We start from the raw sequence: 57,671 nt of genomic DNA on the forward strand, positions 1-57,671 counted from the left end.
GAGGCTGGACGGCTGTTTTGCCGGGCACGTACAGTTCCGGCCCAAGGGCACAACCGCAAAACCAAGGGGAAAAACATGGGCGACACCGCGCTCTCAACGCTGGCGAAAGGCAGCGCCATCCCTGCCCGGTTGCAGGCACTGACGCGCATCATCGACAGCCGTACGCCGGCCTCCGGTGATTTTCCTACCGTCATCAACGGCCTCGGCCTGTTTCGCCGCGAAGCGCCCTCGCCGCCGGTGACCTGCATCCTGGCCCCGAGCATCGTGCTGGTGGTCCAGGGCGCCAAGGAAATGGTCATCGGCAGCGACGTCTATCCCTACGACACGACGCGCTTTCTGATCACCTCGCTGGACGTGCCGGCCAACTCCGCCGTAACCCTCGCCAGCGCGGACGTGCCGTGCCTCGGACTGGTCTTCAAGCTGGACCTGCGCACCTTGACCGAGCTCATCGCCCAAGGGGAGGTGCCAACACCGAGGGAGCGCGCCGTGCGCAGAAGCGCGGGCATTGCCGGCCTGACCTCAGCGCTGCTCGATCCCCTCGCCCGACTGGTCAATCTGTTGCAGGAGCCCGACGCCATTCCGGTGCTCTGGCCCCTGTTGCAGCGCGAGATTCACTTCCGGCTGCTCCAGGGCGATCAGGCGCCGCTGCTGCGGCACATTGCTTCGGTCGACAGTCAGGGTTACCGGATTGCCAAAGCCATCGACTGGCTGAAGCTCAATTACGCGAGTGCCTTGCGCGTCGAAGACCTGGCCGCGCGGGTGCAGATGAGCGCGCCGAACTTCCACCTGCACTTTCGCAACCTCACCTCCATGAGCCCGCTGCAGTACCAGAAATGGCTGCGCCTGAACGAGGCCCGGCGGCTGATGCTCAACGAACAGCAGGACGCCGCCAGCGCTGCGTTCAAGGTCGGTTACGAAAGCCCCTCGCAGTTCAGTCGCGAGTACGGTCGGCTGTTTGGCGCACCGCCGAAAAAGGACATTGCGCGGATGCGCAGCCAGGCCGTGGCGGCGTCATGATTGGCGCATCGCCAGCCCCTCAGTCTTTTTTCACAGGCCCGGCCAGGTAGGTCTGCTCGGTCACCGGCTCCAGCCAGTCGACCGGCTTGCCATCCAGCGCTTCATTGACCGCGACGTGTTGCATGGCGGTGGTGTCGGTCGCGCCGTGCCAGTGACGACGGCCGCAGTTGCACCAGATCAGATCGCCCGGACGGATTTCGGTTTTCGGCCCGCCTTCGCATTGGGTCCAGCCAACGCCATCGGTGACCAGCAGGATCTGCCCCAGTGGATGGGTATGCCAGTTGGTGCGCGCGCCGGGCTGGAAATTCACGATGGCCAGGCCGACCCGCGCCGGTGCCGGGGCGTTGAATATCCGGTCAATGCGCACGTCACCCGTAAACCAGTCTGCCGGACCTTTGATGGCCTTGGCCGAGCCGGCGCGGTGGATTTGCATGTCTTCAGCAGTGGTATCGGTTGCGCTCACAGTGGCATTCATAATGACCTCCAGGAAATGTCCAGACAGCGTAACAAGGGCGCATTGCCGACAGTATCCGTAGAATGCTTCGATCAGAATGAAGGAGCGCTTGGCAATGGCGGATTACAAACTGGATGATCTGGCGGTGTTTATAGCGGTGGGCCGCGAAGGGAATTTCACCCGCGCCGCCGCCGCGCTGGGCATTTCACCCTCCGCGGTCGGCCAGACCATGCGCCTGCTTGAGGAGCGTCTCGGCGTTCGCCTGCTCACCCGCACAACCCGCAGCGTGACCCGCACCGAGGCCGGCGAGCAGCTATTCAAGGGCCTGGCGCCACTGCTCGACAGCATCGAGGAACAGGTCAACGCCGCCATCGAACACAGCGCGCGACCTTCCGGCACGGTGCGCATCACCGCTGACGAGTACGCCGCGCGTTACGTGCTTTGGCCACGACTCAAACCGTTGCTCGATCAATACCCTGACATGACCCTCGAACTGGTTACCGACTACGGCCTGACCGACATTGTCGCCCAGCGCATCGACGCCGGCGTGCGCCTGGGTGACACCCTCGCAGCGGACATGATCGCCGCGCCGATTGCCCCGCCGTTACGGCTGGTGACCGTGGCCTCGCCTGACTACCTGGCGCGACATTCCACGCCGCAGGTACCGCAAGACCTGCCCGGCCATCGCTGCATCAACTTGCGCCTGCCGACCCATGGCGCGCTGTATCAGTGGGAATACGCCAGGGACGGCCGCGAGACCCGCGTGCGCGTCGACGGCCCGCTGATCATGAACAGCGTGTTTCAGATTCTTCAGGGGTGCCTGGACGGCGTCGGTCTGGCGCAGCTCCCCGAGGGGCTGGTGGCCGGGCATATCGAACAGGGCGAACTAGTGGAAGTGCTCGCCGATTGGTGCGAACCGTTCGAGGGCTATCACCTGTACTACCCCAGCCGGCGCCAGCACACGGCGGCGTTTCGGGTGGTGCTGGAGGCGCTGCGGATCAATCCGCTGGCGTAAGAATGTGCGTCAGAAATCGAAGCTGAACTGGTCCTGGGCACTCAGATCGATGGTTCGCGAGATCACGAACGGCAGGATTGCATCGGCAATCGGCTGCAGCTGTTTGCTGATGTAGTGGTCGTAGTCGATGGCCGCGGTCCGCACTTCCAGCGGCTCGGGTCCGGCGACCGTGATCACATAGCTGATCCAGCCGCCATTCTGGTACTGCAACGGCCGACCCTGCTGGCGGTTGTACTCATCGGCCAGCCGCGCGGCGCGCACATGGGGCGGCACGTTGCGCTCGTAATCGTCGAGGGCCCGGCGCAGGCGCTTGCGATAGATCAGTTGGTCGTCGAGCTCGCCGGCGAGGGTTCGGCCCACGTACTCCCGGATGTATTCCTGAAACGGCTGACGCTGGAAAATCCGCAGGTACAGCTCCTGCTGAAAGGTCCTGGCCAGCGGCGACCAGTCAGTGCGCACCACCTCCAGCCCCTTGTAGACCATTTCGTCTTTGCCATTGGCGCGGGTCACCAGTCCTGCATAACGCTTCTTGCTGCCCTCCTCCGCGCCGCGAATGGTCGGCATCAGGAAGCGCTTGAAGTGGGTTTCGAATTGCAGTTCGAGGGCGCTGTCCAGGTCGTATTTCTCTTTCACATGACCACGCCACCAGTCATTGACCTGCTTGACCAGCGCGGTGCCGATCTGCGTGGCATCGTCCTGCTCGTGGGCTTTCTTCAGCCAGACAAACGTCGAGTCGGTGTCGCCGTAAATCACTTCATACCCCTGGGCTTCGATCAGCAGCCGGGTCTGGTGCATGATCTCGTGTCCGCGCAGGGTGATCGACGATGCCAGCCGCGTATCGAAGAACCGGCAACCGCTGGAACCCAGCACGCCATAAAAGGCGTTCATGATGATTTTCAGTGCCTGGGACAACGGCGCATTGCGCTCGCGTTTGGCCACTTCGCGCCCTTCGGCGACTCGCGAGACGATGGCTGGCAAACAGTGGCGGGTTCGGGAAAAACGCGCGCCGCGAAAGCCTTCCACCGACTCGCTGTCGTCGGGGTGCTTGAGGCCTTCGATCAAGCCCACCGGATCAATCAGAAACGTGCGGATGATCGACGGATAGAGGCTCTTGTAATCGAGCACCAACACCGATTCGTACAGCCCGGGCCGGGAATCCATGACGAAACCGCCGGGGCTGGCTTCGGGCATGCGTTCGCCCAGGTTCGGCGCGACGAAACCCTGGCGGTGCATCAGCGGGATATACAAATGCTCGAACGCGGCCACCGAACCGCCGCTTCGATCCACCGGCAGGCCGGTCACCGTGGCGCGTTCGAGGAGGAACGTCAGCAGCTCGGTCTTGGCAAAAATCTGCGTGACCAGCTCGCAGTCCTTGAGGTTGTAACGCGCCAGCGCCGGTTTGTCCTCGGCGAACATGCGGTTGATCTCGTCCATGCGCTGATAGGGATTGTCGATGGCCTTGCCTTCCCCCAGCAGCGTTTGCGACACGTTTTCCAGACTGAACGAAGGAAAGCTCCAGGTCGCCGACCGCAGCGCTTCGATGCCATCGATGATCAACCGCCCGGCCGCCGCCGCGAAGAAGTGATTGTTGCGCGCACCGTGTTCACGCCAGGTCATCACCTCGCCGCCGCGACCCAGACGCAGCGGCACGTTCAAGCGCCGCGAATGCTCGTGCAGCACGCGCAAGTCAAACTGTACGACGTTCCAGCCGATGATCCCGTCCGGGTCATGGCGGGCCATCCATTCGTTGAGTTTTTCCAGCAGCGCGACGCGGGTGTCGCAATATTCGAGCTTGAAATTCACCTGGGCGTCATCGCCGTTGGCCGGGCCGAGCATGTACACCTGGCGCTCGCCGCAGCCGTGCAGGCCGATGCAATACAGCTCGCCGCGCTCGGTGGTTTCGATGTCCAGCGACACCAGTCTCAGGGTCGGTCGATAACCCGGATCAGGCCTGAGTTGCGCGTCCAGCAACAGGCCATTGGCGTCCGGCCGTCCGCCGAACTGCACCGGCGCGGTGATGAAACGCTCCATCAGGTACCGCTCGGGCGGACGGATATCGGCTTCGTAAACATCGACGCTGGCTTTGCGCAGATCGCTTTCCAGGTTCATCAACTGGCGATGCTGACGCGTGTACAGTCCCATCACCGGGCGGTGGCGGAAATCACACAGCTCCAGCGGCTTGAGCTCGACATGGCGCTCGTTGCGCAACACGGCCTCAGCGCGATCGCGGTGCTGCTCCGGGAGAAACGCGACCGAAGTCTGATACGGCAGGCGCACCTGGCGCGGGCCCTCATCGGTGGCCAGCCAGAATTCAACCTCGGTACCGGCGTCCGTGTCGCGCCAATGCCGGGTCAGGACGAAGCCCTGCTGTAAATCCACCGCTGCAACCTCGTCGCTTTTTATCCGGGTCCGGATTCTACTTATTTCAGACGTGGATTCTACGGTGAATGCCACGGGAAAGCGCGGCGCGGCGCGCTGACACTGCAAAGCGTTATTAGTGCCTCTAATGCGTAAATATCTTGACGTCAATAAACGGTTTTGTGGCATCATGCCAGCACGACATGCCGGTCATGTCTGGACACACATCAGTCATCATCAAAGGGATTTGACCCATGCTTTTACGCACTACCCGCCATTGTCTCGCCCTCGTTTTGCTGTTCGCCACACTCTCCGGCTGCTCCAGCTTCGTTCAGAAGCCCATCGACATCGACGCCCAATTCTGGAATGACAAGAATCCGGTCATTGGCGTTGCCCTGAGCCCGCTGCCGCCGCCGCAACTGGCACTGATCGGCAACCAGGGTCTGCTGGAGCTGGCGATCAATAAAGGGATCAACAGCAAATTGAGCGATCAGGTCAGCGCGTGGGAGTTGCACGACCTGGAGACCCTGCCTGACGAGGTGGTCGCCAGCCTCAAAGCCAAGGGCCTTAACGCCAAGCGCATTCCTGACCTGATCGACCTGACGAAATTCAAGGAAACGGAAAAGCGCGAAGGCTACCTGGCGCGCAACATCAGCGAACTGCAGAGCCGTTACGGCGTTGATCGCGTGCTGCTGATCTCCTACACCACAACCGGTGCATTCCGCAGCTACTACAGCGTGGTTCCTACCAGCGTCCCGACGCCACAAGTGGGCGGCATCGGCATGCTGGTGGACCCGAAAGACAGCCGCCTGGTCTGGTACAAGCCGTTCGCGGTCGTCCAGCCTGCCCAGGGTGAATGGGATCAGCCGGGTTACAGCAATCTTTCCAACGCTTTCTATCAGGCCGTCGACGGCAGCCGTCAGCAAGTGCTGTCAGCGTTCAACAAATGAGCCCGAAGTACCTTCTGGCCACGCTCGGCTTGAGCCTGGCGCTGGCCGGCTGCGCTCAGCCTTCAGCACCTTCGCGCAGCTTTAATGACCCGCTGGCACTGCGCTATATCAACGATCACGGCGTCTTGGTTGACGTGCAAGTGCCGGCCAAAGATCTGGTCACGGCGTCAATGATCATCGACGCCAAGACTGCCCTGACGGCTCAGCAGACCAGCCAGAACGTTGTCAACGCGGCTCGCGGCACCGGCATCGCCGGACTGCTGGTCGTCAGCGCGCTGAGTACGCAGATGGGCAGCGCCACGCTGGAGCGCAATGCCCGCGATGAGGCCCGCAAAGACGCTCAGCCCATGGCCGCGCTGATCGGCGGTCAACCGCTGGACACCCGCTTGCAGGCACGCTACCGCCAAGCCAGCATCGGTGCCGGACTGCGGCCCGCGACCAATGTGGTTGCAGGCCGGTTGCTCATCCGCCCGAACATCATCCTCGAAGCGGACCGGGGCAGCTTTCGCCTGTTCAACGAAGTCGAGCTGCAAGACATCGCCGGTTCTGCGCTGTATCACGCCCGCATCGAAGTCATCAGTCAGACCTTCCGGCGCTGCGGGGAGCAATGTGTGGACAACGGAGAACTTGACCTCAACAAGGTCATGGAGGTCCTGGATGCGTGCATTGACGAATCAATGACGGTGCTGGCCCAGGACCTCCAGACTCAGGGCGTAACGGCAAAGGAGCAGACGATCCGCTACGTGGTCAACGGCCAGCGTCATGTCGAGCGTGGACAACTGCTCTCCTCCACTGACACCTACACCCGCTATCGAAGCCTGGACGGCGCAGTGCGTTCAGTGCCCGTTCAACTGGAAGGAGCCCACACCGCCCTGCAACAGATCGCTGGCGCGCCCGCCACTCAGCCCTGACCTGCCCATCCGATTGACAATGGTTCCACGCTCCGGAGTCCAGGGTGCATGCCATCGGAAGGCGCAGCGGCCGCAGAACTGCGCTGCGCCAGGGCTGATCTTTTGGCGATCCGGGCGGTGCGAAAGGATCGAGGCGCTGATAGCGCCCGACAAACCTATGCTGCGGGAACGATGTGGTCCCATGGACATCACAACAACTCGACCACCATCTGAGGGATCCAGCATGCACGTTCGACGCACCGCCCTGGCCGCTTCCATCCTCGCCGCGCTTTTCAGCGGCGGCTTTCTTGCCGGCGCCGCCTATGCCGCCGACGTGTCTCCCGAGCAACTGTTGAAGAGGGCCCAGGCCGAGCAGAAACCCTATCTGGCCACCGTCAAGCAACTGGTGGACATCGACACCGGGACCGGCCAGGCGGCCGGTCTGAAAATGGTCAGCGCGGTGCTGGTCGAACGGCTCAAGGCTCTGGGCGCAACGGTGGAAACCACGCCAGCGACGCCCTCGGCGGGCGATAACATCGTCGGCACCCTCAAGGGCACGGGCAGCAAATCCTTTCTGCTGATGATCCATTACGACACCGTGTTCGGCCCGGGCACGGCCGCCAAGCGACCGTTCCGCGTCGACGGCGAGCATGCCTACGGCCCAGGTGTCGCCGATGCCAAAGGGGGCGTGGCCATGGTGCTGCACACGCTGAAGCTGCTGGAAGACGAGAAATTCAAGGACTTCGGCACAATCACCGTGCTGTTCAACCCCGACGAAGAAACGGGCTCCTCCGGCTCGAAAACCCTGATCGCCGAACTCGCCCGCAAGCACGACTACGTGTTCTCGTTCGAGCCACCGGACAAGGATGCGGTAACGGTCGCCACCAATGGCATCAACGGCGTGTTCGTCGACGTCAAAGGCAAGTCCTCCCACGCCGGCTCAGCCCCGGAAGCCGGGCGCAATGCCGCCATGGAACTGGCTCACCAACTGGTGCAGCTCAAGGACCTGGGCGATCCGGCCAAGGGCACAACGGTCAACTGGACGCTGATCAAAGGCGGCGAGAAGCGCAACATCATCCCCTCCAGCGCCGCAGCCGAAGGCGACATGCGCTACTCCGACCTGAGCGAATCCGACCGCGTGCTCGCCGACGGTCAGCGCATCGTGCAGGGCAAAATGATCGACGGCACCGAGGTCACCTTCCGCCTCGACAAAGGCCGCCCCCCGCTGGCAAAAAACCCCGCGACCGACGACCTCGCCAAAACCGCACAGGCGATCTACGCCAACACCGGCCGCACCCTCGAACCCATCGCCATGCGCTTCGGCACCGACGCCGGCTACGCCTACATCCCCGACAGCCAAAAACCCGCCGTCCTGGAAACCATGGGCGTCGTCGGCGCCGGCCTCCACGCCGACGACGAATACATGGACCTCACCAGCATCGCGCCGAGGCTTTACCTGACCGCGGCGATGATTATGGAATTGTCCGGAAAATAACGCGGGGCTGATGCTCCGTCGGACTATTTCACAGGCGGTTGGGGCGGGACGCGGAGCGTCAGAGGCGGCATTACCACGCGGAGCGTGGGAACGATCAGGTGTTAGAGCTCAGGAAATACGGGGGCCTGGACTGGCCTCTTCCCGGCTAAAGCCGGTCCCACTAACAGCAGCGCGTGCAGCCAGTGGGACCGGCTTTAGCCGAGAATGGACGCGGAGCGTCCTAGGATGCATACCCACGCAGAGCGTGGGGACGATCAGCAAATGGATGCACGCGGTGTGTCTGTAGGACCGGCTTCAGCCGGGAAGCTTTTGATCTGCTTTTGATCTTCATACGCAAAAAGTCCAGACACCGCCAAACGCGACTTGGGTGCAGGCCGAACGCAGACGACGCGCAGTGGGCCGAGCCGCATGGATGCGGCGAGAGCGCCGTCAGGACAGGGATGTCCGTTCGGCGCGGGCCCACGGAGCGTCGTCGGAGTGAGGGAACCCGACGAAGTCGGGCCAAACCAGGAGCAAGCACCCTTGGTTACTTGGGGTGCTTTTCCAAGTAACTCGCCGAAGGCGAAACAGTCTGCCCCCAGGCAGACGCTTTTGACCTTAAAAAACGTCAACCGCGAAGCGCGCCTACAACGCCTGCCACAATCCGGTCCACCTCATCACCATCAATCACCAACGGCGGCAGCAGCCGAATCGTCTGCCCACGCGTCACATTGATCAACACCCCATACTCCTGCGCCGCCACCAGACACAGATCCCGAATCGGCCGCGTCAACTCAATCCCGATCATCAACCCCATCCCCCGCACATGCGCCACATCAGGATGCCCCGCCAGCGCGACGCGTAACCCCGCCAACAGCCGCTCACCCTGCACCGCCGCATTGTGCAAAAGCCCCTCCCCCTCAACGATATCCAGCACCGTACACCCCACCCGGCACGCCAACGGATTACCGCCAAACGTACTGCCATGACTGCCCGGCGTGAACAACCGCGCCACCGCCGCTGTCGCCAGACACGCACCAATGGGAATGCCATTGCCCAACGCCTTCGCCAGCGTTATCACATCCGGCACGATCCCCTCATGCTCGAACGCAAACCAGCGCCCCGTCCTACCCATGCCGGTCTGGATCTCGTCGAGCATCATCAGCCAACCGTTCTGCGTGCAATGATCGCGCAGTGCTTTCAGGTACCCCGGCGGCGGCAACGCCACACCGCCCTCGCCCTGAATCGGCTCGACCAGCACGGCGACGATGCGCTCGCCATACGTCGACGTCGCTTGTTTAACTGCAACGATGTCACCGAACGCCACCTTCACGAACTCCCCCGACATCGGCTGATAACCCAGCCGCGCGGCGCCGTTATCGCTGGCCGACAACGTGCCGAGGGTGCGGCCGTGAAAGGCGTTGTCCATCACCAGTACCAGCGGATGCTCGATGCCCTTGGCCCAGCCATACAAACGCGCCAGCTTGAGCGCGGTTTCGTTGGCCTCGGCCCCGGAATTGTTGAAAAACACCTGCTCAAGGCCCGACAGCCGGGTCAGACGCTGCGCCAGCTTCTGCTGCCAGTCGATGCGGTAATGGTTGGAGGTGTGCAAGAGCAGCCCGGCCTGTTCGCTGATCGCTGCGACAATCTTGGGATGGCTGTGGCCGACGTTGGTCACGGCGACGCCCGCGACGGCATCCAGGTACTGACGGCCGCTGTCATCCCACAGCCTCGCACCTTCGCCACGAATGAAGCTCAAGGGCATCGGTTTGTACGTGTTCATCAGGCAGGCGGCGGTCATATCAGCGGCTCCATCACGGGTAAGTGATGCCAGTATCGTTAGCCCGTTCTGATGTATAAAGACCGCCTTCCTTAAGTGACTTTAAAGCAGGGCTTGATAATGGACGTGTTTCTGGCGATGACGGTCTTCGTCAAAGTGGTGGAAGGCGGCAGCATGACCGCGGCCGCACGCCAGTGCGAAATGTCGACGACCATGGTCGGCAATCACCTGAAAGCCCTGGAACACCGCCTGGGCGTGAGCCTGTTGCAGCGCACCACGCGGCGGCAGAACCTGACCGAGTTTGGCCTGGAATACTACCGGCGTTGCGTCGAAGTGCTGGGGTTGGTCAACGATTCCGAGCGCATGGCCGAGCAGGCCCAGACCGAGCCCAGCGGCACGTTGCGCGTTACTGCCCCGCCAGCCTTCGGCGCTGAACGCCTGGCGCCGCTGCTCAGCGATTTCATCCAGCGCTACCCGGAGATCAAAGTCGAAGTGGTGCTCAGCAATCAGACGATGGACCTGATCGAGCACGGCTTCGACGCCGCCATCCGCCTCGGCACACCGGAATCATCAGCGTTGATCGCCCGGCCGCTGCAGGACTACACCCTGACCATCTGCGCAGCACCCACGTACCTGACACGCCGAGGCACGCCAAAGACCGCCGATGACCTCCGTGACCACAACTGCCTGGCATTCGCCTACCCGGCAGGCGACGACTGGCGCGCCGCCGACAAGTTATGGCGCCTGACCGGGCCCGACGGCGTGATGGAAGTGCCGGTGTCAGGCTCGATGATCGTCAACAGTACGCCGGCACTGCGCCAGGCCGTCATCGCCGGCATGGGCGTGTCGATGCTGCCCGACGTGCTGATCAGCGAGGACATCGCCAGCGGAAAGCTCGTACCGCTGCTGCAGGATTACCAGCCGCCCAGCCGCACACTGTGGCTGATGTACCCCCAGGACCGCTATCGCCTGCCCAAGGTGCGGCAGTTCGTCGAACACGCTCTGCGCGCCTGGGGCAAATAAGCGCCCACATCAGCGAAGTCGTCAACGCGAATTGATAGCGGGCATGACGGGTATCGACCGAGAGAAATAGTGCCCCGCAGGCCCTGTCGATACAGTCGTTGCAACACTCAACGACAGGCATCGAGGTTGACAATGTCACGCGCCATCAAATTTCATCGCTTCGGCAAAGCCGATGTGCTCAGTTGCGAGGAGCAGCCTGACCGGTCCCCCGGTGCACAGGAAGTGCTGGTTCGTGCCGAGGCCATCGGCATCAGCTGGGACGACGTGTTGTGGCGGCAGAACCTGTCACTGGCGCCCGTGCAGTTGCCGGCGGGACTGGGCAGCGAAATGGCCGGCGTCGTCGAAGCCGTGGGCGCTGGCGTGACTGACTTGAAGGTGGGCGACAAAGTGGCAAGCTTCAAAGCCATGAGCGTCAACCAGTACCCGGTGTGTGGCGACCACGTGATGGTGCCGTGCAATGCCCTGACCCGTTACCCGGACGCACTGACGCCGGTGGAAGCCAGCGTTCACTACACGCCGATGCTGCTGGCCTGGTTTGCCTTCGTCGAGTTGGCCAAGGTGCAACCCGGCCAGACTGTGCTCGTCACCGACGCGACGTACAGCCCCGGGATTGCGTTCGTGCAACTGGGCAAAGCGTTGGGCCTGCGGGTCATTGCCGCGACGCCCCACGGGCAAGACCGTGAGTACCTGCTGGTGAACGGCGCCGATCGGGTGATCGTCACCGACGAGGACGACATTGGCCTGCGCATCGAGTCCCTGACCCACGGCCATGGCGTCGAAGCGGTGTTCGACGGACTGGGCGGCATGCAGATGTCAATGCTCGGCGATGTGCTGGCGCCGCGCGGCAGTCTGGTGCTGTACGGCCTGCGCGGCGGCAACAAGACACCCTTCCCGGCGCAGCAGGCGTTTCGCAAGAACATGCGCTTCCACGTGCATTGCCTGGAAAACTTCACCGGCAAGCCGGAGCTGGGCATCGAGCAAAATGGCGCTGCGCTGCATCGCGCACTGGACGCGATCAACGATCTGACCGCCACGGGCCTGCTCAAGCCGGACATTCACCGCACCTGGCCGTTCGAGCAGTTCGGCAAGGCGCACAATCACCTCGACGAGCACCCGGTGCGCGGTCGCGTGGTGCTCAAAGTCAAATAAGGGGTATGCAGCTAAGCCCGCGCTGGCCAGGGCGGTCCGGCGCGCGATCGCAGGGTCAGTAAACGCCTCAGCCCGACCCTCGCCCTCACATCGTGCAACAGTCGGGACGCGCTCGCGGGGTTGACGCCCTTGAGACGACAGCCAGACTCCAGCGAAAGGACTTTTCGAGCGAATGACCGCTCCCGCCGCTCCGCCCTAGGAGCTTCATGACCCGTCAAGGAATGACTGTATGCCCCTCAACTCATCCGCTACATCCCGCCCGCCCCATCTCGACTGGATGGCGCAGATCCCCGAACTCGCCACGTTGCGCATCGACCAACTCATCCTCCCCGGCGCCCACAACGCCGGCAGCGACAAGCTCTCCCCCAACGCCGGTATTCCGCAGGAAAAAGCCCAGGACGTCGCGCCCCTGGAGCAGTTGCGCCAAGGGGTGCGCGCGCTGGATCTGCGCGTGGCGTTTTATTCAAAGTATGAAGAGGGTGACCCGCGGCGATTCCAGTTGTTCCACCTGACCTCATCGGGCCGCACCGTCGCCGGGGACATCCTGGCGTGCGTCGACGCGTTCTATCAGGCGCTTGAGCACAACGGCTCGCCCGCCCGGGAAATGGTCATCCTGGATTTTCACCAATTCAAGGATTTCACCGAAGCCACGCATCGGGAGTTTCAGAGCCTGCTGACGAAAAGCCTCGCCCCGAGAGCCGTGCCTCGGCCTATGAGCAAGCTGACCCTGGAAGACATCTGGCGGGATCATCCGGGCAAAAATGTCGTCCTCGCCTACAACCACAGCTCCGGTGACCCGCTGATGTGGCAGGGGGTCAAGCAGCGCTGGCCGGGAGAAAACCTGTTCAACACCAACACCCTGAAGGCGTTCGTCAACGAAGTCGCGGTGGAAAACAAACCCGAGTTCAGCCTGACCGCCATCCAGTGCGCCAAGTATTCGTTGCCGTTGCACGCACCCAGTGACTTGAGCCTGAAGATCGATCAATGGTTTGCGTCAACGGATGAGAACAGCTTCATCCAGAACTTTTACATCATCAACACCGACTGGACCCTGCGCAGTGCGCTGGTCGCTCAGTGCCGTCACGCGAACGCTGTACGCGGGCGTTTCCACCTGCGCCATCCCGATCTGCCGCTGCAGCCCAAGCGGCGAACCGCCGGCAACGGCTGATCAGCAACGGGTGATCAGACCCTGTCGGGCGACGCGGATCAGTTGGTGAATCACCGCCTCCGCGCCCTCGGCCGTGGGCGCCTGAATCACCGCCAGATCAAACTGGTCGTTGCTGAAGCGCTCGAGGGCGTCGTTGGTTTCGATGAACTGAATGAGGAAGGCGTGCGGGCCGCCCTGGCGACGCGGCCAGCCGTCGAGGTAACGCAGAAGCGTCGGCTGGTGGGCACCGCCCAGAAGGATTTGTGGATTACGACGATTGAACTGGCTGGCGATGGGAGCCAGACGAACGAGGGGACGCGGGTGGGAATGACTGCTCATAGTGTCGTTTTCTCTGCCTCATTGATCCGCTGGGCAGCGGTGAGAGGCAACACCGAACCAGCGCTTTAGCGGAATTTCGATGACGAATGACCGTCACCCGGCGCCCCGCAAGTAGCTGTTTAAATCGGCGCATGAACGGCATCCTAGAGAAGCGGCGTGGGCATTGTCAATCGGCGGCTCCTGTCGTTTGTTCGTTGAGCCGAACGCAAAAAAATCCCGGCGTCCAGAGAGGCCGGGATTTCTGTTTGCTGCGAATGTGGCTGCGACGGCTGTGGCTGAGACAATCAGCGGCTTGCGATCAACCGGTCCAGGGACAGGCGACCGGCGCCTTCGAACAGTACCGCCACCGCACCGGCGATCAGCGCCAGGCCGAACTCATAACCGTTGTTGGCCATGAACAAGCCATTGTGGATGTGCACCGAAAGGATCGCCACCACCAGCATCACGATCACCACCAGAGCTGCAGGTCGTGCCAGCAGGCCAAGGAACAGCGCCAGGCCGCCGAAGAATTCCGCGCTGCCGGACATCAACGCCATCAGATAGCCAGGGTTCAAACCCAGGCTCGCCATGTACTGGCCGGTGCCTTCCAGGCCATAGCCGCCGAACATACCGAAGAGCTTCTGGCTGCCGTGGGCGATGAGGATGATGCCGATGAGAATCCGCAGGCCGGTGATGCCGAATCCGGCGTGGGTGTTGAAGATCGATTTGAGTTGAGCATTCATGGCGGGCAATTCCGTTTCAATTGAGAATGGCGCCATCTTAATCGGTTCTATAAATATGAAAATCGCAAAATACGCGTTATAGATATCGGATTTTTAGATACGTCAATATCTCGATTCAGCGGATCTCCGGACGCTCCAGTGAGCTGCGGGCCTGATCAAAGGCCAGGTAGTACTTGTTGACGCTGTTGACGTAGCTCACGACATTCTTGCCGCCCTGCTCCATGGCCACGCGCTCGACCTGAAAAAACCACTGGTTCGGGTTGAGCCCCTGGCGCTTGGCTTCCGCGCGCATGGCCTGAACGCGCTCCGGTCCGAGGTTATAAGCCGCCAGGGTAAACGCCATGCGCTCGCGCTCATTGATTTTCGGGCTGGCGAAAAACTTGCGCCGTAGCAGCGCCATGTATTTGCTCGCCGCCTGCACGTTACCGTCGAGGTCGTGGATGTTGTCGACGCCGACGCGCTGGGCGGCCGATGGGGTGATCTGCAGCAGACCGGTGGCGCCGCTGCCACCCTTGGCGACCGGGTTGAGCGCCGATTCCTTGAAGGCGACGGCGGCGAGATCCAGCCAGTCCATCTTCTGCCTGTCGGCATGCAGTTGCAGCGTGGGGCGAAGTTTTTCCAGGCGTTGACGGTCTTCGCGGGCCAGCGGATTGTGAATCTGGTAGCGGTCTTTGTAGGCGGTCTGGAAGGCGGCGTCCTGGTTGCGCGGCGGTTCGTAGGTTTGCAGGAAACGGTCGACGGCGCCGCGCAACACCACGGCGTCCTTGCGCACGAACCAGTTCATGTCCCCCGGATCGCTCAGGGCAGCAGCGCGGTCGATGCGCAGTTTCGGCATCACTTTGGCCCAGCGCTCGGCGATGGGTTGCTCGACCACGGTCAGGTGATAAACCCCGGCCTGCACCATTTCCAGCACGTCCTCCACCGCCAGGCTCGGATCAACCCATTCGATCTTCACCGGCGGCAGCTTGCGCAGGGCCAGCTTCTGATTCAGCTGCAGGATGGCTTCATCGGCGGCGCTGCCGCTGGTGAGCATCAGCGTGCGACCGGAGAGCTGTTCGGGACGGCGGAGGCCGCGCTCACCCTTGACGCCCACTACCACCAGCGGCACCTGGGCGACCACCGGTTCAGAGGCGTCAACGTAGCGGGCGGCGCTGGCATCGAGCAGTTCGCCCGGCGCAACCATGTCGCCTTCGCCCCGCTGCAGCGCGGCCAACAGTTGATCCTTGGCTTTGGGAATCAGTTTGAGGGAGATTTTCTGGCCGTCGCGGGCGTGGCTGTTCAGATAGGTTTCGAACGCCTGCAAGCGACGGCACTCGACCCCAACGGGCTCACCCTGAACTTCGGCGGAGCTGTTGCGGCTCTGATTGACCAGCACCCGCAGGACTTTGCCGCTGCGAATCGCCGGCAGGTCACGCACCTGACTTTTTTTGATCACCACGGGCGGGCCGGCGGGGCGCGGCGACGCGTGGCTGGGCACGGCCATGACGCACATCAGGGAAAACAGGGACGCTCGGATCATTGACGCTCCGATGAAAGGCCGAAAAAAACGGGCTTGAAGTCTGTGTCGCGCAGCTGACCGGCTCGCCTCGTGCATCGCGGCGTGCGTCAACAAAAGCGGGTTCACAGGATTGGGTATGCCAAGCAGTTGAGCCTGCTTGTTTTTTATCGCTTCAATCGCTCTGGTATTCTTCTCGGCCTCTGGCCTGAGGTAGCACCATGCAACTAATAGACATTGGCGTCAACTTGACCAACCCCAGCTTTGCCGCCCGGGAGCGCGAGGTGGTGGAGCGCGCATACGCTGCCGGCATCGGCCAGTTGATCCTCACTGGCACCGACGTCGAGGGCAGCGAACAGGCCCTTGTGTTGTCGCGCCAGCTCGATGAAAGCGCCGAGCGTCTGTTCAGCACCGCCGGCATTCATCCCCACTCGGCAAGCGCCTGGACGGGCGAAACCGAAGGCCAGCTCAGGGCGCTGCTGCGTGAGAAGACGGTCTGCGCCGTGGGTGAATGCGGGCTGGATTTCAATCGCGACTTCTCCCCTCGCCCGCAGCAGGAAAAGGTTTTGGAAGCGCATCTGGCCCTGGCCGTCGAGCTGCAACTGCCGGTGTTCCTGCATGAGCGCGATGCCGATGAGCGCCTGCTCGCCATCTTGCGAGACTTTCGCGATCAACTTCCGGCGGCGGTGGTGCATTGCTTCACCGGGGAAAAGCGCGCGCTGTTCAACTATCTGGATCTGGACCTGCACATCGGCATCACCGGCTGGATCTGCGACGAACGCCGGGGCACGCACCTGCACCCGCTGGTCCGCGACATTCCACGGGGCCGGTTGATGCTGGAAAGCGACGCGCCGTACCTGTTGCCACGCACCTTGCGGCCCAAACCGAAGAATGGCCGCAACGAACCGGCCTATTTGCCCGAGGTGTTACGTGAAGTGGCGCTGCATCGAGGCGAGAGCCCGGCGGATGTGGCAGCCCACACCACCGATTGCGCGCGGGCGTTCTTTTCATTGCCGGTGGTTGCGGGGTTCGCTCAACAGTCGTAAAACCGCCGTCTGGCAAAGATTTCCCGGCCGCACAGATTCCAATTGTAGGAGCGCGCTTGCCCGCGAACGCAGTGGGTCAGCTGACATCATCGTGACTGACCCACCGCGTTCGCGGGCAAGCGCGCTCCTACAGGAGCCGATGGTGATCAGTACATCTGCCTTCTATCAGGCTGATAGCTATCCTCGATTCGCCGAACTGAAGATCCGGGCCTATTCTCACCTTTATCGAAAACACTTCTTATTCAAGCGTCACCGAGGTAAGCATCATGCCCAAGTTCATTACGGATCTTCATATAGGCGAATTCTTCAACCCATCGCGCAAGGAAGGCCTGCCTTCGAACGCCGTGCTGTCGTCCCTGGCGTTCCCGCTGGCCATCGTCTCCGGCCTGCTTCTGCTGGACGGCGCGTTCAACGGTAGCCTGACGTCCGCCGCCATTGGCGTGCTGGGTCTGGTCGCTGCCCAAGCCATCAAAGCCCGAGGGTTATAAGGCCTCAGGCTTTTGGCTTATCCCATCATGCGTCACCTGAGCACGCCTTCAGCAAACCCGGCGCACTCACGTCTGGTCAGCCAAACACAGTCACCGTCTGGCGACTGATCGCCACCAACTCCCCTTTCGGCGTCCACAACGCCGCTGCGGTATGACCGTAGCCATCTCGGGCATGCTCGATCACCGCGCGGTACTGCGTCCAGTCATGGGTGGTCATCGCGGGCAACGGCTGCACAAATTCGATCGTCCAGGTCAATGAGCTTCCCGGCGCCGGCTTGTTCAGATGCGGCAGCACGGCCGGTGGCCAAGTGTCGACCAGCGCCAGCAGATGCGCTTCGGTCAAGGGTTCCTCTTCGACGTCCCGCAAGCGTGCGTAGCCGCCAATCGCCGCCGACGGCGTATTGGAAAATGGCAGGCCGCCCAACGCCCAGCGCAGGTCGATGAAGCGCAGGTATTCCGGCATCACGCCGGAGACAAACGGAAATGGCTGAATCTCGTCCACCGGCTTGAACACCGGCGCAGGCTCGGCCTGCACCGCAATCATCGACTCACGGGGGGCGCCGAAACTGCCCTGAATCAGGGTCATGACCTCGCCATTCTGCCTGGCCCGTCCCAACACCTGGCTGACCGCCTTGCCCTCGCGCAGGATCTCCACTTCAAACGAGATCGGCGTGTCGATGGCCGGCGGGGCCACGAAGCAGATCGCCAACGACCGAACCGGCCGCTCAGCCGAGACCTTCGCGCGCATCGCTTCATACATCAGCGCGGCCATCAGCCCGCCGAAGCAGGCACGTCCCTGAGCCCATGAGCCAGGAATGCTGACGGATTCGGGATGAGTACGGACGGCATCGAGCAGCTCGGAGAATTTCATGGGCGTTCCAGGTTGGCAGGCAGGATGGGCAAATGGTAGCGAGGCAGACGCCGCAGGACAGGGTTTATAACCGCCAATCCTGCGGACCAGACTGTTTAAAAGCGAGGGGGCGCGACGCCCCTTGAGGACCGAAAGGCCTCAGCGCGGAGAATGTTTGCCGAAGCACGCCTTGTACAGTCGCTCCAGGACCTGGTCAGACTTTTGCTCCGCACGATGAATGCCCAATTCCCACCCGGCCACGCAAGGCGAAAGATCCGCCTGATGCCGCGCCTGTTCCAGCCACTGCAGGTGATCGTGCCAATCGCCCAGGGCGCCTTGAGCGGCTTTCAACCGGCGCTCCATGTTTTTCGGCTGATGACTGAGTTCAGGGTAAGCCTCACCGGCGTAGCGCACGCGCTTGATCAAGAGGCGCAGGCGATGGCGGTCGTGGGCAGGGTCGCCCATGGCTTCGCGCAGTTGCTTCCACTGTTTGTCCAGACGCTTTTCAATGCGCTGGCACAATGTGTCGAGCAGGCCGTGACGCTCCTGGGTGCGCAGCAAGGCCGGCAATTGATCCAGCACGCCGAACAGCCGATTGAGTTCTGGAGAACCGGCCACTTTCGGGCACGCGGTTTTCAGGTATTGATCGCGCTTGGCGGCCGCCTGGGGCAGACCCTGTTCATCGAGGAACGCCGCCAGCACCTGCATGTCGCGCAAAGGCGTGGTCAGCGCACCGACCTCCTTCGCCGCACTTTCCACCTGATCCAGCCCCGGCAGGCCACGCAGCGGACGCAACACGCTGCGCAGGCGGCGGACGTTGGTGCGCAGGTCGTGCAGCGCTTCACTGTCGGTGGAGACTTCCAGCCGCGCGTGGCAGGCAAGCAGTTTGACGTTGAGGCCGATAATCTCGGCGACCAGGTGATCGACCATCGCTGACATGAAGCACTCCCAGGTTGAAGATTAATGTCTGATGATTTACGACTGCTTGCCCCTCACAGCGGACAAACGCCACGGCAGGCTGCGGCGCAGGCACTTCAGGCGTTGACGCAGGGCACCGACGGAGCCGTCTCCCCCGGCATAGCGCTGGGCTTCGAACTCGCCGACGAAATCCCGGATCGCCCCGGCGTGGGCCGGCAGTTGCCCGGCAGCACGTTGCGCGAACGCCTGGGCGCCTTCACCCGGCTGACGCTTAAGACCCTGCCGGGCGAGCAGACGTTCGAATTGGTTGAACAGGCGCAGTTGCGAATCGCTCTCGCGGCGCCACGGCTTGAACAGCCACAGCGCCAGCAGGCCCAGGATAACCGCGGCGCCGCCGGCAAATACCGGCGCCTGAAACCCGGAAAACCAGCGGCCGAGGACCTGCAGCTGCTGCTGACCCTGATAGCCGAGGACCCACCGCTGCCAGCCGTAATTGAGGTTGTCCCAGCTCATGCGGATCGAATTGACCCAGGCCAGGTGCCGATAGCGCAGGGCTGACATCGGCGAATCGGCGAGAAAGTCTTCGTCCGCCGCCAGCGCCTGTTCAAGCCCCTGCTCAACCCGCGCCGGTGCCACCGCTGCGGTGGGATCGACGCTGCGCCAGCCCACGTTCGGTTGCCAGTACTCGACCCAAGCGTGGGCATCGAACTGGCGCACCGTAAGATAATTGCCGTCCGGGTTTAGCTCGCCCCCCTGGTAACCGGCGACCACCCGCGCCGGCACGCCCGCCGCCCGCAGCGCAAAGGTCATGGCCCCGGCGTAGTGGGCGCAGAAGCCGGCGCGGCTGCCGAACAGGAAGTCATCGATGCTGTTGGCGCCCAGCGCCGGGGGCTTGAGGGTGTAGCGGAACGGCTGCGAGGTGAAGTACGACAGCAGCGCGTCCACCACGGCGTCAGTTTGGGGGTGGCGACGGTGCAGTTCCGCCGCCCACTCGCGCACCTGGGGATTGCCCTTGGCCGGCAGTTGCAGGGCCTGCAACCGGGCGCCGTCACTGAGCACGGTCTCACGCACGGCGTCGGGCCAGGATTCGACGCTGTAGAGCATCGATTGCTCGATCGGTCGCCGCCGCTGCCATCGAAAATCGCTCATCTGGCGCACGCCGGCCAGATCGGTCTGGCCCACGTCGAGGGTCATCAGCCACGGTTTGCCGGTCGGCTCCAGCACCACGCTGTAGCTGACCCGCTCGCCTTCCCGGCGCCACAGCGGCGCATCCGGCACTTGCGCCCGCGAGGATTGCGACCAGCGTCTGCCGTCGAATTGCTCCAAGGTCAGCGCGCGCCAGTACAGCTGATTGCGCGGCGGCAGCGGGCCGTCAAAACTCGCGCGAAAGACCAGCTCGGCGGACTTGCTCAGCTCGGCGATGTCCCCCGGCGCCATGCTGTCGGACAGACCGGTCAGCGCCTTGTTGCTCGGTTGCGGCAACGACCACAGCGGCTCAAGGCGCGGGAAAAACAGGAACAACAGAAGCATCAGCGGCACGGCCTGCAACAGCAGCTTGGCCGACAACCTCAGCGTGGCGGCCGGTTTGCTGGAAATGCCGGACTGTTGCAGGCCGATCAACGCCGCCAGCAGTGTGGTGATCGGCAGCAGGGTAAACAGGCCCCAGAGCAGCGAGTCTTCGAACAGGTAACCGACCGCGATGCCGAAGAAGCCGAGAAAGATCAGCACCAGCGCATCGCGGCGATTGTGCATTTCCAGCATCTTCAGAATGAACGCGGCGATCAGCAGCGCCGCCCCCGCGTCCAGGCCGATCAAACTGCCCCGCGCCAGATAAATGCCCCCGGCGGTGCCGACCAGCAGACCCGACTTGATCCAGGTGCCGGGCATGCGCACGCGCATGCGGAAGATCTGGATGCGCCAGAACGAACAGGCCAGCCACAGCACGATCAACGCCACCGGTACGTGCAAGGCGAATGGCACGATCACCAGCGCCTGAGCGATCAGCAGCCAGTTGAGGCTGACCCGCGGAATCGGTCTGGCCAGGCTTGAGGAGGTCATCGCGCCGCGCCTTTCATGCCCGCACCCCGTACAGCGCTAACTGGCGCAAGCAGGCTTCGCGGTGGGCGTCGCCGCTGTCCACCGCCGAGATAAAACCGGGCAGCCGCAGCGCGAAGGGTTGATGACGCTGGGACAATTCCAGCACCCAGTAACACAGGCGCGACAGCCGCTCTTCGATATCCCCGCCCAGGGCCATGAAGTCCAGACACAGGTCGTGGCCGCTGAGGTCGCTGAACTCCTTGACCATCAACTCCTGCCCTCGCGACCAGGCTTTCCAGTGCATCCGCCCCATCGAGTCACCCGGCTGCCACAGCCGCAGGCCCTGGTAATCATCGACGCCCGGCCCCGTCGTGGCGTGGCCGTCGTCCTCGGCATGGGGTTGCACGCCTTGCAGCAGCGGCATGGTGCCGGCCAGCGGTTGCGGGTAGATCAGCACGGTCTGTTCCAGGTCCAGCCAGCTCCAGGCACGAAAGATCCCCAGCGGAAACACACTCTCCACGCGCAAACGCGGGGCCCGCATCCAGCCGCGTTTAAGCGCCGGCAGGGTCAGTCCGACTTCCACCAAACGCTCAGCTTCAACGTCGGTCTGCTCCAGTTGCTCGCTGTCCCAACCCAGGGCAATCGCCTGATGGCCATGGCCGCTGCTTTCCAGACGCAGGTTCAATTGCACCGGTTCGCCAACAAACACCGAACGCGCGTGGCCGCCACTCAGCACCAGCCCGCTGATGTTGCGGTAGGTGTGCAAAATGGCCAGCACACCCACCGACAGCATGAGGAATGTCAGGCCGTAGGCGAGGCTGTTCTGGTAGTTGATGGAGACCAGCAGCAACAGGAACAGAATGAGCGCGTACGTGCCGCCGACCCGGGTTGGCAGGATGAAGATTCGGCGGTGATCCAGTTCGACCCGCGACGCCGGGGGAATGCGGCGTCCCACCCAGCGCTGCCAGACCGGTTTGAAGCGTTCGATCACAGCACCGGCACCTCGCGCAGTAGCCACTGGACCAGCGCGCCGCCGCCATGCCCGGTCGGGTCGGTGCGCTCGCGCAGGCGGTGGCTGATGACGGCGGGCAGAATCGCCTGCACGTCTTCGGGAATCACGTACTCGCGTCCGGCGAGCAATGCCCACGCCCGCGCCGCTGACAGGATCGCCAGGCTCGCGCGGGGCGACAGGCCATAGGCGAATTGCGGCTGGCTGCGCGTGGCATCGACCAGCCGCAGCACGTAATCGACCAGGGCGTCGCTGGCCCGCACCTGCCGCGCCTGCTGCTGAAGCAACGCCAGTTCAGCATGGTCCAGTAATGGCTCGATGCGCGGCAGCAGATCACGACGGGACTCGCCCAGCAGCAGGGCCTTCTCCGCCGACCGCGCCGGATAGCCCAGGGAAAGCCGCATGAGAAAGCGGTCCAGCTGCGATTCCGGCAAGGCGAAGGTGCCGCCCTGGCTGAACGGGTTCTGGGTGGCGATGACGAAAAACGGATCGGGCAGCAAACGGGTCGCGCCTTCGATGGTGACTTGACCCTCTTCCATGGCTTCGAGCAGCGCGCTCTGGCTCTTGGGCGTGGCGCGGTTGATTTCGTCGGCCAGCACCAGTTCGGCGAAGATCGGCCCGGGATGGAAAGTGAATTGCCCGGTGTCGCGATCAAAAACGGACGTGCCGAGGATGTCGCCCGGCAGCAGATCGGAGGTGAATTGAATGCGCTGAAAGCTCAGGCCAAGCACCCGCGCAAGGGTGTGACTGAGGGTGGTTTTGCCCATGCCGGGCAAATCTTCGATCAACAGGTGACCGCCGCCCAGCAGGCAGGTCAGCGCCAGGCGAACCTGCGGTTCCTTGCCCAACACCACTTCGTTGATCGCGTTGAGACACGCATCCAGTTTTCTGCCCATCGGAAGGCCTCCCCAGGCGACTGCTCATGGCTAATAGGACTGCAGACGATGCCAGACGTGCAGCCACTGTAAGGTCAGCGTAGGCCTTTTCGCTAGAGCGGGTTTGGGGAATTGAAGGGCGTGCGGGGTGAAGGGGGGCACGCGCGGTGTCAGGCGCCGCGCGAGGTAAAGCAGATCAGCGACCCGCGCGGGACTCACGGATATAGAAACGGGCTTTCTCGGCTTTCTCGGAGCAACCCTCGAAGGCTTCGAACTGCTGCTGGGTCTTGGCGCCGGTCAGCAGCGACAGAGCCTTGGAGTAGCTGACCGTGCCGGCGAACCCTTCGGCCTTGGCCAGATCGAGCTCGTGCCAGGCCGCGTCAAGGTTGGTGGCGCAGCTGTCGCGGTAGGCCGTTTTGCCGGCGCAACCGGTGAGAACCAACGCCAACAGGGGCAGGCAGATCCAGGCTTTCATGGGTGTTACCTCAACTAAGGAAATCGACGATGCGGATTTGACGGTGCGGCGATGCAAAAGTGCCACACCGGGGCGACGCACGATACCCGTTTCGCGCCGTTGGCGTTACGCTGGTGTGTGATGAATCGGCCGCCTGGCTGGCCGCCTGAACGCTGACAACGGGAAACCGCACATGAATAAACGCATCGCGCTGGTCCTGGGTTCCGGGGGCGCACGGGGTTACGCGCACATCGGCGTCATCGAAGAGCTCGAACATCGCGGCTACGACATCGCCTGCATCGCCGGTTGTTCCATGGGCGCAGTGATCGGCGGGATTTATGCGGCAGGCAAGCTGCCCGAATACAAGGCGTGGATCGAAAGCCTGGATTACCTGGATGTGTTGCGGCTGGTGGACGTGAGTTTCCGGCTGGGGGCGATTCGCGGCGAGAAGGTGTTCGGCAAGATTCGCGACATCGTCGGCGAGATCAACATCGAGGACCTGCCGATCCCCTACACCGCCGTGGCCACGGACCTGACCAATCAGCAGGAAATCTGGTTTCAGGAAGGCAATCTGCATTCGGCGATGCGCGCCTCGGCGGCGATCCCCAGCCTCTTTACCCCGGTGGTTCAGGGCAATCGCACGCTGGTCGATGGCGGCCTTCTGAATCCGTTGCCGATTGTGCCGGTGGTGTCGAGCCATTGCGATTTGATTGTCGCGGTCAACCTCAACTCCACGACCCAGAAGCATTACACCTTGCCGGTCATCGAGCGCCCGCCGGCGGTGAAGAAGCGTTTCGACGGCTTGATGAGTTCCATCGGCTCGCACCTGCCGTTCCGCCGAAAGCTGGACCTGACCGGCCAGGACGGTTTGCGCCTGGCCCAGGAACGGCTAAAACCCAGCGCCGCCGTGCTGACGGGCAATCCGTGGTTGATGGCCGATATCGAATCCGCCGATCCCCAGGGCCAGCAACCCGCCGCCGCGCCCACTCAACCCGGCGCGCCGAGATCGGCCAGCGGCTCGATCATCATCGACAACGTCGGCCCGGCTTCGCTGCTGGATTTGATCAACCAGAGCTTCGAGGTGATGCAGACCTCCCTGGCGCAATACAAAATCGCCGGCTACCCGCCGGACATTCTGATCAACGTGCCGAAACGCGTGTGCCGGTTCTTCGAATTCTACAAAGCCCCGGAGCTGATCGCATTGGGGCGGCAGATCGCAAAGGAAACGCTGGATCGGTATGAGCAGGAGCATTGAGGGCGATTGAGGTGAGTCAGGTTTGAAAATGTTGGCTGACCTACCGCTTTCGCGGGCAAGCGCGCTCCTACAGGTTTTGCAGCGGGTTCGGGCTCAAGGTCGGACCCCGACCTACTGTAGGAGCCGGCTTGCTGGCGAATGCGGTGGATCAGATATGAATATGTTGGCTGACACACCGCTTTCGCGGGCAAGCGCGCTCCTAGAGGTTTTGCAGCGGGTTCGGGCTCAAGGTCGGACCCCGACCTACTGTAGGAGCCGGCTTGCTGGCGAATGCGGTGGACCAGATATGAATATGTTGGCTGACACACCGCTTTCGCGGGCAAGCGCGCTCCTAGAGGTTTTGCAGCGGGTTCGGGCTCAAGGTCGGACCCCGACCTACTGTAGGAGCCGGCTTGCTGGCGAATGCGGTGGACCAGATGTGAAGATGTTGGCTGACACACCGCTTTCGCCAGCAAGCCGGCTCCTACGGAGGAATCGCCCAGCTCAACAAACGGGGTCGCTGCGGCGTCAATCGTACGCGGAATCTGCGTTTGCGATCCGTCGTGGTCACGCATTCATTAACCGATACCCAACCCCCGCTTCGGTGACGATGTACTGCGGCGCGGCGGGGTCGTCGCCCAGTTTCTGCCGCAGGTGGCCCACCACGATGCGCAGGTAATGGGTGTCTTCGACATGGGTCGGGCCCCAGATGTCTTTGAGCAGTTGCTGCTGGGTGATGACCCGCCCGGGATGCCGCGCCAGTTGCGCCAGCACCGCGTATTCCTTGCGGGTCAGGGCAACTTCGACATCGCCCAGGGACACCCGCCGGTAGGCCAGGTCAATGTTCAGCGGGCCAATGACCACCGCCGACTCCACCTGACCGCTCTCCGGCGCCTGGCGCAGCAGTGAACGAATCCGCGCCAGAAACTCCTGGATGCCGAACGGCTTGGTCACGTAATCATTGGCGCCGGCGTCCAGCGCGCGAACTTTCTCGCCCTCGCTGGCACGCACCGACAGCACCAGCACCGGCACCGTCGACCACTCGCGAAACTGGCTGAGCACCTCCTGCCCGTCCATGTCCGGCAGCCCCAGGTCGAGCACCAGCAAATCGGGTTTATTCAGCGCGGCCTGAGTCAAGCCATCGCTGCCGGTTCCTGCTTCCAGCACTTTGTAGCCTTGTGATGCGAGGCTGATGCGCAGGAACTTGCGAATCTGCGGCTCGTCATCGATCACCAGAATGGTTGCCGTCTGGCTCATGGGTGTCCTGTCATGAATGAGAAGGTCGGTAGCAAACGGGCATTAGCGTAGCGCAAAGCGGGTTCAGACCGCCTGATCCATTTCCGCTTCGGGCTGCGCCTGCAACGGCAAGTGCAGGCTGATGCAGGTGCCACGACCGTCGATGCCGTCGTCCACGCTGATCCGCCCCCCATGGGCGCCGACCATGCCCTGACAGATCGCCAGACCCAGCCCCGTGCCCTGCCCGCCTCGGTCACCCCGCGCGGCGGTGTAGAACATATCGAAAATCTTTGCGCGCTCGTTCTCCGGTATCCCCGGCCCCTCATCACTGACGGCGAAGACAATCTCTTCGTTCTGCACACTGACCGCCATCTGCAAACGCCCATTGACCGGCGAGAAGCGCGCGGCGTTTTCGATCACGTTGATCAGCGCCTGCTCGATCAGCGCCGCGTGGACATACAGCAGCGGCAGTTCCGCCGGCAAATCGGTGCTGACCTGCAGCGGCGCGAGGACGGCACGAAGGCGATTAAGCGCACTGCCGACGATGTCGCCCGGCGAGACCCAGTCCCGCGCCAGCTTCAGCGCACCGTGACCGAGACGCGTCATGTCCAGCAGGTTCTGAATGTAGCGGTCCAGACGCTCGGCCTCGTCGCGGGTGCCTTCGAGCAACTCGCGGCGGTCTTCCAGCGGAATCGCCTCGCCCAGCGCCAGCAGGCTGTCGATGCTGCCGCGCATGGCGGTCAGCGGCGTGCGCAGGTCGTGGGACACCGAGGCCAGCAAGGCGCTGCGCAGTTGTTCGGTCTCGCCATGCAAGCGCGCGGCTTCCAGGTCCTCGGCCAGCCGCGCCCGCGCCAGGGCCTGACCCAACGGCTGACTCAGCGCCGTGAGCAAACGTCGCCGCTGAGGGGTGAAGGTCTGGCCCTGTTTCGCACGAATGCCCAGCAACGCCATCGGCGCATCGTCCACCCACAACGGCAGCCACCACCAGCTCCCCGACGGCAGCGTGCCGGTGCCCTTACCCGCCGGTTGCCCGTGCTGCCAGGCCCAGTCCGCCGCGGCGCGCTCGAATTCGGAGAACTCCAGCGGCCCGCCCACCTCGACCTTCCAGCCCTCCTCGCGATCATTGTCCAGCACGCACAGCTGCAACTCGCTCCAACCGGCCAGGTGATGGTCGGCGGCACTGAGCACCGCCTGACGATCGGTGGCGGCGGTCAGGCGGCGGGAAAGGTCGAGCAGTTCACTGGTTTCCTCCTGAGTGTCGCGCAGCGCTTGCAACTGGCGGCGCTGGCGAGCGGCGAGGTTGCCGGTCAGCGCGGCCATCAGCAGAAAGAACAGCAGCGTCAGCACGTCTTCTTCGCGCTGGATGCTCAGGGAAAAATTCGGCGGGATGAACAGGAAGTCATAGGCGAGAAACGACAGCACCGAACAGACCATCGCCGGGCCGACGCTGCTGCGCACGGCCACCAACAACACGGCAGCCAGAAAGACGAGGGAGATATTCGGCAGCGCCAGCCAGCTGGACACCGCCCACGCCAAGGCACTGGCGCCGACCGTCGCAACCAGCGCCAGGGCGTAGTCGAACCAGACCAGATTGCGTGGCGTAGTGGATTGCGGCTGATCGGGGCGCGACTCGCTGTCGAGCACGTTGATTTCCAGGCCGTGGGCATTGCGCAGTAGCCGCGACGCCAGGCCGCCGCCCAGCACACGACGGCGCAGCGAAGGACGCGACTGGCCGACGAGCACCAGGCTCGCGCGGCGTTCGGTGGCGTGTTGAATCAGCGTCTTCGCCACTTCCGGCGCCCGCAGCACCACCACTTCCCCGCCGAGGCGTTCGGCCAGTTGCTGGGCATTCTGCAAACGGCTGCGCGCCAGTTCATCGAAAAAGCGCCCGTTGTCGACGTGCACCAAACTCCACGGCAGATGCCGACGTTGGGCGACGCGGCTGGCGTGGCGCACCAGACGCTCGGCCTGGGCGTCGCCGTCGATGCCCACCAGCAGACGACCGCGCACTGCGGGCGCCGCCTGACCCAACTGCCGATAACCCAGCGCAAGGTCGTTGTCGACCTGGGCGGCGGCGGTCTGCATCGCCATTTCCCGCAGCGCGGTGAGGTTGGTCTGGGTGAAAAAGGCATCAATGGCCGCGCGGGCCTGTTCCGGCACGTACACCTTGCCGTCCCGCAGCCGCTCCAGCAGCTCCCGGGGCGGCAGGTCGATCAGCACCAGTTCGTAGGCTTCCTGCAAAACCCAGTCCGGCAGGGTCTCACGTACTTGCACGCCAGTAATGCCGCGCACCTGATCGTTGAGGCTTTCCAGGTGCTGAACGTTGACCGTGGTGTAAACGTCGATACCCGCCGAGAGCAGTTCCTGAATGTCCTGCCAGCGCTTGGCGTGGCGACTGCCGGGAGCGTTGGAGTGGGCGAGTTCGTCGACCAGCACCAGTTTGGGTTTCGCCGCGAGCAGACCGTCGAGGTCCATCTCTTCGAGCATGACCCCGCGGTACTCGGAACGGACCATGGGTTGCTGGGGCAAACCGCCCAGCAGCGCTTCGGTCTCGGCGCGGCCGTGGGTCTCGACGACCCCGGCCAGCAGCGAAACACCCTGGCGCATCTGCGTGTGCGCGGCCTGGAGCATGGCGTAGGTCTTGCCCACGCCGGGCGCCGCGCCGAGAAACACCTTCAGCCGCCCGCGATCGTCCCGAGCAAGATTGACCAGCAAAGCATCGGCGCGGGTGGTTGAGTTCACGAAGGTTGTCCTGATCCATTGGATGACGGTTGATCGTTGGTTGTCGCCCACTCAGAGGGGCATCACCGATTTCTATCCTGGCCGAGGCCTATTGTAGGAGCGCGCCTGCCCGCGAATGGGCCGGTACATCCGACGTTGCTCTAGCGTCTGTGCCTATGTCTTCGCGGGCAAGCGCGCTCCCACAGGTTCGTAGCGCGCCACATATGTCTGTCCCGGCCGAGATCCAAGTGTAGGAGCGCGCTTGCCCGCGAATGGGCCGGTACATCCGACGTTGCTCTAGCGTCCGTGCCAAAGCCTTCGCGGGCAAGCCCGCTCCTACAGGTCCGGTGTGCACCACAGATGTCTGTCCAGCGGACTCAGTTCACCACTTTGCCAGACGGTAACCGATTCAGACTCAGATTCAAGTCCAGCACGTTCACCACGGGCGGGCCGATCAGCGAGGTCTGGGTGTTGTCCGCCACCAGTTTCTGCACCGAGTCGGCCGGCAGGTTACGCGCTGCGGCGATGCGGGCCACCTGGTATTGCGCAGCGGCTGGGGACAAGTGCGGGTCCAGGCCGCTGGCGGAGGTGGTCAGCAGGTTCAGCGGCACCGGGCCCTGGCTGTTGACTTTCTCTTTGGCGGCATCATCGGCCACTCGCGTCGCCAGCGCCGGGTTGCTCGGCGCCAGGTTGCTTGCGCCGCTGGCGACGGTGGCATAGGCCCCGGCAGACGGACGCGGATGAAACCATTCTTCGCCGGTGAAATTCTGGGCGATCAGCGCCGAACCGATCACCTTTTCATGGTCGTCGTACACCAGGCTGCCATTGGCCTGATCCGGGAACGCCACCTGGGCGACACCGGTCACCACCAGCGGGTAAGCCACGCCGGTGATCAGGGTCATCAGAACGATCAGGCTCACGGCCGGACGCAATACACTGGACATCATTCATTCCTCATTCGAAGTGAGCGCGGCGCGGGATCAGTCACCGCGCAGCGCAATCAGTGCGTTAAACCAGGTGCAAGGCCGTCAACAGCAGGTCAATCGCCTTGATCCCCACAAACGGCACGACCAGCCCGCCGAGCCCGTACACCAGCAGATTGCGGCGCAGCAGATGCGCAGCGCTTGCGGCCTGCACCCGCACACCGCGCAGTGCCAGCGGTATCAGCACGACGATGATCAGCGCGTTGAACACGATGGCCGACAGAATCGCGCTCTGCGGGCTGGCGAGGTGCATGATGTTGAGCACGCCCAGTTGCGGATAAATCGCTGCAAACAGTGCCGGCAGGATGGCGAAATACTTGGCCACGTCGTTGGCGATGGAAAAGGTCGTCAGGGCGCCGCGGGTCACCAGCAATTCCTTGCCGATCTGCACCACGTCCAGCAGCTTGGTCGGGTCGCTGTCGAGATCGACCATGTTGGCCGCTTCCCGTGCCGCCTGGGTGCCATCGTTCATCGCCATGCCGACGTCAGCCTGGGCCAGCGCCGGCGCGTCATTGGCACCGTCGCCACACATCGCCACCAGACGCCCGTCGTTCTGCTCCTGGCGGATGCGCTCCAGTTTCTTCTCGGGGGTGGCTTCGGCCAGCACGTCATCGACGCCCGCTTCTGCCGCGATCGCCGCCGCCGTCAGCGGGTTGTCGCCGGTGACCATGACGGTGCGAATGCCCAGTTTGCGCAGTTCTTCAAAACGCTCGCGAATGCCCGGCTTGACCACGTCCTTGAGGTGAATCGCGCCCAGCAGTTTGCCGTCGCCACACACCAGCAACGGCGTGCCACCGGTCTTGGCGATCTTGTCGATCTCCCGCGCCAGTACCGGCGGCAGGTCACTGCGGTCACGGCCGAGGAATTTCAGCAGCGAATCCACCGCACCCTTGCGATACACGCGGCCTTCGAAATCGACGCCAGACAATCGGGTTTCCGCCGTGAACGGCACCGCCGTCAATTGGCTCGGCGCAGGCTCGGTCATCGGGTGCAGGCCGCGCAGGTATTCGACGATGGACTTGCCTTCGGCGGTGTCATCTGCCAGCGAAGCCAGCAGCGTGCCTTCGCTCAGTTCTTTAGGGCTGACGCCCGGCGCCGCGTACACCGCCGAGCAACGACGGTTGCCGAAGGTGATGGTGCCGGTCTTGTCCAGCAGCAACACATGCACGTCACCCGCCGCCTCGACGGCACGGCCGGATTTGGCGATCACGTTGAGGCGCACCAGGCGATCCATACCGGCAATGCCGATGGCCGAGAGCAGGCCGCCAATGGTGGTCGGAATCAGCGTCACCAGCAGCGCCACGAGGAACACCAGTGGCAGGTTACCGCCGGCAAAATGCGCGAACGGCTGCAGGGTCACGACCACCAGCAGAAAGATCAGGGTCAGGCCGATCAGCAGAATGTCGAGGGCCACTTCGTTGGGGGTCTTCTGGCGTTTGGCGCCTTCGACCAGCGCGATCATGCGGTCCAGCGTCGATTCGCCAGGGTTGGCGCTGATGCGCACCAGTAGCCAGTCCGACACCAGACGGGTGTTGCCGGTCACGGCCGAACGGTCGCCGCCGGACTCGCGGATCACCGGCGCAGACTCACCGGTAATCGCCGCTTCGTTGACTGCCGCGATGCCTTCGATCACCTCGCCGTCGCCGGGGATCATCTCACCGGCTTCAACGCGCACCACATCGCCCTTGCGCAGGGTGCTGGCGTTGACCATCTGGTAACTGCCGTTTGCGCCCTGGATCCGCGCTTTCAAGCCCTCGGTGCCTGCCTTGAGGCTGTCGGCCCGCGCTTTGCCACGCCCTTCGGCCAGCGCTTCTGCAAAGTTGGCGAACAGCACGGTGAACCACAGCCACACGGCGATCTGCACCGCCACGAAGGTCGGCACGGCCGGGTCGGGGATCAGGCACAGAATCGTGGTCAGGATGGCGGTCAGTTCCACCACCAGCATCACCGGCGCCCGTTGCAACTGGCGCGGGTCGAGCTTGACGAAAGCCTGGACCAGCGCAGGCCGCCAAAGGTCAGCCATCGCTGTCTTCGCCGGTCCGGCCACGGTGGACGGCTGTTGGGGTGTTTTATTTGTCGCAGGAAGCTGCATGTTCATGATTCGGTCCTCAGAAGGCCAGGCTCAGATGTTCGGCAATCGGCCCCAGTGCGAGGGTCGGCAGGAACGTCAGCCCGCCCACCAGCAAAATGGTGACGGTCAACAGGGTCACGAACAGCGGGCCATGGGTCGGAAAGCTGTTCTGATTGAGCGGCGCGGTTTTCTTCGCCGCCAGACTGCCCGCAAGCGCCAGCACCGGCAGGATGTAACCGAAGCGGCCAATGAACATCGACAGACTCATCAAGAGGTTGTGGAACAGTGTGTTGCCGCTGAAACCGCCGAACGCCGAGCCGTTATTGGCCGTGGCCGAGGTGTAGGCATAGAGCAACTGGCTGAAGCCGTGGGCGCCAGGGTTACTTACCGAGCCTGCCGGACCAGGCAAAGAGGCGGCGACGGCGCCGAACACCAGTACGCCGACCGGCATCACGATCAGCGTCGCGACCAACAGCTTCACTTCTCGGGCCTGAAGTTTTTTACCGAGGTACTCCGGGGTGCGGCCGATCATCAAGCCGGCGAGGAAGACCGCGATCAGCACGTTCAACAACATGCCGTAAAGGCCTGCGCCAACGCCGCCGAAGATCACTTCGCCGACCATCATGTTAGCCAGCGCCACCATGCCGCTCAGCGGGTTGAGGCTGTCGTGCATGCCGTTGACCGAGCCGTTGGAAGCAGCGGTAGTCGCGGTTGCCCACAGCACGGTTGCCGTGGTGCCAAAACGCGTTTCCTTGCCTTCCATGGGCGCGGTCTGTTCCACCGTGGCCATGTTCAGCGTCGGGTTGGGCTGGTATTCCGCCCACAGGGATGTGGCGCCGCCGATCAGCAGCAACACCAACATACAGGCGATGATCGCCCGGCTCTGACGCAGGTCTTTGACGTAATGACCGAAGGTGAACACCAGCGCCGCCGGGATCAGAATGATCGACACCAGCTCGAACAGGTTGCTCAAGCCAGTCGGGTTCTCGAACGGATGCGCCGAGTTGACGCCGAAGAAGCCACCGCCGTTGGTGCCCAGTTGCTTGATCGCGATCTGGCTGGCGGCCGGGCCCAGGGGAATGGTCTGGTCGGTGCCTTGCAGCGTCACGGCGTCCACGTAATGAGCGAAGGTTTGCGGGACGCCCTGCCACACCAGGAACAGCGCGAGGAGGATGCACATCGGCAACAGCCCATAAAGGGTGGCGCGGGTCATGTCCGCCCAGAAGTTGCCCAGGTGCTGCGTCGAGCGGCGGCTGATGCCTCGGCAGAAGGCGACCAGCACGGCGATGCCGGTGGCGGCACTGACAAAGTTTTGCACGGTCAGCCCGGCCATCTGGCTAAGGTAGCTGAGGGACGCTTCGCCGCTGTAGTTCTGCCAGTTGGTGTTGGTGACGAAGCTCATCGCGGTGTTGAACGCCAGCGACCATTCCATGCCCGGCAGACCCTGTGGGTTGAGGGGCAGCGAGCCTTGCATGAGCAGGATGGCGAACAGGACGACGAACCCGGCCAGGTTGAAGGCCAGCAGGGCAATTGTGTAGGTTTTCCAGTTGTGTTCGATCGCGGGGTCGACGCCGGACAGGCGATAGCAGATGCGCTCGACGGGGCCCATGACCGGGGTCAGAAAGGTCCGCTTGCCTTCCATGACGTTGTAGTAGAACCGTCCCAGCAGCGGCGCGGGCAACAGCACCAAGGCAAAAAACGCCAGTATCAGCAGGTAGTCGTAACCGTGCATGGCCGTTACTCCTCGACCCGGCCGGCGCGCAGGAGCGCGACCAGCAAGTAAACGAATAACCCTGCTGCGAGCAGCAGTGACACCCCATCCAGAACGCTCATGAAAAACTCTCCGTCATACGGCGACTGCCGTGTGGGGCAATTGTCTGCAGTGGGGGTGTAAAGGAACGAGAGCGACGGGGGGTGGCGGCCATAAAGAAAGCGTAAAGAGTGAATAAAACAGGGGGTTTAGAAGCTTTACACCGTAGGCATATCCGTTATTTGTGTGGGCTGTTGTTATGGTTCCGCCCTTACGGCGGGTCACTTTTTCCAAGAGCCAAAAAAGTAACCAAAAAGGCCCTGCTCCTGGTTGGGTCCCTCCTTCGTCGGGATTCCCTCACTCCGACGACGCTTCGGCCTGCACCCAAGTCGCGTTTGGCGGTGTCTGGGCTTTTTGCATAGGAAGATCAAAAGCAGAGCAACGGCAAACGGCAAACGGCAAACGGCAAAAGCGAGTTTTGTTGTGATGACTAGCGTTTGCACATTCTTTCTGACCGGATGCGATGCCCTGTAGGAGCCGGCTTGCTGGCGAACTCGGTGATTCAGATATGAAGACGCCGCCTGACAATCTGCATTCGCCAGCAAGCCGGCTCCTACGGTGAAATCGCGTTCACCCAGTGGGGTCGGCTTCAGCTGGGAGGCTGTTGATCTGCCTTAAACGCGCTTTTGATCTTCGTACACAAAAAGCCCAGTCACCGCCAATCGCGACTTGGGTGCAGGCTGAACGCAGGTTTTGCGGAGTGGGCCGAGCCGCATGGATGCGGCGAGAGCCGCCCCCCGCCATGGATGGCGGATGGCGGCGGGCCCACGGAGCAAGACCGGAGTGAAGGAACCCGACGAAGTCGGGCCCAACCGAGAGCAAGCACCCTTGGCTGCTCTTTAAAATAGAGAGGGGGGCGCTTTTCCAAGTAACTCGCCGAAGGCGAAACGGTCTGCCCCCAGGCAGACGCTCTTGATCTTAGGGATCTTGATCTTGATCTTGATCTCGGCGTACTCAGCCACACCGCAGATGTACCTGACTCGATACATTCAAGACAATCCACCGACACCTGCCCCCTTCACCCTTCCGCCCCGCTCGCCAGCGAAGTAGCATGGCAGCGTCGACTCCTAACCGCGGCCCACCCGGCGGCACCACACGGCGGCAGCACCATGCAGACAACACCCGACAGCACCACCGCCACCGCGCCGAGCGAAGAGCGCCGCTGGAACACCCGCGCCCTCATCGTCGACGACGACATCCCCATCCGCGAACTGCTCTGCGACTACCTCGCCCGCTTCAACATCCACAGCACCGGCGTCACCGACGGCAACGCCATGCGCCTGGCCCTCACCGAAGACACCTACGACGTCGTCGTCCTCGACCTCATGCTCCCCGGCGAAGACGGCCTCTCCCTCTGCCGCTGGCTGCGCAGCACCTCCGACATCCCCATCCTCATGCTCACCGCCCGCTGCGAACCCACCGACCGCATCATCGGCCTGGAACTGGGCGCCGACGACTACATGGCCAAACCCTTCGAACCCCGCGAACTCGTCGCCCGCATCCAGACCATCCTGCGCCGGGTGCGCGATGACCGTACCGAAGAACGCACCACCCTGCGCTTCGACAACTGGCGCCTGAACAGCGTCCTGCGCCAACTCACCGCGCCCGACGGCCTCGTCGTGCCGTTGTCCAACGCCGAATTCCGCCTGCTGCGGGTGTTTCTCGAACGGCCGCGTCGCGTGCTCAACCGCGAACAATTGCTCGACGCCGCCCGCGGCCGCTCCATCGAAGCCTTTGATCGCAGCATCGACCTGCTGGTCTCGCGCCTGCGCCAGAAGCTCGGCGATGACCCGAAATCCCCGCAACTGATCAAAACCGTGCGCGGCGAAGGCTACATGTTCGACGCCCGGGAGATTGGTTGATCCGCTCGGCCGACACCCTGTTTGCCCGGCTGTTTGGCGGGGCACTGCTGGCGATCGTCCTCGCCCACCTGCTGGCGTTCGTCTGGTTTCATTACTACGGGCCGAGAATGCCGCCTCCGCCCGACTGCAATCGGCCCATGGCCGGCCAGATGCAAGCGCCGCCCGACCGCGACCCTGCCGCCGAGGCAGACCGGAACGACAGGCACCGGCCGCCGTGCCGCCCGCCACTGCTGGGCATTCCGCTTGTGCCCTTGTTGTTTCAACTGATCAGCCTGGTGCTGGCCGCCTGGTTCGGCGCCAAGGCCTTGAGCCGGCCGATCCGCCGATTGAGCGAAGCGGCCGAGCGCCTCAGCGAAAACCTCGACAGCCCGCCCCTGGCCGCCAATGGTCCGCGCGAGGCACGTCAGGCGGCCCAGGCCTTCAACCTGATGCAGGAGCGCATCCGCGAACAGGTGCAACAGCGCGGGCGCATGCTCGCCGCCGTGTCCCATGACCTGCGCACGCCCCTCGCGCGCCTGAAACTGCGGGTCGAGCAGATCGACGAGCCGCGGCTGCACGGGCAGATGAGCCAGGACCTCAACGACATGATCGGCATGCTCGACGCGACCCTGACCTACCTCAACGAACAGCGCACCAGCGAAGCGCTGCAGTACTTTGACGTGCAGGCGCTGATCGAATCCCTGGCCGAAAACGCCCAGGACAACGGCGACGACATTCAGGCGAACGGCACCTGCCGGCCGCTGAAATCCCAGCCCATGGCCCTGCGCTCGTGCCTGAACAACCTCATCGACAACGCCTTGCGTTACGCCGGGCATGCGCGGGTGGAGATCGAAGACGCCAGCGATCGCCTGCGGGTCAGCGTCATCGATCACGGCCCCGGCATTCCCGAAGACCTGCGGGAAGTGGTGTTCGAGCCCTTCTATCGCGTCGAGAGCTCGCGCAATCGCAACTCGGGTGGCGTCGGCATCGGCATGACCATCGCCCGGGAAGCCGCACGCCGGATGGGCGGCGACCTGCGCCTCGAACAAACGCCCGGTGGCGGTCTGACTGCCGTACTGGATCTTCCGCGCATCTGACTCGGCGCCGTCATCAGCCATGGGACCGGGTGCGTTCGGTGTTACTGGCGATGGAGCCCGGTGTGGGACCGGCGTTAGCCGGGAATTCGTCAGGCGTCACGCCGCAAATCTGACGGTGTTCGGACTGGCCTCTTCCCGGCTGAAGCCGGTCCTACTGAGCGAAGTCTCACGCAAGCCTCACGTACGCTCGCCGGTACAAACCCAACACACCCACGACACGCCTTGCCTTGACGCTGCATAAGCCGGAGCACCGCCCCGGCATTATCCATCTGATGGGGAGTCAGTCCGATGATCACAGGCGTCAGCGGCAGCAGCAGTTATTCCAGTTACACCAGTGCCAGCACGAGCAGCACCACCAGCACCGCCAACAGCAAGAAGTTCGCCGACGAGTTGTTGAAGAAACTCGACGCCAATGGCGACGGCAGTATCGACAAGGACGAGCTGAGCTCGGCGCTGTCTTCGGATTCCAAGGACGGCATTACCGTCAGCCTGAGCAAGGCGTTCGGCGATCTCGACAGCAATGACGACGACAGCCTCGACGCCGACGAGCTGGCCGCCCTGACGCCTCCGCCGCCGCCCCCCATGCAGATGGACGGCAGCTCTGCGGCGGATGACGCGCAAAACCTGCTGAGTGCGCTGGACAGCGACGGCGACGGTACGGTCAGCAGCGATGAACTGACCACCGCACTGAGCAGTTCAGGCAGCAGCGCCGACAGCAGTAAAGTGTTCGATGCCCTGGACACCAACAAGGACGGCACCGTCAGCCTCGACGAACTGACCGCCACCCTGCAGGCCCAACAACCGCCGCCTCCGCCGCCTGCGCAGGACTCCAGTGACCTGTTCAGCAGCCTGGACAGCGACAGCGACGGCAGCATCACCGCCGCGGAACTGACCAGCGCCTTGCAGGGCACGACGAATTCCGCCAGCGCCTCGTCCTCCAGTAGCCAGACCGCCTCTACTCAAACAGCCACTTCGCAAACCACCACCCAGGCCACTGAAGCCCTGAACCGCATGGTCGCGGCCCTTAGTGATCGCTACAACCTCAACAGCAACGCCACGTCCGGCAAATACGTCAGCACCTCAGCCTGACGAAAAAAAACCGCCGCCGAGGCCAGCCCGGCGGCGGTTTTTGTAGCCGTGCTTGTTACTTGACCGGCTGACGCGCGCGGCTTTCTCCGACCCAGTCCAGCAGCAAGCTGTAGGCTACAGCCAGCAATGTCGGGCCGATGAACAGGCCGATGAAGCCGAACGCCAGCAACCCGCCAAACACCCCGAGCAAGACAATCACCAACGGCAAATTGCCGCCGCGACTGATCAGATACGGCTTGAGCACGTTATCGACGCCACTGACGATGAACGTGCCCCACAGGCCGAGAAAAATCGCCATGCCGTAATCCCCTCTCCAGGCCAGCCACGCCGTGGCCGGTATCCAGATCAGCGGCGGGCCCATGGGCACCAGGCTCAGCAGGAAGGTGCCGATGCCCAGTACCAGCGCGCCCGGCACACCGGCAATCAGGAAACCGATCAGCGCCAGCACTGCCTGCGCCGCTGCCGTGCCGATCACACCGTTGACAACCCGTTGCACCGTGCCCGCCACTAGGTCCAGGTAATACGGCGCGCGATCGCCGATCAGCCGCTCCAGCAGACTCAGCACGAACGCCGCCACGCGCGGCCCGTCGCGGTAGAAAAAGAACACGAAGATGATGCTCAGGGCCAGCTCGAGAATCCCGCCGCCGATTTGCGCACTGCGCGCCAGCAGCCAGTTGCCGACCTGACCCAGATAAGGCCGGACGCTGACCAGCAGCGCCGCGCCCTGTTGGTCGATGGTGTTCCAGTAACCCACCAGCCGCTCGCCCACCAGCGGAATGCCCGCCAGCCAGGTGGGAGGGTCCGGCAGGCCATCCACTTGCACGTCCTTGACGAACGCCGTTGCGTCGCGCACGTGGTCCGCGAGATTGAAGCCCAGCCAGACCAGCGGCGCGAGCACCAGCACCATCCAGCCCAGGGTCAGAATCGCCGCCGCGAGGGATTCCCGCCCCTTGAGCGCGCGGGTCAGCAGACGCATCAGCGGCCAGCTGGCGAACGCCAGCACCGCGCCCCAGAACAGCGCCGACCAGAACGGCACCATCACCCACAGGCAGGCGCCGAATAGCGCGAGCAGGATAATCTGCACCAACAGGCGATCGTTATTGAACATTGGTCATTCAGCCCATTCTTTATTAACGGTAAAGGCGATTGTCAGCCAACGATCAGGGCCGGTACCTCCGACCTCTTCGCCAATTTCATCCCGAATCAGGTCCCATGCCTCCAGGGAGCGTGGCGGTAAGCCCGGCGGGACGATGAAGTAAATCTCGATCTGTCTCCCGCGCCCCACACGGGCCACATAGGCACGGTAGGAAAGAAAGCCATGTCGCTGGACAGCATCGCCAGCGACGTCATCGACTCTTTTCTTCATTTCTGGCGGGGTCACCAGCAGAACATCGGCGAGAGCGTCGCGAATCGTCGGCAGAGGTATAGGTAAAACGATGACACAAACAAGCGCTAACACCGCTGGATCTATATAAGGCGATAACCATTCCAGCTCTGTGCCCCCGATAACCCAGCCGGTCAGGAACGCGAGTAACAGCGCGCCGGTCATTGCGGCGGATATCGTCCAGGCTTTTACGTCCAGGGCAATGAAGCTTGAATGGAGTCGTTTGTTTGCTCGTCGGCCATAGATGATCATCCCAACCGCGCTCACAAGGGCCACTAGAGCAAAAACAAGCGCGAGATCGAAATCCAGATGTCGCCCGCCCGCCATCAGACTTCCAACGGCCATGATCAGGCCATAGCCAGCGGTGCCGACCAGTAGAGTCCCGGACAACCCGAGCACAATGGGCTCAAGGTGCCAGAACCCCATTGTGAAATTTCGGGTCAGGCGGGCTCGACCGAAATCGTTGTGAGAGAAGGCAATCAGCTTGGCAACGACCAGAGCGAAGCTCGTCATGATGGCGTCGATGAGGGTGTATACACCGTCAAAAATAATCGACGCAGACCCGGTCAGCAGACCGAAAACCACCCCAAAGATAGCCAGAGCAAACGTCACGATAATGGAAAGGCGAAGCACGCTTGGCTCTGTCATCTGACTCACGGGGGCGATTAAAGGAGGCCATTGTAAACACACGGTGAAGTCAGACCAAACCTGGCTCGGCGGCCGTCAGCGAATGAGTTCGAGGGTCAGGCCGGGATCTTGCCGATCCCCCGCTTCCAGCCGTGCAGCGCGCACGCCTTTGGCCACCAGCGCCTGACGCCACGCTTCGCGCTGGTCTCCGGAAAGGGTAACGCGCAAGGTGCTGTCCAGATTCAGGCCTCGGGACAGCAAGGTGATCCAGGGTTCCTGAGGCTCTGCCGTCAGCATCGGCAGCTCCAGCTCGCCGGTGCTTTTCAGCTCGCGCAACAGGGTCGCGGACGTCGGCAGCAAATCCCCCAGCGGCGTGCTCGATTGAAATTGCTCGACGTGGAGAAACGCCCGGCGGTTGCCGCGGGTGATGCCGTACAACGCCACGAGCGTGTTGTCAGCCGGGGCGGCCAGGCGCAGCAACAGATAGGACTGACCGTTGTCGGCGCCATACAGCTTGGCGTTGCCGAACACCTCGTTGGCCCACAGGCTGCTTTCGCCGCAGTCGCGCGCCTGGCACCAGAACAGCAACTGCGCGCCCTGCTGCTGCAACGCCTCACGGGCAGCGGTGAACGCCTCATCGGCGCTGTGCTCGACCGGCAATTGGTAGGTGATGGCAGTGACGTTGCCGCGCCCGGACACCTGCCCGTCGAAACGCAACTGGCCGCTGATCTTGCGGATCGAGCCCAGCGGGTAAATACGTTCCAGCTCGGCGGCGGGCCGGTAATCGACGATTTCCGCGTCTTCCAGTCGCGGCAGGCTGGGCAAGTCCTGACTGCCGGGGACGTCGGCTGCATGGACGATGGCGCTGAACCCGGTGAGCAGCAGCGTGAGCGCGAGCGTGCGGGTGAAGGTGTGGGCGAACGTCATGGATGCGCTCATGGCAGGGCAATCGGCGAGGCAGCCCTTGAAGCGGCAGGCAAGGCAATCGGCAGGCAAAACAAAGCCGCGACAACGCGCGGCGTGCTGGAAAATAAAATGTCGGGGCGTGGGCAGTGGTCCATCGTGCAGTCTCCTGTTTCAACTGCTCCAGCCTCGGCAGTTGCAGGTCGCAAGTCAAGGCGCGGCGAAGAAGCGATTGAAACAGTCTGCAACAGAGCGCGCCCCCGCCTCATCGTTGAGGTGCAGATGGTGCCCGCCCGGCAAGGACGTCACCGTAAAGGGAATGCTCTCAAGCAGCTCTCGGTTCTGCGCGAGCATGCCCTCCTCGGCGACGATTAACTGCGCCGGACAGCGCACCGCCGTGACGAAAGACAGCGCCTGCGCGCGCGTCAGACGAATCGCCGAGGGCAAGGTCAGTCGGCTGTCGCTGCGCCAGGTGTAGCCACCCGGCACCGGCATCAGGCCACGCTGGGCCAACAGTTCGGCGGCCTCACGACTGACCGCCACCATGCCTTTCATCCGCGCCTCCACCGCCCGGTCCATGTCCGGGTAGACCGGCTTGCGCTTGCTTTGCTGGGTCAACTGCGCCTGCAGCGCCGCGCCCATACGCTCGACGACAGACTCGGGCTCGCCCACCGGCGGCACCAAGCCGTCGATCAGGGCCAGACGATTGACTCGCTGGGGCACCGCAGCTGCAACAACCACCGAAATGATCGCCCCCAGCGAGTGACCCAGCAGAGAAAACCGCTCCCAGCCCATCTGCCCCGCCACCTGCAACACGTCGTGGGCGTAGTCCGGCAAGCCGTAGGCGGAGCCTGGCGGACGGTGGTCGGAGTGACCATGCCCGGCCATGTCCAGCGCCAGTATCCGCAACCCTTCAAGCTTGGGCGCCAGCCGCGCGAAGCTGTTGGCGTTGTCCAGCCAGCCATGCAGGGCAATCACCGGAATGCCGTCCTGGGGACCAAACAGATGAGCGGCCAGCTCGATATGGGGCAGGCTCAGGCGGATTTCTTCAACCGAGCAGGTCATGCGCCGACTCGCTGCAGGGCGGCGTCAGCGGTCGCGCCTTCAGCTCGGGCCGTCCAGCGGGAAAACAGCGTTCTGAGCATGTGGGCGGTGTCCTCGGGATGTTCGAGCGGGAACATATGCCCGCCGGGCACGGAAAGATACACGCCCTCGCGCATGCTTTTGACTGACAGCGCATGGTGGCGGCGCACCACATCGCTGCTTTCGCCACGCACCATCGCCAATGGCACCCGCAACTGACGGGCCAGGCCGGGGCTGGTGTGGGGAACGCTGCGGTAAATGCTGATTTCGGTCGCAGGGTCAAAACGCAAGCGCACCCCTTCGCCATCGGCTTGCAGCCCGTGACGCAGATACGCCTCGAAGCAATCGGGATCGAAACGCCGGAACAGCGACTTGCCGGCAAAATACTCCCGCGCCGCCTCGACACTGCTGAACACCTCCCGGCGCCCCAGCGTCCGACCTGCGGGCGTGATGCGATCAATGAAACCGAAGCGCTTGGCCGCACGGATCATCCACTGATCGAACCGCGTCAGCACCGGCGAATCAAGCATGACCACGCCCCGGTACAACTCCGGATGACGCAACGCCGCATGGTAGTGCAGCACGCCACCCAGCGAATGCCCAACCCCCCACACCGGCTGCGGCTGCTCGCGCACATGGTGGATCAACTCATCTACCAGCTCCGGCCAGTTGTCTGTCACCGGAAATTGCGGATTATGGGCATGCTGCTCCAGATGGCGAATCTCGAACTCAGGCCCAAGCGCCGCGAACAACTTGCCGTACGTTCCCGACGGGAAGCCATTGGCGTGAGCGAAAAACAGAAGTTGAGACATGCCGACGCACCCAGAGCAACCCGAACAAGCCGCGATTGTGCGCACCCCATGAGAGGGGCGGCAATGACCGGAACTGCCATCGATGAGGCCACTCCGGTCATGGGGAGGTTTATCTGCTTGAGTGAGAGCAATCAGTTACCCATCAGAGCAGCCCACGGCAGGGACGCGGAGCGCCTGAAGCGGCATTCCCACGCGGAGCGTGGGAACGATCAACCATCACGCCGCAAAAATTCATTGCTCTGTCTGGCCTATTCCCGGCTAAAGCCAGTCCTACAAAAACACCGCGTACACCCGTAGGACCGGCGGCGCACCCGTAGGACCGGCTTCAGCCGGGAAGCCCTTGATCTGCAGTTGATCTGCAGTTGATCTGCTTTTGATCTTCGTACACAAAAGGCCCAGTCACCGCCAATCGCGACTTGGGTGCAGGCTGAACGGAGGTCTCGCGGAGTGGGCCGAGCCGCATGGATGCGGCGAGAGCGCCGTCAGGACATGGATGTCCGCTCGGCGCGGGCCCACGGAGCGAGACCGGAGTGAAGGAACCCCGACGCAGGAGGGGCCAAACCAGGAGCAAGCACCCTTGGTTACTTGGGGTGCCTTTCCAAGTAACTCGCCGAAGGCGAAACAGTTCTGCCGTTAGGCAGAACCAGCAGGCGAATCACCGCCCGGGCGGCTGCTCCCCATGGGGCACCACCGCCACCGTCAACCGGGAAATACAACAGGCCTTGCCATCCTCCGTCGTCAGACGAATATCCCAGACATGGGTCGTGCGTCCGATATGCACCGGGTGCGCCACCGCCGTCACTCGCCCGCTGCGCACCCCGCGCAAATGGTTCGCGTTGACCTCGATCCCCACACAAAAAAACCGATCGGTATCAATCACCAGATAGCTGGCCGTAGACCCCACCGTCTCCGCCAGCACCACCGAAGCGCCGCCGTGCAACAAACCGTAAGGCTGATGAGTGCGCTCATCCACCGCCATGCTCGCCGTCAAAGACTGGTCGTCGACCGCCTCAAACCGGATATCCAGCACCTCACCAATGGTGTTCTTCTGCTTCCCATTAAGCGCGTCAAGGTCCGGAGGGCTACGCCATATACTCATGGTTCTTCCTTGTTATTTCAGAGTTTGCACCACTTCCATCATTCAACGCGGGAGCGCAGAAAAGCGCTCTCCGCTCCATCATCAAGTGTGCCGAACATCCACCAGTTCCATCGCCCCAACAAGGGGCAAATCCGCCTCAAGCTGAGCCAGACTGGCAGTGTGCATCGGTTGCGCCTGCTGCAAAGAGCCATGCACCGCCAGCCCTATCAACGTGCCCACCAGAGGTTGATGACTGACCAGCAACACATTCTCCGCGCTGTACGCACCCATCTGCTCCAGCACCTTGTGCGGATTGCAGTCCGGCGTCAGCCACGGCACGGTCACGATGGCATCGGTAAAACCGAGCGCCTGACGGACCAGCTCGGCGGTCTGTTGGGCGCGCACATACGGGCTGGCAATGATCCGCTGCAGCGGCTGACCCATCAGGTGAGCGGCACTGCGCAAGACCTCCTCGCGGCCTTTGGCGGTCAGCTCACGCTCGGCGTCCGTACGGGCCTGAGGCTTTGCCTCGCCGTGGCGCAGAATCCAGACCTTCACGGTTTTGGCTCCTCGCCGGGCGTGGACGGCGGCGTGACCGGCGCAGAGGGCGATGTGTCGGCAGCCCCATGGGAAGTGTCGGAATCCACCGGCGGCGTTTCGGAAACCGGTGGCGTTGCAGCGGGAACCGGCTGCGGAGTCACGGGCGCTGGTGACGCCGTGGCAGCAGCAGGCTGCGCAGTAGCAGGCGCCGGTTGCGGCTTGACCGCCACAACGTGCGGCGCCTCGCCCTCAGGTGCACGCGGCGTTGGCCAGTCGGCGAATGGCCATGGCTTCTGATCGGTGTGGAAGGTGCCAAAGCGGCCGATCTGCGCCAGGTACTGGCTCAGGCTGTCGCCGAACGACATCACGCTGAGGCTCGGCGCGCCGTTGAACAGCCGGTAAACCAGCTGCACCAGGACAGCCACCGCCAGCACCACCTCGGCCACTTGCCAGACCAGCACAAACAGCACCATCCACAGGATGCGCAGCAGGATAGATTCGTGTTGCTTGAGTTTTGATTCGTTCAAGAGCTTCTCCGTGCGGGGATCAGTTGAAACCGCTGGTTGAAATAAAATCGACATCGGTCTTGGGCTCGGCGCGCATCAGCAGCTCAATGACCTGCTCCAGGGTGCGGCCCTCGAACAGAATGGCGTGAAGCCCGGCCACCAGTGGCATGTAAACCTGCAATTCCTGCGCCTTGGCCTTCAGCACCTTGAGCGTGTTGACGCCCTCCGCGACTTCACCCAGTCGGGTGACCGCTTCGTCCAGGCTCAGGCCCTGCCCCAGGGCAAAACCCACCTGGTAATTGCGGCTCTTTGGCGAGGAACAGGTGACGATCAGATCGCCGACCCCGGCCAGGCCCAGAAAGGTCATCGGATTGGCGCCCTGACTGACCGCAAAACGGGTCATTTCCGCCAGCGCGCGGGTGATCAGCATGCTTTTGGTGTTCTCGCCCATGTTCAGCGCCACCGCCATGCCGGCAATGATGGCGTAAACGTTTTTCAGCGCGCCGCCCAGCTCCACGCCAAAACGGTCGGCGCTGGCGTACACGCGGAAGGTGCGGCCATGCAGTGCGGCCTGGACCTGCTGACAGAGGTCGTCATCTTCGCTGGCGACGACCGTGGCGGTGAGGGCGTGTTCGGCGATCTCGCGGGCCAGGTTGGGCCCGGACAGCACGCCGATCCGCGCAGCAGGCGCGATATCCTGAAGGATCTCGCTCATGAGCTTGAAGGTGTCGGCCTCAATGCCCTTGGTCAGGCTCACCAGCATCTTCCCGGCGAGCAGGTCAACGTGCGGCGTCAGGACGCCACGCAGCGCACTGGACGGCAGTGCGACGAAGACCAGCTGGCTGTCCTGCAAAGTGGCGTGCAGGTCAGTGACCGGCTCGACGCCCTCGAGCACCTTGATGCCCTTGAGGTAGCGCGGGTTCTCGCGATTGACGCGAATTGACTCGGCCTGCTCCGGATCGCGCATCCACTGCGTCACCCGATGACCGTTGCCGGCCAACAGATTGGCCACTGCGGTCCCGAAGCTGCCGCCGCCAAGGACCGCTATTGGTTGCTGCTGGGTCATAAAACAATCCATTCAGGGCCATCACATCTGGCGATGCGGGCATTATACGGGCCGTCAGGCTCGCGGCCAGCGGCAAAAGGTGCCCCCACGAACTTATAGCCGATCCCCCACTATTGCCGAGGAAATTGCCCACAGCTCGGTTAAGATGCGCACCCGAGATGAAAATTCCTCAACGGCGCCGATGAGCTATCGTCAGGTCGCTCCCGAAGAGATCCGTCACATGACACCAAGCGTCCACCTCCCCTGCCCCGTCAGGCTTTGCCATGCCTGAGTATCGGCAGATCCTCCGGGCCCAGACAGCCGGAACCGCCTCGTGACGGCTCAGCGCGGCTGGAACATCAGCACCCGCACGCAGATCCTCAGCCTCGGTCCGGCGTTGCTGCTGACCTTGCTGCTGATCAGCTTCTTTACCGTGGTGCGGATTCAGGACCTGCGACAGGAACTCAATCACACCGGGCAACTCATTGCCAACCAGCTGGCGCCCGCATCGGAGTACGGCGTCATCGTCGGCAACAACGCCGTGCTTGAAAACCTCATGAACGCCACGATGAACACCCCCCATGTGCGCTTTCTCGAAGTGCGCAACAGTGCCGGCAAGGTGCTGGTTCATGTCGAGCCTGCCGAGGAACAAGGGCATTCGCGGCAGATGGAAGTGTTCCAGGCGCCGATCCGCCTGCAGCCGGACAGGTCCGCGCAGCTGTTCGACAACGCCGACGAGCCCGGTTCCGCTGACGACCCCAGCGTTCCGGTCGAGGGCTATCTGGGTCGGGTGCTGGTGGGCATGTCCAGTGATGCGTTCAATGAGCGAGAACAGGAAATACTGCTGAAGGCCGGCGTGCTGGCGATGTTCGCCCTGCTGTTTACCTACATGCTGGCGAGGCGGCTGTCGCTGAGCCTGTCCCAGCCCATCAGCGCCATGAGCGCCGCCGTCAAGGCTATCCAGCAGGGTGACTATTCTGCACCGCTGCCCGTAGCCGACGATGCCGAGCTGGGTGATCTCGCGCGGCACATCAACAATCTGGCATTGGGCCTGGAGAAGGCCAGCCGTGAGCAGAAACAGGCGATGGATGAACTCATTCGGACCCGTGAAGAAGCCGAACGCGCCAACAACGCGAAGTCAGAATTCCTGGCCATGATGAGCCACGAGTTGCGCACGCCGATGAATGGCGTACTGGGCATGCTGCAGTTGATGGAAACCACGAAAATGACCGATGAGCAGGCCGAATACGCTGCCCTGGCCATGGAGTCCACCGAGCACCTGCTGCGCGTCATCAATGACATTCTCGATTTCTCCCGCTTCGAGCGCGATGCGCTGGAACTGGAGAGCATTTCATTCAACCTCGCCGACCTGATCAGCACCTCGGTTCAGGCGTTTGCCCACAACGCACAGCAGCGCGGTCTGGCACTGGAACTGGATCTGCCGCCTTCGATGCAGGCGTTGCAGGTAAAAGGCGACCCGACGCGCATCCGGCAGATTCTGGTCAACCTGATCGGCAATGCACTGAAATTCACCGAATTTGGCAGCGTGCGCGTCGAGGCAGGCTTTACCCTCGCCCACCCGCAGCACGTTCTGTTTACCTGCGCGGTGCGCGACAGCGGCATCGGTATTTCTCCGGACCTGCTGGAGTCGATGTTCGACGCGTTTCAGCAAGCGGACAACTCCATCTCCCGCCGCTACGGCGGCACCGGTCTGGGCCTGCCCATTGCGCGCAATCTGGCCGAGCGTATGGGCGGGTCGCTGCAGGCGCAGAGCAGCGAAGGGCTTGGGTCCGTTTTCCAACTGCAAATCCCGCTGCAGCGGGTTCAACAGCCGGTGATCGCACCCGCGCCCGGCGCCGTGGGTGAACTGCCCCAGAGCCGCGACGCCTGTGTGCTGCTGGTCGAAGACAACCCGGTAAATCGCACGGTGGTCGAAGCAATGCTGCGCAGCCTGGGTTTGCAGGTGAGCCTGGCGGCGGACGGGCTTGAAGCAGTGAACATGGCCAGTCGCGAAAGCTTCGCGCTGATCCTGATGGACTGCCGACTGCCGGTCATGGACGGCTACGAAGCGACGCGCCGAATCCGCCTGCTGCCGGGGTTGGCGACGTTGCCCATTATTGCCCTGACCGCCAACGCCCAGCACGGCGACCGGGATATTTGTCTGCAAGCGGGAATGAACGATTACCTGGCCAAGCCGTTCAAACGTACTGATTTACAGCAGGTTTTGCAGCGCTGGTTGACCATTAAGGCATCTGCGACTGGCGGTAAATGATAAATTGCGGCAGTCTTGTGTGCCGATTCGACCCACGCCAACGCGCGGACGAAAAATTTCAGTGCACAGGTGTACATTCATTTCACCCGTGCTGTGACTTTCACTACAACGCAATAGTCTATGAGTAGGCTGCCAGCAGAGGGATGACCCGCTGGCCAGACTGGGTACGTAACGCCACACCCTGCCGCACAGGATTATCGAGGAGCTCGCATGACCAAACAAAACGCCTTTACCCGGGAAGATCTGCTGCGCTGCAGTCGCGGCGAGCTGTTCGGCCCAGGTAACGCGCAATTGCCCGCCCCCAATATGCTGATGGTTGATCGCATCACCCACATCAGTGAAGAAGGCGGCAAGTTCGGCAAAGGTGAATTGGTCGCCGAACTCGATATCAGCTCGGACCTGTGGTTCTTCGCCTGTCACTTCGAAGGTGACCCGGTGATGCCAGGTTGCCTGGGCCTCGACGCCATGTGGCAACTGGTCGGCTTCTTCCTGGGCTGGCAAGGCCTGCCGGGCCGCGGTCGCGCACTGGGCTCTGGCGAAGTGAAATTCTTCGGTCAGGTCCTCCCGACCGCCAAGAAAGTCACCTACAACATTCACATCAAGCGCGTCCTCAAGGGCAAGCTGAACCTGGCGATCGCCGACGGTTCGGTCAGCGTGGACGGCCGTGAAATCTATACCGCTGAAGGCCTGCGTGTCGGCGTCTTCACTTCCACTGAAAATTTCTAAGGGTATTCGCATGCGCCGCGTCGTTATCACTGGTCTGGGCATTGTTTCCTGCTTGGGCAATGACAAAGACACCGTCTCCGCCAACTTGCGTGCAAGTCGCCCTGGCATCCGTTTCAATCCGGAATACGCCGAAATGGGTCTGCGCAGCCAGGTCTCGGGCTCTATCGATCCAAACCTGCCGCTCAAGGAACTGGTCGACCGCAAGACCCTGCGCTTCGTCGGCCAGGCGGCGGCTTATGCCTACGTGGCCATGAAGAGTGCCGTGGAAGACTCCGGCCTGACTGAAGAGATGGTATCCAACCCGCGTACCGGTCTGATTGCCGGCTCTGGCGGTGCTTCGACCCTGAACCAGATGGAAGCGCTGGACATCCTGCGCGAGAAAGGCATCAAAAAGGTTCTGCCGTATTACGTCACCCGCACCATGAGCAGCACGGTGTCGGCGTGTCTGGCGACGCCATTCAAGATCAAGGGCCTGAACTACTCCATCGCCTCTGCCTGCGCCACCAGTGCTCACTGCATCGGTACCGCCATGGAACAGATTCAGATGGGCAAGCAAGACATCGTCTTTGCCGGCGGTGGCGAAGAGGAGCACTGGAGCCAGTCGTTCCTGTTCGATGCCATGGGCGCACTGTCCAGCAAACGCAACGACACGCCGGAACAGGCTTCCCGTGCCTACGACGCTGATCGTGACGGTTTCGTCATCGCTGGCGGCGGCGGCATGGTGGTGGTCGAGGAGCTGGAACACGCTCTGGCCCGCGGCGCGAAGATCTACGCCGAACTGGTCGGCTACGGTGCCACGTCTGACGGTTATGACATGGTCGCTCCGAGCGGCGAAGGCGCCATCCGCTGCATGCAGCAGGCGCTGTCCACCGTTGACGGCACCATAGACTACTTGAACACCCACGGCACCTCCACGCCGGTCGGCGACGTCAAGGAAATGGAAGGCGTGCGTGAAGTGTTCGGCGACAAAGCCCCAGCGATCAGCTCCACCAAGAGCCTGTCGGGTCACTCCCTGGGCGCCGCCGGCGTTCACGAAGCGATCTACTGCATGCTGATGATGGAAGGCAACTTCATGGCCGGTTCGGCGAACATCGACGAGCTGGACCCAGCCGTTGCCGACATGCCGATCCTGACCAAGACCCGCGAGAACACCGAGCTGAATCTGGTGATGAGCAACAGCTTCGGCTTCGGCGGCACCAACGCCACGCTGGTGATGAAGCGCTGGACTGGCAAGTAATCGAGTCAGTTGCAGACAAAAAAGGCGTCCTTCGGGGCGCCTTTTTTATGGCTTTTGAAATGCATTGAGTCGGGCCTGCTTTTTGTAGGACTGGCGTTAGCCGAGAACACGTCGGTGATCGCGCTGCAAGATTGATGACGCCCACAATGGCTCCTTCCCGGCTAAAGCCGGTCCTGCAATCGCACCGTCAGAGAGAGCGCCATCATGCTGACCATCATCCCCCGCGCCGAAGAGGTCGAAGGCCAACCGATTCTGCGCCCCCTCCCCGCCGCGCAATGCCGCAGCGTGGGGCCCTTCGTGTTTTTCGATCACATGCTCGAAACCACCTACGCCCCCGGCACCGGCATGGACATCCGCCAGCACCCGCACATTGGCCTGTCGACGCTGACCTACCTTTTCGAAGGCGAGATCCGACACAAGGACAGCCTCGGCAGCGATCAGTACGTCAGACCGGGCGAAGTCAGCTGGATGACTGCCGGCAGCGCTATCGCTCACATCGAACGCACGCCCGCAGCCTTGCGCGCCAGCGGCTCTCGCCTGCATGGCCTGCAGGTCTGGCTGGCGTCGCCCAAATCCCATGAGCAAGGCGAAGGTCATTACAGCCATCACCCCGTCGCCACACTGCCGGTCAGCGACGCCATGGGCATTCGTATCCGCCTGATTGCGGGCGAAGGCTTTTGCCTGAAGTCGCCGGTGCCGGTGCTGTCGCCTACGCTTTACGCCGAGCTGCACCTGCAAACCGCGACGACCTTGCGAATCCCGGCCGAGCACGAACAGCGCGCGCTGTACGTCATCGAAGGCGACCTGCTACTGGATGGGGATCCGGTGCAGCCGCGCAGTCTGGTGGTGCTGGATGCAGACACCGAGCCGATGCTTTGTGCGGAAAGCGAATGCCACGCCGTGCTGATTGGCGGTGCGCCCCTGGATGGACCGAGAAAGATGAACTGGAATTTCGTGGCCAGCGACCCGGCGCTGATTGAACAGGCCAGGGCGAGATGGGCGGCCGGGGACTGGCCGACCGTGCCGGGGGAAGTGCAGCGGATCGAATTGCCAGTGCCGCGAAGATAGCCGCACGGTCGCACACCCGGCGGGCGCCGGCTTGCTGGCGAACCGTTCAGGCGAGGCAACTGCTGACAGTGGAAATCCAGGCGAGTCAGCAGTCACCCGCTTCACCTGATCAGCCCGCGAACACCTCGTCCAGCAGGTTGTGCATCGAAGTAAACGCACGCTTTGAAACGGTCGGGTTGTACATCTGCACGCCAGGGTTGTTGGCGTGCGGGTCGGTGAAGGAATGGAACGCCCCACCGTAGCTCAGCAGTTGCCAGTCGACATTGGCGGCGTTCATCTCGGCCTCAAACGCCGGCAGTTGCTCTTTCGGCACCAGAGGGTCGGACGCGCCGTGCATCACCAGCACTTTGCCCTTGATGTTCTTGGCGTCGGCCGGGTTCGGCGTATCGAGGGTGCCGTGAAAGGACACCGCAGCCTTCAACGGCGCACCGGTGCGCGCCAGTTCCAGTGCGCAGCAACCGCCGAAGCAGAAGCCGAACGCCGCCAGTCGGGACGTATCAACGGCGGCAATGGTCTGCGCAGTCAACTGATCCAGTGCGGCCTTCATGCGGGTGTTCAACAGCACACGATCATTCTTCAACGGCATCATGGCAGCCGCCGCTTCATCGCCATTGGTCGGGCGCACCTGCTGGCCATACAGATCCGCCAGCAACACCACGTAGCCTTTCGCTGCCACATCCTTGGCAATCTGCTCGGCGTCTTCGCTGACACCCATCCAGTTAGGCGCCATCACCAGACCCGGTGCGGCCTGAGCACCTTCGCTGAAGGCCAGACGACTTTCGTAGCTCACGCCGTCGATTTCATACACGACGGACTGCACGCTCACATTGCTCATAGCGAACTCCTGCTGATAAGGATGGAGGGGAGTTAAATGACAAAACCCGCCGGAGCGGGTTCTGCCGTGACGCGGATGTTAAACCGAGAGCTCAACCAACAACTTGTTCAAACGGCGCACGTAGGCAGCCGGATCTTTCAAGCTGTCGCCGGCCGCCAGCGCAGCCTGGTCGAACAGGATGTGGGACAGATCGCCGAAGCGGTCTTCATTCTGCTCGTTGTCCAGTTTGCCGATCAGCGGGTGCGACGGGTTGAATTCGAAGATCGGCTTGGAGTCCGGCACCTTCTGACCGCTCGCTTCCAGGATCTGACGCATCTGCAGACCCAAGTCCTGCTCGCCAATTGCCAGAATCGCCGGCGAATCGGTCAGGCGGTGGGAAACCCGCACTTCACTGACGGCATCACCCAGCGCGGTTTTCAGGCGCTCGATCAGGCCTTCCTTGTCCTTGGCGACTTCTTCCTGGGCTTTCTTGTCCTCTTCGGAATCAAGCTTGCCCAGGTCCAGGTCACCGCGTGCCACGTCGACGAAACCCTTGCCGTTGAAGTCGCTCAGGTAGCTCATCAGCCACTCGTCGATACGGTCGGTCATCAACAGCACTTCAATGCCTTTCTTGCGGAAGACTTCAAGGTGCGGGCTGTTCTTGACCTGCGCGTAGCTTTCGCCAGTGAGGAAATAGATCTTGTCCTGACCTTCCTTGGCGCGCGACAGGTAGTCGGCCAACGAAACGCTCTGCTCGCCGCTGTCGTCGGAGGTCGACGCGAAGCGCAGCAGGCCGGCGATCTTCTCTTTATTGGCGAAGTCTTCGGCCGGGCCTTCTTTCAGCACCTGACCAAAGTTTTTCCAGAAGCCTTTGTATTCTTCCGGCTGGTTTTTCGCCAGCTTCTCCAGCATGTCCAGCACGCGCTTGGTCAGCGCGGACTTCATCGAATCGATGATCGGGTCTTTCTGCAGGATTTCACGGGACACGTTCAGCGACAGGTCGTTGGAGTCGACCACGCCCTTGATGAAGCGCAGGTACAGCGGCAGGAACGATTCGGCCTGGTCCATGACGAACACACGCTGCACGTACAGCTTCAGGCCGCGCGGTGCTTCGCGCTGGTACAGGTCGAACGGCGCGCGGGCCGGCACGTACAGCAGTGAGCTGTATTCCAGCTTGCCTTCGACCTTGTTGTGGCTCCAGCTCAGCGGGTTCTCGAAATCATGGGCGATGTGCTTGTAGAACTCCTGGTACTCCTCGTCCTTGACCTCGGTACGAGGACGGGTCCACAGCGCGCTGGCGCGGTTGACGGTTTCCCACTCTTCGACAGGCTCGGCGTCGCCTTCGACGGGCGCCTGCTCTTTCGGCAACTGGATCGGCAGGGCGATGTGGTCGGAGTACTTCTTGATGATGTTGCGCAGACGATAGCCGTCAGCGAACTCATCTTCGGCACTCTTGAGGTGCAGCACGATGCGTGTACCGCGATCGGCTTTCTCGAGGGTAGCGACTTCGAACTCGCCCTCGCCTTTCGAGGACCAGTGCACACCTTCGCTGGCGGGCAGGCCGGCGCGACGGGTGAACACTTCGACCTGGTCGGCCACGATGAACGCGGAATAGAAACCGACACCGAACTGACCGATCAGGTGGGAATCTTTCTTCTGATCACCGGACAGGTTCTTCATGAAGTCGGCGGTGCCGGACTTGGCGATGGTGCCCAGATGAGTGATGACATCTTCGCGGCTCATGCCGATGCCGTTGTCTTCCAGGGTGACGGTCTTGGCGTCCTTGTCGTAGCTGACACGGATCTTCAGCTCGGCGCCGCCTTCCAGCAGCTCAGGCTTGGACAGCGCCTCGAAGCGCAGCTTGTCCACCGCGTCAGACGCGTTGGAGATCAGCTCGCGAAGGAAGATTTCCTTGTTCGAGTACAGCGAATGGATCATGAGGTGCAGCAGCTGCTTCACCTCGGTCTGGAAGCCCAGGGTTTCCTTTTGAGTTTCCACACTCATGGTCATCAAACTCCAATCAGTCCACACAAATAGGGGTAGCTGCTCGAAACGCCGAGGGCGGCTCCGAGCAACGGGTTGTCATCAAGGTGGGGGCTGGAGAGGCAATTTCAAGGGACGGGCTTGCTGTCGGTGAAGAATCTTCCTCCTCGGAAAATCTTCAGGCCGCAGATATGTTTCCTGACGACGGCACATAAGCGAGTGATCACCTCTGCTCGGCTGAGTTGTTACGCCACTGAGACGCTTATGTATTTATCCCGCCGGTACATGGAACTAACCTTATAACCAAAGGCTCGAAGGCACGTTGATGACCAATAAGGAGAAACACCCATGCGTAAATCTTTAGCTATTGCCCTCATGCTTTCTGCCACTCTGGGCCTCGCCGCCTGTGACAAAAAATCCGAAGATAAACAGCAAGATGCAAACAAGGCTGCCGAGCAGTCGCAAGAATCGATGCAAAAAGCGCAAGACAAAGTGAACGACGCTGCCAAAGAAAGTCAGGAAGCCGCTCAAAAGAACGCTGAAGCCGCTCAAGAGCGCGCGAAAGAAGCGAACCAGGCAGCACCTGCAACTAAGCAGTAAGTTTCCAGAGTTTCAAAAAACAAAGCCCGCATTTAGCGGGCTTTGCTTTGTGTATCAAATAATCAACTCTGCTTCAGAATGATCGGCGCATTGCTTTCACAGCGCGCCGACCTGCCTCCTCAGGCCAGCGCTTCGCCGCGCTTGCCCAGCACGCGATCCACCACGAACGCGGCGAACAGCGTGATCAGGGACGGGATCAGCCAGGCCAGGCCTTGCTCGCTCAGCGGCAGATGAGCCAGCGCATCCGGCAGGTACACACCCAGCGCAGAACCCTTGACCGCATCGACTGCACCGATCAGGAACGCCACCAGCATGACCGGCGCGACGACCCGCCCCTGCTCATGCCAGAAATCTTTGCAGAAGCTCAACGCCACCAGCGCAATACACGGCGGATAGATTGCGGTCAGCACCGGAATAGAGAACTGGATCAGCTTGGTCAGGCCCAGGTTGGAGACCAACAGCGAAAACGCCGCCAGTAGGATCACCAGCGTCTTGTAGGAGAGCGGCAGCACGCGGCTGAAATACTCGGCGCAGGCGCAGGTCAGGCCAACCGCGGTCACCAGACAGGCCAGCGAGATCAGCACGGCGAGGAAGCTGCTGCCCAGGGTGCCGAAGGTATGCTGGACGTACGCGTGCAACACGGCGGCGCCATTGGTTGCACCGGCGGCAACGGCATGGCTGTCCGAGCCCAGACGGAACAGGCTGATGTAGACCAGCGCCAGACCGACACCGGCGATCAGGCCGGCAATGATGGCGTAGCGAGTGATTAACCGAGGTGACTCGACACCGCGCGAGCGAATCGCGTTGACGATGACGATGCCGAAAACCAGCGCGCCCAGGGTGTCCATGGTCAGGTAGCCGTTGATGAATCCCTGGGAAAACGGCGCCGCGACATAGGCAGGTTCGGCGATGCCGACCTCCCCTGCCGGCAGGACAAACGCGGCGATGCCGAGGATGGCCAGAGCGATGATCTTCAGCGGCGCGAGGAAACGGCCCACGGTGTCGAGCAATCGGCCCGGATAAAGAGAGATCCAGAACACCAGCACGAAATAGACCAGGCTGTAGAGGAACAGCGCGAGCGGGCTTTCACCGGTCAGCGGGGCCAGGCCGACTTCAAACGACACCGTCGCAGTGCGCGGCGTGGCGAACAGCGGGCCCACGGACAGGTAGCAGACGGCGGCCAGAACAGTCCCGGCGACCTTGCCGATCGGACTGCTCAACGCGTCCATCGCGCCGCCGACCTTGGCAAGCGCGATGACGGTCACCACCGGAAGGCCGACTGCCGTGACCAGAAAGCCCAGAGCGGCCATCCATACGTTGGGGCCGGCCTGAAGGCCTACGATCGGGGGGAAGATGATATTGCCGGCGCCGACGAACAGCGCAAATGTCATGAAACCCAGTGCCAGAATGTCCTGGCCTTTCAACACTTTCATTAAGGAAACCACACTGCTGAATCGGAATTGAGAAGAGGATTTCCCTGAGGGTGGGGGAAATGCTGCCCGCCCTTTTAAGACAGACCCTGAGCGCGCCGCCACTCCTTGTGGGAGCCGACTGCACAAAACGGCGGGTAGCCTACCCTATTTGGCGCACCGATACAGGGCGGTGCGACCGCTGAACGCACGTTCGTGTCGCATATCAGAAATGTCTTACAGGATTAGGGCCATAGGCATCCGCTCAGACCAGCGGGTCAGGCCCCTGCACGATCCATTGCAGGAGCGCGCTTTCCCGCGAACTGCGCTGGATCATCTTACGGGTGTGATGCTGACCCTCCGCGTTCGCCAGCAAGCCGGCTCCTACGATTTGTTAGCGCGGGTGGCCTTAGAGCGGACACTGAAATCGCCTGCCCACTGGCAAACCGAGACGCCAGAAACGCAAAAGCCACCCGAAGGTGGCTTTTGTTGATCAGGCAGTAAGACGAGGGCGATTAAGCCTTCTTCACTTCCCAACCGGTCAGCTCAGCCAGGGCTTTGCCGATGTCTGCCAGCGAACGCACGGTTTTGACGCCTGCGTCTTGCAGTGCAGCGAATTTCTCGTCTGCAGTGCCTTTGCCGCCAGAGATGATCGCGCCCGCATGGCCCATGCGCTTGCCCGGAGGAGCAGTCACACCAGCGATGTAGGAAACGACTGGCTTGGTCACGTGTGCCTTGATGTAGGCAGCCGCTTCTTCTTCAGCCGAACCGCCGATCTCGCCGATCATGACGATCGCTTCGGTCTTCGGGTCATCCTGGAACAGCTTGAGGATATCGATGAAGTTCGAACCCGGAATCGGGTCACCACCGATGCCGACGCAAGTCGACTGACCGAAACCTGCGTCAGTGGTCTGCTTCACAGCTTCGTAAGTCAGGGTGCCGGAACGCGACACGATACCGACTTTGCCTGGCAAGTGAATGTGACCTGGCATGATGCCAATCTTGCACTCGCCCGGCGTGATGACGCCTGGGCAGTTAGGGCCGATCAGGACCACACCCAGTTCGTCACACTTGACCTTGGCTTCGAGCATGTCGATGGTCGGGATGCCTTCGGTGATGCAGACGATCAGCTTGATGCCGCCGAACGCTGCTTCAAGGATGGAATCCTTGCAGAACGGAGCCGGAACGTAGATGACCGATGCGGTTGCGCCGGTTTTTTCCACTGCTTCGGACACAGTGTTGAACACTGGCAGGTTCAGGTGCGTGGTGCCGCCCTTGCCTGGGGTCACGCCGCCAACCATTTTGGTGCCGTAGGCAATGGCTTGCTCGGAGTGGAAGGTACCCTGGGAGCCGGTGAAGCCCTGGCAGATAACCTTGGTGTCTTTATTGATCAGGACGCTCATTATTTGCCCTCCGCAGCTTTGACGACTTGTTGAGCAGCGTCGGTCAGGCTGGTAGCTGCGATGATGTTCAAGCCGCTTTCTGCCAGTACTTTAGCGCCCAGCTCAGCGTTGTTGCCTTCAAGGCGAACAACCACCGGGATTTTCACGCCGACTTCTTTCACGGCGCCAATGATGCCTTCGGCAATCATGTCGCAACGAACGATACCGCCGAAGATGTTGACCAGCACTGCCGCGACATTGGTGTCGGACAGGATGATCTTGAACGCTTCGGTAACGCGTTCCTTGGTAGCGCCGCCGCCTACGTCGAGGAAGTTCGCTGGCTTGCCGCCGTGCAGGTTGACGATGTCCATGGTGCCCATGGCCAGACCGGCACCGTTGACCATGCAGCCGATGTTGCCTTCCAGTGCCACGTAGTTCAGTTCGAACTTGGCAGCGTGGGCTTCACGTGGGTCATCTTGCGATGGGTCGTGGAAAGCCTTCAGCTTGGGCTGACGGTACATGGCGTTGGCGTCGATGTTGATCTTGGCGTCGAGGCAGTGCAGATCGCCGTCAGCCTTGATCACCAGCGGGTTCACTTCCAGCAGGGCCAGGTCGTGGTCCTGGAACAGC

General features: G+C 62.5%; 50 protein-coding genes and 1 pseudogene (1 of these 51 running past the window's edge). 19 read left to right on the top strand and 32 right to left on the bottom strand.

The window, feature by feature from the left end; translation table 11 throughout:
- Positions 1-75: 75 nt before the first annotated feature.
- Positions 76-1,017: an AraC family transcriptional regulator gene (locus tag EC919_RS04260; protein ID WP_133771527.1), complete on the top strand. Its 942-nt coding sequence runs from the start codon at positions 76-78 to the stop codon at positions 1,015-1,017.
- 19 nt (positions 1,018-1,036) lie between these two features.
- Here the strand turns inward: EC919_RS04260 and EC919_RS04265 are convergent, their stop codons facing one another.
- Positions 1,037-1,492, bottom strand: coding sequence for a (R)-mandelonitrile lyase (locus tag EC919_RS04265; RefSeq protein ID WP_133771529.1), 456 nt, complete (start codon positions 1,490-1,492; stop codon positions 1,037-1,039).
- 94 nt (positions 1,493-1,586) lie between these two features.
- Here EC919_RS04265 and EC919_RS04270 point away from each other — a divergent pair, with 94 nt between their 5' ends.
- Entirely contained in the window at positions 1,587-2,486 is a 900-nt protein-coding gene (locus tag EC919_RS04270) for a LysR family transcriptional regulator (protein ID WP_133771531.1), read from the top strand.
- Between the two features lie 9 nt (positions 2,487-2,495).
- Here EC919_RS04270 and EC919_RS04275 read toward each other — a convergent pair whose 3' ends face one another.
- Positions 2,496-4,865, bottom strand: a complete 2,370-nt coding sequence (locus EC919_RS04275) for a DNA polymerase II (protein ID WP_133771533.1) — start codon at positions 4,863-4,865, stop codon at positions 2,496-2,498.
- A gap of 233 nt (positions 4,866-5,098) precedes the next feature.
- On the opposite strand from EC919_RS04275, the gene EC919_RS04280 reads away from it, so the two are divergent.
- The 3 genes from EC919_RS04280 (at position 5,099) to EC919_RS04290 (ending at position 8,179) form a co-directional block, all read left to right on the top strand.
- A complete protein-coding gene (locus EC919_RS04280) occupies positions 5,099-5,794 on the top strand; it encodes a hypothetical protein (RefSeq protein WP_133771535.1) in 696 nt (231 codons plus the stop codon).
- Positions 5,791-6,705 carry a hypothetical protein gene (locus EC919_RS04285; RefSeq protein WP_133771537.1) on the top strand — a complete coding sequence of 305 codons (915 nt, stop codon included), beginning with the start codon at positions 5,791-5,793 and terminating at the stop codon, positions 6,703-6,705. Before EC919_RS04280 ends, EC919_RS04285 begins: the two co-directional genes overlap by 4 nt.
- A 223-nt stretch (positions 6,706-6,928) precedes the next feature.
- Positions 6,929-8,179, top strand: coding sequence for a M20/M25/M40 family metallo-hydrolase (locus EC919_RS04290; protein ID WP_166650484.1), 1,251 nt, complete (start codon positions 6,929-6,931; stop codon positions 8,177-8,179).
- Positions 8,180-8,786: 607 nt separating this feature from the next.
- On the opposite strand, the gene EC919_RS04295 is transcribed toward EC919_RS04290, so the two are convergent.
- Complete coding sequence (locus EC919_RS04295; protein ID WP_133771541.1) at positions 8,787-9,959, bottom strand: aspartate aminotransferase family protein; 1,173 nt, start codon at positions 9,957-9,959, stop codon at positions 8,787-8,789.
- Between the two features lie 99 nt (positions 9,960-10,058).
- Between EC919_RS04295 and EC919_RS04300 the strand changes: the two genes are divergently transcribed.
- From EC919_RS04300 to EC919_RS04310, 3 genes are all read left to right on the top strand, one after another.
- The gene (locus tag EC919_RS04300; protein WP_133771544.1) at positions 10,059-10,961 is read left to right on the top strand and encodes a LysR family transcriptional regulator; all 903 of its coding nucleotides are present in this window, start codon (positions 10,059-10,061) and stop codon (positions 10,959-10,961) included.
- 132 nt (positions 10,962-11,093) lie between these two features.
- Positions 11,094-12,110 carry a zinc-dependent alcohol dehydrogenase family protein gene (locus EC919_RS04305; RefSeq protein WP_133771546.1) on the top strand — a complete coding sequence of 339 codons (1,017 nt, stop codon included), beginning with the start codon at positions 11,094-11,096 and terminating at the stop codon, positions 12,108-12,110.
- Between the two features lie 229 nt (positions 12,111-12,339).
- Complete coding sequence (locus EC919_RS04310; protein WP_208294944.1) at positions 12,340-13,278, top strand: hypothetical protein; 939 nt, start codon at positions 12,340-12,342, stop codon at positions 13,276-13,278.
- Here the strand turns inward: EC919_RS04310 and EC919_RS04315 are convergent, their stop codons facing one another.
- The 3 genes from EC919_RS04315 to EC919_RS04325 form a co-directional block, all read right to left on the bottom strand.
- A complete protein-coding gene (locus EC919_RS04315) occupies positions 13,279-13,596 on the bottom strand; it encodes a class I SAM-dependent methyltransferase (RefSeq protein ID WP_133771548.1) in 318 nt (105 codons plus the stop codon). It lies immediately after the preceding gene.
- 284 nt (positions 13,597-13,880) lie between these two features.
- The gene (locus EC919_RS04320; protein WP_133771550.1) at positions 13,881-14,318 is read right to left on the bottom strand and encodes a DoxX family protein; all 438 of its coding nucleotides are present in this window, start codon (positions 14,316-14,318) and stop codon (positions 13,881-13,883) included.
- Positions 14,319-14,433: 115 nt separating this feature from the next.
- A complete protein-coding gene (locus EC919_RS04325; protein WP_133771552.1) occupies positions 14,434-15,837 on the bottom strand; it encodes a transglycosylase SLT domain-containing protein in 1,404 nt (467 codons plus the stop codon).
- 197 nt (positions 15,838-16,034) lie between these two features.
- On the opposite strand from EC919_RS04325, the gene EC919_RS04330 reads away from it, so the two are divergent.
- A complete protein-coding gene (locus EC919_RS04330; RefSeq protein ID WP_133771554.1) occupies positions 16,035-16,859 on the top strand; it encodes a TatD family hydrolase in 825 nt (274 codons plus the stop codon).
- Between the two features lie 266 nt (positions 16,860-17,125).
- The gene (locus EC919_RS04335) at positions 17,126-17,347 is read left to right on the top strand and encodes a hypothetical protein (RefSeq protein WP_133771556.1); all 222 of its coding nucleotides are present in this window, start codon (positions 17,126-17,128) and stop codon (positions 17,345-17,347) included.
- A gap of 76 nt (positions 17,348-17,423) precedes the next feature.
- On the opposite strand, the gene EC919_RS04340 is transcribed toward EC919_RS04335, so the two are convergent.
- The 6 genes from EC919_RS04340 to EC919_RS04365 all read right to left on the bottom strand — a co-directional run bounded on the left by EC919_RS04340 (position 17,424) and on the right by EC919_RS04365 (position 23,511).
- Positions 17,424-18,218 carry an acyl-CoA thioesterase gene (locus EC919_RS04340; protein WP_133771558.1) on the bottom strand — a complete coding sequence of 265 codons (795 nt, stop codon included), beginning with the start codon at positions 18,216-18,218 and terminating at the stop codon, positions 17,424-17,426.
- 138 nt (positions 18,219-18,356) lie between these two features.
- The gene (locus EC919_RS04345) at positions 18,357-19,127 is read right to left on the bottom strand and encodes a CHAD domain-containing protein (protein ID WP_166650488.1); all 771 of its coding nucleotides are present in this window, start codon (positions 19,125-19,127) and stop codon (positions 18,357-18,359) included.
- A 45-nt stretch (positions 19,128-19,172) separates the two neighbouring features.
- Positions 19,173-21,173: a transglutaminase TgpA family protein gene (locus EC919_RS04350; RefSeq protein WP_133771562.1), complete on the bottom strand. Its 2,001-nt coding sequence runs from the start codon at positions 21,171-21,173 to the stop codon at positions 19,173-19,175.
- Positions 21,174-21,186: 13 nt separating this feature from the next.
- Positions 21,187-22,170 (bottom strand): DUF58 domain-containing protein, encoded by a 984-nt coding sequence (locus tag EC919_RS04355; protein ID WP_166650485.1) that lies wholly within the window; start codon positions 22,168-22,170, stop codon positions 21,187-21,189.
- Complete coding sequence (locus EC919_RS04360; RefSeq protein ID WP_133771567.1) at positions 22,140-23,057, bottom strand: AAA family ATPase; 918 nt, start codon at positions 23,055-23,057, stop codon at positions 22,140-22,142. The genes EC919_RS04355 and EC919_RS04360 overlap by 31 nt, the downstream gene beginning before the upstream one ends.
- Before the next feature lie 175 nt (positions 23,058-23,232).
- A complete protein-coding gene (locus EC919_RS04365) occupies positions 23,233-23,511 on the bottom strand; it encodes a hypothetical protein (RefSeq protein WP_062381160.1) in 279 nt (92 codons plus the stop codon).
- A 172-nt stretch (positions 23,512-23,683) separates the two neighbouring features.
- Here EC919_RS04365 and EC919_RS04370 point away from each other — a divergent pair, with 172 nt between their 5' ends.
- Positions 23,684-24,745: a patatin-like phospholipase family protein gene (locus EC919_RS04370; protein ID WP_133771569.1), complete on the top strand. Its 1,062-nt coding sequence runs from the start codon at positions 23,684-23,686 to the stop codon at positions 24,743-24,745.
- Positions 24,746-25,291: 546 nt separating this feature from the next.
- Here EC919_RS04370 and EC919_RS04375 read toward each other — a convergent pair.
- From EC919_RS04375 to kdpF, 6 genes are all read right to left on the bottom strand, one after another.
- Complete coding sequence (locus EC919_RS04375) at positions 25,292-25,981, bottom strand: response regulator (protein ID WP_133771571.1); 690 nt, start codon at positions 25,979-25,981, stop codon at positions 25,292-25,294.
- 63 nt (positions 25,982-26,044) lie between these two features.
- Positions 26,045-28,702 carry a sensor histidine kinase gene (locus EC919_RS04380; RefSeq protein WP_133771573.1) on the bottom strand — a complete coding sequence of 886 codons (2,658 nt, stop codon included), beginning with the start codon at positions 28,700-28,702 and terminating at the stop codon, positions 26,045-26,047.
- A 356-nt stretch (positions 28,703-29,058) separates the two neighbouring features.
- On the bottom strand, positions 29,059-29,625 hold the full coding sequence (kdpC, locus tag EC919_RS04390; protein ID WP_133771578.1) for a potassium-transporting ATPase subunit KdpC: 567 nt from the start codon (positions 29,623-29,625) through the stop codon (positions 29,059-29,061).
- A 64-nt stretch (positions 29,626-29,689) separates the two neighbouring features.
- Positions 29,690-31,687 (bottom strand): potassium-transporting ATPase subunit KdpB, encoded by a 1,998-nt coding sequence (gene kdpB, locus EC919_RS04395; RefSeq protein WP_243842206.1) that lies wholly within the window; start codon positions 31,685-31,687, stop codon positions 29,690-29,692.
- Between the two features lie 85 nt (positions 31,688-31,772).
- Positions 31,773-33,467 carry a potassium-transporting ATPase subunit KdpA gene (gene kdpA / locus EC919_RS04400; RefSeq protein ID WP_133771583.1) on the bottom strand — a complete coding sequence of 565 codons (1,695 nt, stop codon included), beginning with the start codon at positions 33,465-33,467 and terminating at the stop codon, positions 31,773-31,775.
- 5 nt (positions 33,468-33,472) lie between these two features.
- Complete coding sequence (gene kdpF, locus EC919_RS04405; protein WP_037009437.1) at positions 33,473-33,568, bottom strand: K(+)-transporting ATPase subunit F; 96 nt, start codon at positions 33,566-33,568, stop codon at positions 33,473-33,475.
- 1,086 nt (positions 33,569-34,654) lie between these two features.
- Here kdpF and EC919_RS04415 point away from each other — a divergent pair.
- The 3 genes from EC919_RS04415 to xopAW all read left to right on the top strand — a co-directional run bounded on the left by EC919_RS04415 (position 34,655) and on the right by xopAW (position 37,572).
- Positions 34,655-35,407 (top strand): response regulator, encoded by a 753-nt coding sequence (locus tag EC919_RS04415; RefSeq protein ID WP_133771586.1) that lies wholly within the window; start codon positions 34,655-34,657, stop codon positions 35,405-35,407.
- On the top strand, positions 35,404-36,483 hold the full coding sequence (locus EC919_RS04420) for a sensor histidine kinase (protein ID WP_133771588.1): 1,080 nt from the start codon (positions 35,404-35,406) through the stop codon (positions 36,481-36,483). The genes EC919_RS04415 and EC919_RS04420 overlap by 4 nt, the downstream gene beginning before the upstream one ends.
- A 288-nt stretch (positions 36,484-36,771) precedes the next feature.
- Complete coding sequence (gene xopAW / locus EC919_RS04425) at positions 36,772-37,572, top strand: EF-hand domain-containing protein (protein WP_133771590.1); 801 nt, start codon at positions 36,772-36,774, stop codon at positions 37,570-37,572.
- A gap of 55 nt (positions 37,573-37,627) precedes the next feature.
- Here the strand turns inward: xopAW and EC919_RS04430 are convergent, their stop codons facing one another.
- The 9 genes and pseudogenes from EC919_RS04430 to EC919_RS04470 form a co-directional block, all read right to left on the bottom strand.
- On the bottom strand, positions 37,628-38,680 hold the full coding sequence (locus EC919_RS04430; protein WP_133771592.1) for an AI-2E family transporter: 1,053 nt from the start codon (positions 38,678-38,680) through the stop codon (positions 37,628-37,630).
- A gap of 3 nt (positions 38,681-38,683) precedes the next feature.
- Positions 38,684-39,604: a cation diffusion facilitator family transporter gene (locus EC919_RS04435; RefSeq protein ID WP_133771594.1), complete on the bottom strand. Its 921-nt coding sequence runs from the start codon at positions 39,602-39,604 to the stop codon at positions 38,684-38,686.
- Between the two features lie 75 nt (positions 39,605-39,679).
- Positions 39,680-40,510 (bottom strand): DUF4892 domain-containing protein, encoded by an 831-nt coding sequence (locus tag EC919_RS04440; RefSeq protein ID WP_133771596.1) that lies wholly within the window; start codon positions 40,508-40,510, stop codon positions 39,680-39,682.
- A gap of 186 nt (positions 40,511-40,696) precedes the next feature.
- On the bottom strand, positions 40,697-41,551 hold the full coding sequence (locus EC919_RS04445; RefSeq protein ID WP_133771598.1) for an alpha/beta fold hydrolase: 855 nt from the start codon (positions 41,549-41,551) through the stop codon (positions 40,697-40,699).
- Complete coding sequence (locus tag EC919_RS04450) at positions 41,548-42,381, bottom strand: alpha/beta fold hydrolase (protein WP_133771600.1); 834 nt, start codon at positions 42,379-42,381, stop codon at positions 41,548-41,550. The genes EC919_RS04445 and EC919_RS04450 overlap by 4 nt, the downstream gene beginning before the upstream one ends.
- A gap of 655 nt (positions 42,382-43,036) precedes the next feature.
- Positions 43,037-43,480 carry a hotdog fold thioesterase gene (locus EC919_RS04455; RefSeq protein WP_133771602.1) on the bottom strand — a complete coding sequence of 148 codons (444 nt, stop codon included), beginning with the start codon at positions 43,478-43,480 and terminating at the stop codon, positions 43,037-43,039.
- Positions 43,481-43,561: 81 nt separating this feature from the next.
- Positions 43,562-44,017: a phosphohistidine phosphatase SixA gene (sixA, locus tag EC919_RS04460; RefSeq protein ID WP_133771604.1), complete on the bottom strand. Its 456-nt coding sequence runs from the start codon at positions 44,015-44,017 to the stop codon at positions 43,562-43,564.
- 188 nt (positions 44,018-44,205) lie between these two features.
- Positions 44,206-44,526, bottom strand: a pseudogene (locus EC919_RS27335) (DUF4389 domain-containing protein); the annotation flags it as partial.
- Between the two features lie 19 nt (positions 44,527-44,545).
- The gene (locus EC919_RS04470; protein ID WP_133771608.1) at positions 44,546-45,571 is read right to left on the bottom strand and encodes an NAD(P)H-dependent glycerol-3-phosphate dehydrogenase; all 1,026 of its coding nucleotides are present in this window, start codon (positions 45,569-45,571) and stop codon (positions 44,546-44,548) included.
- A gap of 313 nt (positions 45,572-45,884) precedes the next feature.
- Here EC919_RS04470 and EC919_RS04475 point away from each other — a divergent pair, with 313 nt between their 5' ends.
- The 4 genes from EC919_RS04475 (at position 45,885) to EC919_RS04490 (ending at position 50,853) form a co-directional block, all read left to right on the top strand.
- Positions 45,885-47,822, top strand: coding sequence for a response regulator (locus tag EC919_RS04475; RefSeq protein ID WP_133771610.1), 1,938 nt, complete (start codon positions 45,885-45,887; stop codon positions 47,820-47,822).
- Between the two features lie 210 nt (positions 47,823-48,032).
- Entirely contained in the window at positions 48,033-48,548 is a 516-nt protein-coding gene (fabA, locus tag EC919_RS04480; protein ID WP_133771612.1) for a 3-hydroxyacyl-[acyl-carrier-protein] dehydratase FabA, read from the top strand.
- Between the two features lie 10 nt (positions 48,549-48,558).
- Entirely contained in the window at positions 48,559-49,785 is a 1,227-nt protein-coding gene (gene fabB, locus EC919_RS04485) for a beta-ketoacyl-ACP synthase I (protein WP_133771614.1), read from the top strand.
- 204 nt (positions 49,786-49,989) lie between these two features.
- Positions 49,990-50,853: a pirin family protein gene (locus EC919_RS04490; RefSeq protein WP_133771616.1), complete on the top strand. Its 864-nt coding sequence runs from the start codon at positions 49,990-49,992 to the stop codon at positions 50,851-50,853.
- Between the two features lie 109 nt (positions 50,854-50,962).
- On the opposite strand, the gene EC919_RS04495 is transcribed toward EC919_RS04490, so the two are convergent.
- Together EC919_RS04495 and htpG are read right to left on the bottom strand one after the other, a co-directional pair.
- Complete coding sequence (locus tag EC919_RS04495) at positions 50,963-51,688, bottom strand: dienelactone hydrolase family protein (protein ID WP_133771618.1); 726 nt, start codon at positions 51,686-51,688, stop codon at positions 50,963-50,965.
- A 78-nt stretch (positions 51,689-51,766) separates the two neighbouring features.
- Positions 51,767-53,671 carry a molecular chaperone HtpG gene (htpG, locus tag EC919_RS04500; protein WP_133771620.1) on the bottom strand — a complete coding sequence of 635 codons (1,905 nt, stop codon included), beginning with the start codon at positions 53,669-53,671 and terminating at the stop codon, positions 51,767-51,769.
- Between the two features lie 327 nt (positions 53,672-53,998).
- Between htpG and EC919_RS04505 the strand changes: the two genes are divergently transcribed.
- Positions 53,999-54,250 (top strand): hypothetical protein, encoded by a 252-nt coding sequence (locus EC919_RS04505; protein WP_065986299.1) that lies wholly within the window; start codon positions 53,999-54,001, stop codon positions 54,248-54,250.
- Positions 54,251-54,369: 119 nt separating this feature from the next.
- Here the strand turns inward: EC919_RS04505 and brnQ are convergent, their stop codons facing one another.
- The 3 genes from brnQ to sucC all read right to left on the bottom strand — a co-directional run.
- Positions 54,370-55,683, bottom strand: a complete 1,314-nt coding sequence (gene brnQ / locus EC919_RS04510; RefSeq protein ID WP_133771622.1) for a branched-chain amino acid transport system II carrier protein — start codon at positions 55,681-55,683, stop codon at positions 54,370-54,372.
- Positions 55,684-56,174: 491 nt separating this feature from the next.
- Complete coding sequence (gene sucD, locus EC919_RS04515; RefSeq protein WP_133771624.1) at positions 56,175-57,062, bottom strand: succinate--CoA ligase subunit alpha; 888 nt, start codon at positions 57,060-57,062, stop codon at positions 56,175-56,177.
- Positions 57,062-57,671, bottom strand: the 3' portion of a protein-coding gene (sucC, locus tag EC919_RS04520; protein WP_004882574.1) for an ADP-forming succinate--CoA ligase subunit beta. It continues 557 nt past the right edge of the window; 610 of the gene's 1,167 nt are visible here — the last part of the coding sequence; its start codon lies off the right edge, out of view; the stop codon is at positions 57,062-57,064. Before sucC ends, sucD begins: the two co-directional genes overlap by 1 nt.

Source organism: Pseudomonas graminis, from assembly GCF_004364335.1.
GTDB classification, from domain to species: domain Bacteria; phylum Pseudomonadota; class Gammaproteobacteria; order Pseudomonadales; family Pseudomonadaceae; genus Aquipseudomonas; species Aquipseudomonas graminis_D.

Bases quoted from the DNA above. Each gene is read 5' to 3' on its own strand.
- EC919_RS04315 (WP_133771548.1), bottom strand. From the start codon at position 13,596: ATGAGCAGTCATTCCCACCCGCGTCCCCTCGTTCGTCTGGCTCCCATC.
- EC919_RS04325 (WP_133771552.1), bottom strand. From the start codon at position 15,837: ATGATCCGAGCGTCCCTGTTTTCCCTGATGTGCGTCATGGCCGTGCCC.
- EC919_RS04270 (WP_133771531.1), top strand. From the start codon at position 1,587: ATGGCGGATTACAAACTGGATGATCTGGCGGTGTTTATAGCGGTGGGC.
- EC919_RS04350 (WP_133771562.1), bottom strand. From the start codon at position 21,173: ATGACCTCCTCAAGCCTGGCCAGACCGATTCCGCGGGTCAGCCTCAAC.
- EC919_RS04335 (WP_133771556.1), top strand. From the start codon at position 17,126: ATGCCCAAGTTCATTACGGATCTTCATATAGGCGAATTCTTCAACCCA.
- EC919_RS04440 (WP_133771596.1), bottom strand. From the start codon at position 40,510: ATGACGTTCGCCCACACCTTCACCCGCACGCTCGCGCTCACGCTGCTG.
- EC919_RS04365 (WP_062381160.1), bottom strand. From the start codon at position 23,511: ATGAAAGCCTGGATCTGCCTGCCCCTGTTGGCGTTGGTTCTCACCGGT.
- EC919_RS04360 (WP_133771567.1), bottom strand. From the start codon at position 23,057: ATGGGCAGAAAACTGGATGCGTGTCTCAACGCGATCAACGAAGTGGTG.
- EC919_RS04370 (WP_133771569.1), top strand. From the start codon at position 23,684: ATGAATAAACGCATCGCGCTGGTCCTGGGTTCCGGGGGCGCACGGGGT.
- EC919_RS04260 (WP_133771527.1), top strand. From the start codon at position 76: ATGGGCGACACCGCGCTCTCAACGCTGGCGAAAGGCAGCGCCATCCCT.
- kdpB (WP_243842206.1), bottom strand. From the start codon at position 31,687: ATGGCTGACCTTTGGCGGCCTGCGCTGGTCCAGGCTTTCGTCAAGCTC.
- EC919_RS04445 (WP_133771598.1), bottom strand. From the start codon at position 41,551: ATGACCTGCTCGGTTGAAGAAATCCGCCTGAGCCTGCCCCATATCGAG.
- EC919_RS04490 (WP_133771616.1), top strand. From the start codon at position 49,990: ATGCTGACCATCATCCCCCGCGCCGAAGAGGTCGAAGGCCAACCGATT.
- EC919_RS04290 (WP_166650484.1), top strand. From the start codon at position 6,929: ATGCACGTTCGACGCACCGCCCTGGCCGCTTCCATCCTCGCCGCGCTT.
- EC919_RS04345 (WP_166650488.1), bottom strand. From the start codon at position 19,127: ATGGTCGATCACCTGGTCGCCGAGATTATCGGCCTCAACGTCAAACTG.
- kdpA (WP_133771583.1), bottom strand. From the start codon at position 33,467: ATGCACGGTTACGACTACCTGCTGATACTGGCGTTTTTTGCCTTGGTG.
- kdpF (WP_037009437.1), bottom strand. From the start codon at position 33,568: ATGAGCGTTCTGGATGGGGTGTCACTGCTGCTCGCAGCAGGGTTATTC.
- kdpC (WP_133771578.1), bottom strand. From the start codon at position 29,625: ATGTCCAGTGTATTGCGTCCGGCCGTGAGCCTGATCGTTCTGATGACC.
- sucD (WP_133771624.1), bottom strand. From the start codon at position 57,062: ATGAGCGTCCTGATCAATAAAGACACCAAGGTTATCTGCCAGGGCTTC.
- htpG (WP_133771620.1), bottom strand. From the start codon at position 53,671: ATGAGTGTGGAAACTCAAAAGGAAACCCTGGGCTTCCAGACCGAGGTG.
- EC919_RS04375 (WP_133771571.1), bottom strand. From the start codon at position 25,981: ATGAGCCAGACGGCAACCATTCTGGTGATCGATGACGAGCCGCAGATT.
- EC919_RS04435 (WP_133771594.1), bottom strand. From the start codon at position 39,604: ATGACAGAGCCAAGCGTGCTTCGCCTTTCCATTATCGTGACGTTTGCT.
- EC919_RS04305 (WP_133771546.1), top strand. From the start codon at position 11,094: ATGTCACGCGCCATCAAATTTCATCGCTTCGGCAAAGCCGATGTGCTC.
- fabB (WP_133771614.1), top strand. From the start codon at position 48,559: ATGCGCCGCGTCGTTATCACTGGTCTGGGCATTGTTTCCTGCTTGGGC.
- EC919_RS04310 (WP_208294944.1), top strand. From the start codon at position 12,340: ATGCCCCTCAACTCATCCGCTACATCCCGCCCGCCCCATCTCGACTGG.
- EC919_RS04300 (WP_133771544.1), top strand. From the start codon at position 10,059: ATGGACGTGTTTCTGGCGATGACGGTCTTCGTCAAAGTGGTGGAAGGC.
- EC919_RS04470 (WP_133771608.1), bottom strand. From the start codon at position 45,571: ATGACCCAGCAGCAACCAATAGCGGTCCTTGGCGGCGGCAGCTTCGGG.
- EC919_RS04285 (WP_133771537.1), top strand. From the start codon at position 5,791: ATGAGCCCGAAGTACCTTCTGGCCACGCTCGGCTTGAGCCTGGCGCTG.
- EC919_RS04295 (WP_133771541.1), bottom strand. From the start codon at position 9,959: ATGACCGCCGCCTGCCTGATGAACACGTACAAACCGATGCCCTTGAGC.
- EC919_RS04280 (WP_133771535.1), top strand. From the start codon at position 5,099: ATGCTTTTACGCACTACCCGCCATTGTCTCGCCCTCGTTTTGCTGTTC.
- EC919_RS04505 (WP_065986299.1), top strand. From the start codon at position 53,999: ATGCGTAAATCTTTAGCTATTGCCCTCATGCTTTCTGCCACTCTGGGC.
- EC919_RS04455 (WP_133771602.1), bottom strand. From the start codon at position 43,480: ATGAGTATATGGCGTAGCCCTCCGGACCTTGACGCGCTTAATGGGAAG.
- EC919_RS04265 (WP_133771529.1), bottom strand. From the start codon at position 1,492: ATGAATGCCACTGTGAGCGCAACCGATACCACTGCTGAAGACATGCAA.
- xopAW (WP_133771590.1), top strand. From the start codon at position 36,772: ATGATCACAGGCGTCAGCGGCAGCAGCAGTTATTCCAGTTACACCAGT.
- EC919_RS04340 (WP_133771558.1), bottom strand. From the start codon at position 18,218: ATGAAATTCTCCGAGCTGCTCGATGCCGTCCGTACTCATCCCGAATCC.
- EC919_RS04415 (WP_133771586.1), top strand. From the start codon at position 34,655: ATGCAGACAACACCCGACAGCACCACCGCCACCGCGCCGAGCGAAGAG.
- EC919_RS04430 (WP_133771592.1), bottom strand. From the start codon at position 38,680: ATGTTCAATAACGATCGCCTGTTGGTGCAGATTATCCTGCTCGCGCTA.
- EC919_RS04320 (WP_133771550.1), bottom strand. From the start codon at position 14,318: ATGAATGCTCAACTCAAATCGATCTTCAACACCCACGCCGGATTCGGC.
- EC919_RS04495 (WP_133771618.1), bottom strand. From the start codon at position 51,688: ATGAGCAATGTGAGCGTGCAGTCCGTCGTGTATGAAATCGACGGCGTG.
- brnQ (WP_133771622.1), bottom strand. From the start codon at position 55,683: ATGAAAGTGTTGAAAGGCCAGGACATTCTGGCACTGGGTTTCATGACA.
- EC919_RS04450 (WP_133771600.1), bottom strand. From the start codon at position 42,381: ATGTCTCAACTTCTGTTTTTCGCTCACGCCAATGGCTTCCCGTCGGGA.
- EC919_RS04330 (WP_133771554.1), top strand. From the start codon at position 16,035: ATGCAACTAATAGACATTGGCGTCAACTTGACCAACCCCAGCTTTGCC.
- fabA (WP_133771612.1), top strand. From the start codon at position 48,033: ATGACCAAACAAAACGCCTTTACCCGGGAAGATCTGCTGCGCTGCAGT.